Source organism: Prevotella vespertina (assembly GCF_009728485.1).
Lineage (GTDB): Bacteria > Bacteroidota > Bacteroidia > Bacteroidales > Bacteroidaceae > Prevotella > Prevotella vespertina.
The window spans coordinates 1-57,671 of the sequence record NZ_VVIQ01000014.1; the positions used below are offsets into that span (position 1 = coordinate 1).

Sequence of the window (57,671 nt, forward strand, 5' to 3'; positions counted from 1 at the left end):
TAACTGCAATGGTCAGAACTGGTTGTATGTATCAACCTGACAATATCTGTTTGGCAACACAAAGTGTAATTGTTAAATAAATAGTTAAAATAAGAAATATTGGAGGTTTTTGACATAGAAAGCATAGCAATGATAATTGAAAGAGGATAGAGCGGTGCATAACCTTTAAGTTGTCCGTTGATGAAAACAGGTTCTTCACCTGCACCCCTTTCATCGGGATGCAGGTTGGAAGATTTCATAATCGTCTGAAGCCTATAATTGAGTTTTCTCCATGTTACACCGAAGAACCTCGCCAGTTCTCCCTCCGTCATGGCAATTTCTCCATTTCCCTTATGAACAACCTGCATATTACTGCCCCAATCAAAACAACTACGATGATTGTACGTGTCGGTCATTGTTTTTGGTCTATAGCTCGTATTCATGCCGTTTCCTCCATTTTATAGATTGATATATCCGAAGGTTCACAAGCCCCTTTCTCCGTTGGTTCTCTCTTCATTTCCGATTGTTTGGCGATAAGCCTGTCCATATCCTCCGAAATTTTCTTGTCCGTTACCTGAGCATAAATCTGTGTGCTTGATATGGAGGCATGCCCCATCATCTTGGCTATGCTCTCAATAGGAATACCTGCGCTTAGACACATCGTGCCAAACGTATGTCTTGCCATGTGGTACGAAAGTCTTTGACGGATACCGCAAGCCTTACCCACGATACTCAGGTTCTTGCCCATCACGCTACGGCTGCAATGAGGTTGAAAGACAAGGCTGTCGCCTTTTTCTTTCACCGTCAGATGTTCTTCATTTCTTTCCTGCTCGTTCCTGCAATGGCTGATGATGGCTTCCGCTATGGGATGTAACGGCACGATAAACTCAACCTTTGTCTTCTGTCTCTCCTTGCGGATATACCTCTGTCCATCCGCTGCTGTTTGGATATGCTTGTATTTCAAATTCTCTATATCTGAGATAGCCATACCTGTGAAGCAGGAGAAAACGAACATCAGCCGTGCCTGTTCCGCTTCCCTGTCATTCATCTTCATTGCCATGAGTTTCATTACCTCGCCCTTTTGCAAAAAACGTATCTTCCTGTCCTCCTTTTCATACTTGGCATTCTCAAACGGATTGCATCGGATTATCCTTTGACTGACCGCACGGAACATCAACCTGCTCAGCCAGCAGAGATAGCGGTTGATGGTTGCCGCTGCAAATCCCTGCTTTTTCAGGAAGAAACGGTATTCCTCGAACAAACTCTCTGTAATGGTGTCGATAGATATGTCTTGTACTCCTTTGTTTTCGATAAATTCTCGGAGATTTCTATCATAATAGTAAAGGTTCAGATAAGTCCCCTCTGCCCTTGACTTTCCAACGCTTTCCTTGACGGCTTGCAGTTCCGCCTTGCTCATTGCAAGGAGCGTGGTGGGGTTAGTGGCGATGCCCTGCAAGCGGTTTTTGATAAGTTCCACGCTTACCACTCTTTCCTTTACAAGAATGTCCCGATAGGTATTCTCTACCAATTCCCTGAACTCATTGATTCTTTGGTTGGTCTTCTTATTGGTTGTCAAACCCTGTTTGGTGCTCCACTCGGAGGGATTGCACTCTTCGCCTGTGCGAATAGTTGTGTTCTTTCCATCGATGGTGATACGGCTGAGAATAGCAGTATTGCCGTCTGTCTTAGTTTTCTGTCTGTTGATATAGAACAGTATCTTGAATGTACTTCTCATAATGATTTTAGTTTTAATATGTCTATTGCTAAATACTCATCTGCATATCCTCCGTGAAAGAACGGAAACGATTAAACTCCTCAAAGAGTTTTTGGGGTGTAACCTTTGCATAACGCTCGGTCATACTTACGTTGCTATGTCCGAGCATCTTGCTCACCGTTTCTATTGGCACTCCTTGCTCAAGCGTGATAAGCGTGGCAAAGGTGTGTCTTGCCGTATGTGTGGTAAAGGGAAACGATATGCCTGCACGAAGCCGCAGGGCTTTCAAACAAATCTGATAGTTCTTGTACTTGATATAGGGGAGTAATGTTTCCCTTCCATCGCTGTGGAGCTTCTCCATCAGCCTTTTGGCTTCGGGCAGCAGTTTAACACGACAAGGCACACCTGTCTTGTGGCGGTTGAACTTCAGCCAAAGGCTACCCTCGTCGTCACACACAAGATGGGACTTGTCCAGTTCCATCAAATCACAATAAGCAGCACCTGTATAACAGGCAAAGAGGAAAATATCCCTTGCCGTTTCCATATCCTCCTCCAAGTCCTCAAAGTTGAGAGCCTTCAATTTGTCTAATGCTTCCTTGTCCAATGCTTTGGGCAGTCTCTTGTTGCCCTTGCTGATTTTGGCTTTGTCAAATAGAAGTACATCAGCCAATCCCTCACGGTAAGCCAACCTGCATACCGTCTTCAAATGCGTGGCTGCATTATAGAATGTGCTTTCTTGAAAACCGCACTCACCTAAGAAATACTGCCCAAACGCATAGATAAAGTTCTCCGTGAGCTGTGAGAAAGCCAAGTCTGTTACCTTGTATTTCCGTTGAATAAACTTCTGCAAATGAATTCGGGTAGAGTGATAGCCGTGTATGGCTCCTTCCTTGATGTCTATACCAACATGGCTTTCCTTCTCCTTGATGAGCATATCCAGCCTTTCAATGAGCATGCATCGTGTTTTTACACTCCCTTGGAACAGCTCTTTCACATCGGCTGCATCAAATGGGCAACCTTTGGATAGCAGAGATTGATAAGCTGACTGAACAGACAACAGCAGATTTTCCAATTTACCATTTATCTCCACCGCCTCACGACTCTTACCGTCCATTCTGCTCTCTCGTGGATTCCATAAGTCGGGGTTGCAGGAGAGTTTACAACTGAACTGTCCAATACTCCTTCCAAGTGTAATACGTCCCATGATGGGAGCCTTGCCCGACTTGTCAAGACCGCTCTTTTTGAGGTAGAGCAACACCTTCATTTTCTCTTGTTTCATACGCTTTAATTTTTATGGGCAAAGTTACCCGAATTAAAGCGTTCCTCGCTTATGCAGAAAACTGCCGACCGCAGCAACAGCCACACGAGCGAAAATAATTCAGTTACCGAACATTACTCCATCGTTACCTATGAAGAAATCAGGTAACACTTTGGTAACTGAACTTCTGCCTAAATCTGCATATTCCTACTCTTTACGAACTGTGTAGTATTATGCAAATGACTCCGTTTCCTGCTCATTATCAGTCAGTTTACACCAACTTCTACTTTTCTTCCTTTTCAAGGATTAGTTGCAATTCAAAAGGTGCTCTTTAAGCCTTCAAAAGGGCGTCTATTGACGCCTTAAAGAGCATCTTTTGCAAACCTATTGGGCGTCTTTTGAAACCTAATTAAGCATTAACTAAAAAGAGAGGGGATGAAAAATAAGAACAAAGCTTTCTCGATTTCCTCTGCAAAAAGAAAGGAAATCAACACTATGACACCTCATCCTAAAAACCATTCCCGAGCTAACACAATTCTCTTACAATGATGCAATGACAACCATATAAGATTATATAAAACAAAACTTGCCAACGAATCGCACTTCACTGAGTTGTCCGAAGACAGCTCAACGCTGTACGAGCGTTGGCAAGATTATGTTTTCAAACCTGCAACTTTAAGAAGGGGACTTCCTAAAGAGAGGAGTTAGAATGCAGCTTACTGAAATGTACCTACATAGAATCCTCCATCGCTTTGTGTGGTATTTACAATAACCTTACTCTTGCTAAATTGCAACAAGTATGCCCAGTTAGAGTCGGCTGGAGAAGCACTTGATGACCAATAATATCCACTCTGTCCAATATCTGTCAACTGACCATTACTATTATATTGACCCAAAGCTGGTAAAAAGAAGGATCTACTTGCAGAATAGCCTACAGGCGCACCTTGAGTAGGAGTCACTACCAATTTATAAAAGCTGTTACGCATGTCCGTATATCCTGGACCTTGTTCAGGTTGGAATGATGTCAGCATTCTGATAAGTGATTTTTCACGGAACCACATACCACCCTTATACAAATGTCCCATTGCTGTCCATAGTTTATCATCATCCCAGTGTGGATCACCATTCTTTACATACCATCCCAGCTCATTAGCATTAGGCAGATTCTTACAAGAATACGTTGCGTCCATACGACCAAAGCCTTCATTCTCATGGTAGTGGTTATCACTACCAAAAGTTGGGAAGTTTGAATTGCTTTCATTTGCAAGCACAGGCTGCCATGGGTTAGCCGAGTTCCACTCATGACCATTCCAGTAATTCTTCTGTGCATCCCACATGTAGTACTTACTGCCGTCGTAATCCGTTACATTGATATTGGCAGTCATATCATAGTAGTCGTTCTTCTCATAGTCGAACGCTGGATAGGTCTTAGTAATCGCACCCTCAACGTTTGTTGCATAGTCCTTAATCCAATAGCGTACGGTCAAGGCATGTGTACCAGGACGAATTACCACGTAAGCACCATTAGTTGCAAGGTCTGCTGTGCTGTTAGTCAATGGGAAACCATTAGCATAAGAGCCGCTACCCTTTGTTGTCATAGTAATACTCTTACCGCTTGCAGAACCTGTCAACTCACCTGTTGTTGTGTCAAGTGTGTAAGTACCAGTAATATCATTATCAGATTCTACCTCAATCTTTGTCAACTGACAATTCTTTACACCTGTATTGTTTGTAAAAGGCTGGAACACGAGGATAGCTGCCTGATGATCGAGACGGAAGTTAAATACACCATTACCACCTGTAGCGTCTGCTGTACCGCAATCACCTGCCTCACCAATATGTGTGGTGCTATTAGGCTGTGCCTGACTCTGTGCTGCAGAGATAGTTACGTTGTTGTTAAGACCATTCTTGCCAGGGTAATACACCTTATAGGTTGTGCTGTTAGTGTACTTACCAGGAACCATAAACTTAAAGCTGGCAGTCTTCTCTGCTGGAGCATTGCTACTCTTCTGCCAAGTTCCGTTATCATCTTTTACATAGATATGATCACCAGCCTCCCAGAAGAAAGCTCCGTCGTCATAGTTGAGTGATGTACGAGTTGCAGCAGCACCTGTCACGAATGAAGTCAGGTTGCTATTGTTTTCAGTGTTTGTATCTACAGTGCTCTGTGCTACATCTTCATTAGAGCAAGATGCAAAAGCCATTACAATGCCGCACAATGCTATTAATGATAGCAGGCGCACCTTAAAAGTCTGTTTTCTCATTATTAATATAGTCTTTTTATGCTTATACTTATTTAATTAAAACTCTCTTTTGATTAATCTTCCCACAATGATGTATGACCACTGTTTGACAAAGCCTCATCACCAACTTCGAGCCACTCAACTTCTTCCTTTGCGCCAGCGGCAGCAGGTCCTGGGCGACGACGGCCTGGATTGTGCTGACTATGGAATGATGCATCTAACAAAAAGCTCTCACTGTTGATGCTTATTATCTCTGTCTGAGGCTTCTGATATCCCAATTTAATCTTATTCTGTTTCATAACTTATGGTATAAAATGCTGTTTATTTACTTATTTTATTATCCTTATTCTCAATTTGTAGGACGCAAAAATGTTTACACTCACTCTTTAAAAGTGGGAGTATAAGGGTGATATTGAACTGGTTTTTAATCCTTTTCTGTTATCCTAATTGAAGAACTTTATGCAGTGTCACACTGCTCTTTTTGCCTTATTATTTAATATCAAGGCTTTATTCGTTCTTAATTATATTTATCCCCAAATTACATCCTTTTAGTAATTAATTTGATTTTTTTCGGCTGCAAAACTACTGAAATAATTTCAATCTCGCAAGATTTTAAATAAAAACAACACTTTTCTTTTTCATTTTTTATGGTGTAATGGACATTTGGTAGGCTGAAAAACTCTCGGAATTCTTTTATTTACTACCTTTGCAGCATTTGAATATCTATGAATAAAAAAACTGTATCTTCTGTAATAGCTCAAATGTTAAAAAGAATGGGCATCGACGTTCTGTTCAGATGTATTCCTGCAAGGATTGTGGTAGACAATTTCAAGGTGGTCTGCGTATAAATAATATTTCTCTATGGAACGACTATCTGACGGCAAATCGAACGATATCTGATCTATCCACTCTTTATAAATGTTCAGAGCGAACCATACGACGTAGGTTGAGCTTAGTAGTAGATAGCTTTACTGCTACTTACCCAAAATCTGCTGTAATAATATTGGATACAACATATTTTTCCAGGACATTTGGTGTGATGCTTCATCAGGTAAAATGCTCTATCGCAAGTTTGTCAAAAACGAAACTAAAAGAGATTATCTTGATGGACTTCGGTATATTGCGGAGCGTGGAACTGTGATAAAAGCAGTGGTGTGTGATGGGCATGTAGGACTTTTACAAGCTATAAGTTTCTGCCCCGTACAAATGTATCAATTTCACCAATTTCAAATAGTTAGAAGACTCCTTACTAACAACCCACATTTGCCTGCAGGCGTTGAACTGTTGGCATTAATGAGAAGGATGTTCTCTATGAGAAAAGAAGAGTTTATAACCGCTTTTGATAAATGGTGTGATAAATGGAAAGAGTTCCTAAATGAACGAACTCTCCTAATCTCGGGTAAGACAACACACAGAAGACTGAGAACGGCAAGACGTTCTATTAAGACACATCTGCCATGGCTCTATACGTGTGAGGAGTATCCGGATATGCAAATACAACAAACCTGTTGGAAGGATTTAACTCACAACTTAAAAGAGCACTGCATAATCATAATGGATTGAATGAAGCTAACAAGAAGAAGTTTATAGATGGATTCATAAATACAAAAAAGTAGACTAGAATAACCAGCCTACCAAATGTCCATTACTAAAACCCGAGAGGTTTTCAGCCTACCAAATGTCCATTACGCCCAGAAATTCAAATAATTCGACCTCTCAAATCATTCCCTTCGTCCTTTCATAGATTCTTTCTCCATCCTACATCAGCCTAAGTAAGACATGAGAAAGAAGCAATCTACATGAAACAAGATAATCTCTATCTTACTTTATAACCCTCATATCGCTTATTGACAATAAGGATAAAGAAGGGTTGTGTTGAATAACTCTGCTTCGATCCCTGCTTTAAATCATAGGTCAAAAGCAATTCCTTCTTACCAACCTCGCTGAGTGACAAAGGTCGGAGGTCTGTTTTAAGACTAGTCTTAGGCATGATATAGGCAACAACAAAACTCTTATTAAAGTCAATATGAGTAGGTTCTCCCCCTTTACCCATGAATGCAGCCTCACCAAACTGCCGCTCAAACTCAGTCTTCGAAGTAATTTTTAGAATTACAGGCTTTGTTTCGTCACCAATATGGAAGTAGTTCCGCGCCTCAACAAAGGCTACTGGTTTACTCTCCTTCAAACTCTTCTGACTCGTTACACATGATGACAATAACACCAATGCAGCACTAAATGCAATTAAAAGTCTCTTCATCTCTATTTTTAATATCATTTAATTTCTAAAAAATTAACCCTATGTATCACTACAAAAAACATATGCGAAACATGTGCCAAAGGACTGACAAACTGCCAAAACATACCATTTTCTATCACAAAAGTAACCATTTAATAGACACAAAAACACATTTATGCACTTAAAAGAGGTTAATATTCTTGCTGGCACAAGCTTTGTTAATACTAATCATAGGCAGAGATTTCATCTTTGACTGACATTATAAACACATTAAAACATCAATTATATGGCACATGGACATGATGTTCTCCACATGATGGAGGGCAATAGTTACAAAACAAAAGAGGATTTGGTAAAAGCAATCATAGAGCACTTTGGACCAGAGGAGGAGTTCCACACTTGCTCTAGAGAGGGTATGAATGCAACAGAACTAGTTGATTTCCTCACCGAACGAGGTAAATTTATGCCTGCAACAGAGGGCTTCACGGTAGATACAACGAAGATTTGTAATCATTAAACAAAGGCCTTTTAGTATATAACAAACCATTTAATCAAAAAAAAGAAACATGATAAAAATATATGGAATGAGCACTTGTCCGGATTGTATTGCCGTCGACGAGCATGTAAAGGGAGATAGTCGTTATGAAGTAATTGACATTGGTTCCCACATTCGATACCTCAAGGAGTTCCTTCGCCTACGCGATAATAGCCCTGTATTCGACGATGCGAAAAAGCATGGATATGCTGGTGTCCCTTGCTTCCTACTTGAAGATGGCACCGTAACATTGTCTCCTGAAGAGGCAGGAATCCATCTTGATGATGCGCCAGCAGCAGCTTCTTGCCGACTTGATGGCTCTGGTTGCTAAGCAAAACAGACTTAACAACAATCGTTTATATATAATGAGGGGAGGCACAACTGCAGTTACCTGCTATTATGCCTCCCCTTGACTGTCGACAGACAGTCTAATGTGTCTCTCCTGAACAATAATCAATCTAACCTTAATGACTTGATTATCTCTATTGTAACAATCACTAGTTATTTAATCAAAAGAAGACTGAGAAAGTAGTACACCACTACTCATTCCCTGTTAGTCTACCATTGCATTGCAAATGTACGATAAATAGTTGATAGTAATGTAATGATTTCCGAAAAGATTGAAGAGCCTCTCTTCTTTTTGACATACATCAACATTTCAACCGCAGAAAACCAAGTTTCTTAGATATAATTAACCGTTTAATATATAACTATCAAGCCTTTATCGTTATTACATATTAGTCCTATTAAAAGCAAGAAAAGCTATTTTTAAAAACAAGACAGCAGTTATCTGTCTGCAAATAAGCAGTTACATCAAAGGCTGAGAACCAACCTATGAAATAACTGCTCCTACTTTGCTATCCTATTGTAAGAACCTACTTGTCAACAACTAGATAATCCCTTTCAATTCGTCGGGAACCACAATAGAGTCGCAATGAACCTGTGCCAATTTCTCTAAACCATGCTTGGTAATATGAAATCGTTGGCATCTTCCATCTTCCGAACAAGCCCGACGACGAATAAGGGAGTTCCGTTCAAGTGCGGCAATCACCTTAGATGCATTCGAACGAGTCATCCCCATTTCGTCAGCAATCTCACCTGCTAACATCGGATTAGGCTGTTCGGAGAGCAAACAAAGTAGTGCCGCTTCATTGAGATTCAGCCCCACACGTTGTTGCAAGTCGGACTCAAAGGCTGTTACAAGGCGTGAGAGTTCCCGAATCTTACGAACACATTCACTATTCATGCGCCCTTTCTGCGTTACTTACTTTAGCAAGGTTGACTTGATAACCTCCTCAAATTGAGGCTTATTCATCGCTCCTGTCTGCATTGTAGGCTTACCTTCTTTAGGGATAAAGAGCAATGATGGGATTGAACGAATACCAAAGAGCGAAGCCAATTCAGCCTGTTTATCAACATCAACCTTATATACATCGATCTTACCTTCATAGTCTCCTGCTACCTCCTCAAGTATCGGAGCAGTTGCTTTACAGGGTCCGCACCATGTTGCATAGAAGTCTATAATAACTGGTTTATCGCCTTTGAAAACCCATGATTGTGGGTTCTTCTCATAGTCCATCACCTTCTCTTTGAACATCTCAGCAGTCATTTCTGTTACATTCATACCTTTTTCCTTTCCTTCATTTTGGTTATTTACATTTGTTTCTTTTGTTGCTTTGCCAGCAACAGTACTATCATCTGTCTTCTTAGCAGGCTTGTTATTTGCAGAACATGCTGTCATTCCTAAGATCATGATGGCAAATGCTAGTGTCGAGATACGCTTCATTTCCTTTTTACAATTATCTATTTTTATTATTACTTAAAGGTTTCATAAAACCTTATTGGATTATCCTTTTAATATTGTTTCCTATGGAAAACGATGCAAAGATACGCACTTTTATCAATAAGACCAAATTTCCTTTGGAAATTATTACACCTTAACAATATCGCACGTGAGCCTTATTTTTGTTAAAACTAGCACTTTGCTCCTCTCCACATAACCAACACCTGGAACATTAGACATTATTTTTTGTACCTTTGTAAACAATCAATCTACTTGGTTGTTAGCACCCTCTTCGTGCCAAACTAAGGTGATAAAGAATTAAGATCATAAATCGTAAATCATAAAAACATCATTCGCATGAAAAGAATTATCTTATCTCTTGCTTGCACAATGGCTTCTGCAACAGGCTTAGCACAGCAAGCGCTCGATTGGAACAAGGCTCCTCTGGCATCACCAGTGGTAAATGCTGATAAGTCAGTAACCTTTAATGTCAATGCACCCGAGGCTCAAAAGGTGGAGATTGTGGGCGACTTTCTACCTATAGAAAAGGTGAAAACACCACAAGGAGAGTATGACCGACAAGGTCCACAACTCTTAAAGAAGAACGAAAAGGGCGTTTGGTCCTTCACTTCTACCCCTCTCCAACCCGAGTTATACACATATAATATACTGATAGATGGCGTCAAAGTAACTGACCCACTGAACGTTTATGCGGTTCGCGACATCGCTAGTACCTTCAGTATCTTTATGATTGATGGGGGCATCAATGGCTTATATCAAGTGAAGGATGTACCTCATGGCACTGTTTCTAAGACTTGGTATAAGAGTCCAACGGCTAATATGACACGCCGATTAACCATTTACACACCTGCAGGATATGAACAAAGCAATGAGAAATATCCTGTTCTTTACCTCCTACATGGCATGGGGGGCGATGAAAATGCGTGGTCAGAACTAGGTCGAGCAACGCAGATTATGGACAATCTCATCGCTTCGGGCAAGGCAAAACCCATGATTGTTGTGATGCCAAATGGCAATATCTCGCAGGAAGCAGCCCCCGGTGAGACACCCGAAGGACTAAAAGTTCCATCCTTACAACTACCTAAGACGATGGATGGAAACTTTGAGTCTGCCTTCCAAGATGTGGTTAATTTCGTTGAACAAAACTATCGAGTAAAGGCGGATAAAGCGCATAGAGCCATCGCTGGTTTATCAATGGGTGGGTTCCATTCATTGTACATCTCTATCAATAACCCTAACTCTTTCGATTACATCGGATTGTTTTCTGCAGCTGTTAAACCCCATCAGAAGGAGACTACTTCACCGCTATACGAGGATACAAAAAGCAAGGTTGACAATCTCTTCAAAGGCTCTCCTAAACTCTTTTGGATAGGTATTGGCAAGGCTGACTTCCTATATAATGAGAATGAGAAATTGCGTAATTACCTTAATTCCAAGCATTATCCTTACACCTACCTAGAGACAGATGGCGGTCACATCTGGCGTAATTGGCGCATCTATCTAGCAACTTTCGCACAACAGTTATTCAAGGATTAAATATCAAGAGAACCTCGCTTCCTATCAAGGAAACACCCTTCTCCATTTGAAGAGGGCGTTTCCTTGCAATGAAAAGAGCCTCTCTTTGACTAGAAGAGAGGCTCTTCTCCATTTCAAATGATATATGTGAAGTTTACTGGTGGGCATTTTATACCTCCCAACTAGCTTCCCTTTCCCCCATAATAGACCAGTGGAGAGGATCATTAGTAGAGGCTAATGAGCAGGCAAAATAATGATGATTAGATTCAAATTAAGCCTTAGCAGCGTTTCAAATATCGTTTATCAGGAATTGTCGTAACGCCTATTGAGGGTTATAAAAGAGCTTATCAGCAGTCTAAAAAACAAAAGAAGGTGTGCCTCACGACATACCTTCTCTCTCGTTTCTAGTCATTTTATCTATTCGAGCCTCTTGTCGGATTCGAACCAACGACCCCGAGATTACAAATCACGTGCTCTGGCCAACTGAGCTAAAGAGGCGGGTGGACAAGCGATTCCTATCGCACCGCTACAACCTTCTACCCTTGCTTTGTTCCCAACCTGGGGGATTTGAAGGGAGCTGGTCGTAGGAGACTTGCCCGTATAAAGCTCTCTCCTTACTTGGAAAAAGCGCTGCAAAGGTACATAAATTATTTATAAATACGAAAAGAAAGAACACCTTTTTCGCTTTTTAACAAATAATCTTAATTTTAGGAAGGAGGCACCTTATATATAATAAATAATCTGTAATTTTGCAGTATGACACACGATGAGCTCAAACAATTATCGGCGTATTCTCGTTACGACGGATTCTATCTTGCAATCCTTTGGGTTGCTAGTTTCGCCTGTTTATTATACTCTAGTTCCCTTCCAATATTGGGTCAGTTCTATACGATATTGCTCTTTTCTACCCCCTTCTTTGTGGCTTATCGGTTTAAAAAGTTCCGTGAGGAAGGGCGCAATGGGGTGATTTCTTTCAAGCGCGGATTGTTTTACTGCCTTCGAGTTCACTTCAATGCGGCACTCATCTTCAGCCTTCTTCAATGGTTGTATATGAATTATGTCGACAACGGAAGGTTGTTATCTATCCTTACAACTGTCTATTCCACACCACAAGCGAAACAGATGTTTACAACCATGAACGTATCTTACAATGATATAATTCGGCTCCTTTCAATGATGACGGAACCGGCTGTCTTGGCTGCAAATAGCTTTATATCAGCAGTGGTATTCGGCGTTATCTTATCATTAATCATTGCTGCATTAATGATGAAACAAGTACCCTCCTCTAATTCAAAACAATATTAATCCAAACATAAACAATGGATATTTCCGTTATAGTTCCTCTATTCAATGAGGAAGAAAGTCTACCAGAATTGCACGCATGGATACAACGCGTGATGAATGCCAACGGCTTCTCTTATGAAATAATCTTCGTTAATGACGGCTCAACTGACAATAGTTGGGGTATCATAGAAGAGCTTCATCGCAAGGACGAGCACGTTCATGGCATTAAATTCCGCCGTAACTATGGTAAGAGTCCAGCCCTATATTGTGGCTTCAAAGCGGCTAAAGGCGATGTTGTCATTACAATGGATGCAGACCTACAAGACTCTCCTGACGAGATTCCAGGGCTCTTCCGAATGATCACGGAGGATAAGTTTGACCTCGTAAGTGGCTATAAGCAGAAGCGTTACGATCCGTTATCTAAGACCTTACCAACTAAGCTTTTCAATGCGACGGCACGTAAGATTAGTGGTGTACATAACCTCCATGACTTTAATTGCGGACTAAAGGCTTACCGCCGAGATGTAGTGAAGAACATCGAAGTTTATGGTGAGATGCACCGTTACATCCCCTATCTTGCCAAAGAGGCAGGCTTCGCTCGTATCGGAGAAAAGGTGGTTCACCACCAGGCACGTAAGTATGGTAAGTCTAAGTTCGGCATTAATCGATTCTTTAATGGGTATCTCGACTTGCTCACCTTATGGTTCTTGACCAACTTTGGAAAGAAGCCTATGCACGTCTTCGGACTGCTTGGTTCATTCGTATTCTTCATTGGCTTCATTGCACTCATTAGTCTATTTGTAGAGAAAACAGTGATGCTCTTCAATGGAGAATATGGTGATTTGCTTTCAAATCACGCCTCTTTCTATATCGCTCTGACCGCTATTCTCCTGGGTACACAACTCTTCCTTGCTGGTTTCATAGGCGATTTGATCAGTCGAAGTAACCCTCGACGCAATGATTACCAGATAGAGAAAGAGATGTAAAAAACCTACTGATGTAATGCAAATGATGATAAATGACAAATATGCGAAGGCTAGCATAACGAGTAAAAAAGGGCTAAGAGTAATGCTCCTAGCCGTTTTCACTTGTTTGACAGCAGGTGTCTTCCTATCTTTGACAAGCTGTTCTGATATTGATTGTGGCGTTCACAATCCCGTAATGGCTAATTATGTCATACAGGGCGACAGCCTTCGTGACACATTGACCATCAGTGCTCTTCGTGACGGAAAGGCTGATACTGTATTGATTAACAGGCTTATTAAGACTTCAAAATTCAGTTTGCCGATGAGCTACGGAGGCGCACAAGACCGCCTGCGGTTCGTCTTGACCAATGCAGCAGGGCTATCTGTCGTTGATACCATCACGATAAGTAAGACTAATATTAGCCACTTTGAAAGTGTCGATTGTGCCCCTGCTTTTTTCCATAAACTTACTGCCGTAAGTACAACGGGACGTGCAGTTAGTCAGATAAACATCAATAATCCCAACGTAGACTACGATGGAACGAAAGAGAATATATACCTTCGTCTTACTCAGCATTAGTCTGTTTCTCCTTCTGCCAAGTGTTGCCCATGCACAACGAAAGCAAAAGGTGCAACCCACAAAGCCTGATACTGTGGCGTTCTTCAGGGCTGTTGCCGTTGGAGTTGACGTCGTCGGTCCCGCAATGAAGGCGCTCTCCTCTTACGGACAATACGAGGCTTTGCTACGAGTAAACCTCCAAGATAAGTATTACCCAGTGCTGGAAATCGGTGTGGGAGAGGCTAATAAGACGGATGATAACACTTCGACACAATTTAAAACACGTGCTCCTTATGGTCGTGTAGGTATCGACTTCAATCTTCTAAAGGACAAACATGATGCCTATCGTGTGCTGGCTGGAGGACGAGTAGGCTATACATCCTTCAAATATGACGTTTCGGCACCTGCCGTGACGGATCCTATTTGGGGCAACCAAGTACCTTTTGGTGGTACAGGTGTGCGTTCGCACCTTCTTTGGATAGAGGCTTCTTTCGGTGTAGATGCCAAGATTTGGGGCCCAATACGTATGGGTTGGAGCCTGAGATATAAGGTTCGTGCCCATCAGAAGAGCAACGACTTAGGTGATCCATGGTATGTACCAGGCTACGGGCGAGGCGGTTCTTCAACGCTCGGAGCCACATTTAATGTTCTTCTCGAACTATAATCAACCAACTAGCAAATGCCCCATTCAACTCTAAAATGACCCTATTACGATTATGAAGAATAAGAAACTATATTGGCAAATACCCTTTCTTTTGGTGCTGCTCATCGGTTCCATCATTATTGTGAGGTGCCAACATGATATGCCCTATCAGCATAATACGGGCTTTATCTTCGGCACTGTCTATCACATCACGTACCAGAATGATGAAGACCTGCAGCCTGAAATAGATGCAGAACTTAAACGCGTCAACCAGACCTTCTCAACTTTTGAGCCTTCATCGGTCATCTCGCTAATCAATCAGAACAAACCCGTCAAGGTTAATGAGATGTTTGATGAGGTGTTTACACTCGCTCAACAGGTATCTAAGGAGACCAATGGTGCATTTGACATCACGGTTGCGCCAATGGTAAATATGTGGGGCTTCGGCTTTAAAACGGGCGTTCACCCATCAAAGGAGAAGATTGATAGCCTGCGACAAATCGTCGGTTTTAATAAGGTGAAACTGGTTGGTAACACTATACGAAAGCAAAACCCACGTATCATGTTGGACTGCTCTGCAATCGCAAAGGGCTATGGCTCCGATTGTGTTGCACGTTTGCTGGAACGAAGGGGAGTAAAGAATTTCATGATAGAGATAGGTGGTGAGATTGTTACTAAGGGCAACAGCGAAAAGAGATTGCCCTGGCATATTGGTGTAACAAAGCCTACTGACGATAGTGTGAACGTCAATCAAGAGTATGAGGCGGTACTGAATGTGACCGACCGAGCCATGGCGACGAGCGGAAACTATCGTAACTTCTATTATAAAGGAGGTAAGAAATACGCACACACTATCGACCCTAAGACTGGATACCCCGTCCAACACTCTCTCCTTTCGGCTACTGTTCTAGCCAAGAACTGCGCTACTGCGGATGCTTATGCCACCTCCTTCATGGTGATGGGCATAGAGAAAGCAAAGCAGTTACTCGATCATCACCCTGAGTTGATGGCGTATTTTATCTATTCAGATAGCAAAGGAAAGATGCAAGTATGGTATAGTAAAGGCCTCAGCCCCGCCCAATAAAAGCCTCACCCCCGCCCCCTCTCCGAATGGAGAGGGGAGTAGATAGTACTGTAAATGAGGTTAGGATATATCAAAGAAAACCATACCCTTTCTACCTATTCACGCCCCTCTCCATTCGGAGAGGGGGCAGGGGTGAGGCTTGAGAGGGGCAAGGTTGGGGCTTGATCGGGACTTGTTTGGGTTTATTTAATTGTTATGTTACAACTTTACAACGACCTTCTCCGCCTCCCACTCTTCCTCGGTATAGGTTCCAGTGAGCTTTCTGAGATTGTAGGGAACACCAAGTTCGGCTTTCACAAGCTGTTGGCTGGACAGTTATTGGCGGCAGAAGGCGACCGATGCACGCAACTCTTCTTTCTCATGGCAGGGTCGTTGAGCGTGGAGAGTCATGCTGATAACCACCGATACAGTATTGTCGAAGAGTTATCAGCACCGGCTGTCATACAACCAGAACACCTCTTCGGACTCATGTCGAGATACTCCCGAACATTCTCCGCACAGACTGATTGCAGCCTATTGGCACTCAGTAAAGAGGAGATTCTACGCCTCCTTGACTCCTATCTCATCTGTCGCTTGAATTTTCTTAATATCCTTTCCATGCAAGCGCAACGGCAGGGTCGCACTCCATGGAGGCAGAATCCAACGGATATTCGCCAACAGTTCTTTGCTTTCCTACGCCTTCGTTGCATTACACAAGCTGGTAGGAAGGTGTTGAAAATAAAGATGGAAACACTCGGACATGAGCTTCATCAAAGTCGTTTGAACGTCTCTCACATGCTGAATCAGTTGCAGGAAGAAGGACTGATAAGTATTACTCGTGGTTTAATCACTATCCCACAATTAGAATTGTTACGATAGAGAACAAGCCTTTCTAAGCCTTTCAAAAGGAGGAGACGCAGCTTCGTGGGACATAGAAAACGATTGTCTACTTGCCTTTCGTTAGGCACTCTTCCCCTTTCAGAGGGTGCAAATAAAGTTTTCAAAGAAATCATTTCCTATCAAGTAAATGTTTTTCATGAAACAAAGAGAGCCTCCCTTCACTGCAAGGAGAGGCTCCTCTTCATGCAACAAAACGCCTTCTTCAAATGGAAAAGGGCGTTTCGTTCTTTTTGTCTTATTGCTTGCTATAAAAGAATTAACGAGGACTTCATCTGCAAGTAAGCCTTTGGCTCTATGCTTGCACCTGTCATGATGAGGAGAGCGATTTATCTTTTATAAAACGCCTCATACTCCCGTGCTACCTTGATATGGTCATGGTGCTTGCGAACATAGGCGTAACTCTGGTGGCGAAGGGCTGGGATTTGATCGAGATGGGTGACAAGCTGCGTGAGAGCTGACACACAACTCTCATACGAGGGGAGTACATTAATGATCGGGCGGAGCGTTGTCTCATGCAGAAGAGCATAGTGTTCGGGTTCGCCCCCACCAATACATATAATGCCATGTGCCATCGCTTCGAGTGGATTCATTGATGGAGTATAGCTATAGAGTTGGTCCATGATAGCATCAGAACCACGCATCGTCCGCACATACTCATCGAAGGGTAAGCCCGTAACAACCTTTAGATTCAATCGTTCGGGATAGTCGGCTTTCACCTTCTCAGCCGCTCGCAACATGATATCCGTGCCTTTATACACTGACCGGTTACGGCTGATTCCGATAAAGAGATTTAATTGTTTGGGTGGTTCAGGGGCTATCTTCGGTTCGTCCCCCACAACGATTGGAAAGGGAATAAAGGTTGTCTTTGTAGGAAAAAACGGCTGATAGCAACACCAGTATTCGTAGAGTCCAGTGATAATACCATCACATTCCGCAGCCATCAGGCGGTTCAAGCGTTCCTTCTCAGTGCCAATCCAATCCTTCCGCTCGCTTACTGCCTCTTCATTCTGGCGCAGTTTCGTCCCGAAATTGAAGTCGCTATACCGCAAGGGCATCGTCGTGGAACAGGTATGCACCCAATAGTAATCCATGCCGAAAGCCCCCAGAAAGAGCTTTTTGTTGTGCTTTTTGAGGTAACGAAAGATGTAGAAAAGGCGTTCAGCACGCAATTCAAAGAAGATAGGGTTGATGAATTGCACCACATCATAGCCTCTCAAACGTGGTAAAAGAGCGTATATCTTTGCCAAGAGGCGCACTCCTCCCAGTCTTCCTGTTGGTCGGCTCACATCAATGTCACGTGGATAATCCTTCCAAAAGTCGCCATTTGAGACCACAGTCACTTGATGTCCAAGTGCACGCAAACCCATTGCCAGCGTGTTATGAACATTGCTGTACTCGCCTAAGAGGAGGATTTTCATTATTCTATCAGTGCTTTTTTACCAGTAAAAACTATCTCTTCAGCGTCAAAGCCAACAGCAAGATCTTACGTCCCCAAGCGGTGTTGATGAGTCTTCGGAACAGTTTATAGTTACGCGTGTAGTCCTTTTCTGGCAATGGGAAGAGCCCTTGGTCGGTCAGTCGTAACAATACTTTCTCCAAGTGACCAGCGTCATGAGTGAGGCGAATAACATTATATAGATAGTCCATCGTTAGTTGCGCAATGCGTCGCTCCATAGCTATTCGATCCTTAACAGGCAAGTACTCCACCTTATCCTTCAGTCGGTTGATGATCTTCTCGAAGTCTGATAGACGCTTCAACTTGCTCTTCAAGTCCCGAGAATGGGTGATGGAACCCTCGTGTTGACGATAGTAATAAGCCTTGTTGTTGCTTACGTAAAGTTTTTCAATGCGTAACATGAGCTGCGGAGTGAACTCTTCATCCTCATGCACAAAGCCCTTTGGGAATCGTAACTCATGTAGACAGCAACGGCGGAAGAGGTATCCCCAGGCACTGGCGTGTATGTTGTTATGCGTCATATAGTCCGTTCCGCTCACCGGACCAGTCCAGTCTGGACTTGGATTAGCCGTTGGCTTGTCCGAAGGAAAGAACATCACCATGTCTGCATCCTTGTATCTTACGATGTCAAGGCACTGCTCGTAAGGGCTAGTAAGCAGATAGTCGTCAGCATCAACGAACTGAATAAAGTCGCCTTCAGCCAATGTTATGCCTCTATTTCGAGCCTGACTCAACCCTTGATTGTCCTGTCTTAGATAATAGATAGTCGATGACAACTCCATGAGTTCAGCGATGGGTGAGCGGTCAGAACCATCATCTACGACAATAATCTGGCGTTCCGTCTCAGCGAGCGAGAGCGCAAGAATACTGTTGATACACTCTCGAAGCATCTCAAGAGGCTCATTGTGATAGGTCACGATGAAGCTAACTAACGGTTTCGTAAGCCCATTTTGTGTATAAATTGATTGAGTTGACATAAGCGTTTAAGCCCTATTAAATGAAGAATCAATAGTTTCGTTGTACCCTTATAAGGGAGTACTGGGAGCACAGGAGCAGCCTTCGTTGCCTCATAAACATCCATTTGAATGTTCAAAAGTGACTCATAATAAGCTGCTGTCAACGTTCCCCATTGTGCGAGATGACGCAAGTGAGCCTCCAAAAGATGGGTTAGCTCTTGTCCTCCAGCACGTGCCGTAATGCCTTGAGGATTATCTGTGTAATAATAAAGACCCCGTCCCGTCGTCCCTATCACACTCGCTTTTGCGAGTAAGAAAGGCAATGTGTAAGCATCTTCAAACACCTTTCCAACAGGATAGCGAACGCCCTCGAAGAGCCGTCGACGATAGTATTTATTACATGCGTAAGTATGCAGGTAGCCCCCACCAAGCCAATAGTCTCGAGCCGAGGTGAACGCCTTTTCAGAGAAAGTAAGCAACTTCTCGCATTGCTTATTGCCGTGATGTTGCACCACAGGATACTCCAGTATGTCATATTCTGGGTGCATATCCAGCACTGCAAGTAACGCCTCAATCGTACCCTCTTGGATAAAGTCATCCGAGTCAATGAAGGTCACATACTCCCCTTGCGCATGCTCCAGTCCCGTGTTGCGAGCCGCCGATAAACCTTGATTCGATTGATGAATAAGCGTGCAATTCGCCCGTCCTTGAATCATTCTTGAGGCTATCTTTGCCGAATCATCGGGGCTTCCATCATCAATGATAATCAGTTCCATCCTATCGTCCAACTGCATGAGCACACTCTCCAAACAGCGTTGGATGGTGTCTTCAACACGATAGATTGGAATGATAATAGACAGTAACATGTAATATTATTTGGTGCAAATATAATAAAAAAGAATGGTTTCCGTTCATATAGAAGATGAAAAAAAGCACTAATACCGATGGTTATCTCCATGTCTTGAAGTATATCAGCTTGTTTGGTGGTGTACAAGGACTTAATGTGCTGATAGGCGTTATTCGCAACAAAATCGTGGCTTTGTTGTTAGGTCCACAAGGTGTTGGTCTTATCTCATTATTCAACTCTTCGATTCGATTAGTTAGTGATTCCACCAACTTCGGCATAGCGATAAGTGCCGTGCGAAACCTCTCCAGCGATTATGACAATGGTGAGGACGAACGTTTACAGGCTGATATTCGCATCGTGCGGTCGTGGAGTTTGCTTACAGCTGTGCTCGGAATGGTGGTCTGCATAGCCTTGAGTCCGTTGTTGAGTCACTATTCCTTTTCGTGGAATGGTTATACTTTCGATTTCATCCTACTCTCTCCTATCATCGCATTGACGGCTATCACGAATGGTGAAATGGCTATTTTGAAAGCCGTCCGACGCCTCCGACAACTGGCAGAACTATCCGTTTATAACGTTCTCGGCACTTCCTTGCTCACCATCCCATTATATTACTTCTTCGGAGAGCGTGCCATCGTTCCCTCTTTACTGCTTGCTGCTGTGGTGCAAGTGGTGCTCACCCTCAGTGCTTCTTGGCGTCTCTATCCGTTCAAACTATCCTTTTCACGTTCCGATTTGAGTGCTGGCTTTGGAATGATTCGGCTCGGTGTGGCGTTCGTACTGGCTGGTGTATTGGGCTCAGGAGCCGACTTCATCATCCGAAGTTACCTCAACAACGTAGCCAATACAGCGACTGTCGGCTTCTATAATGCCGCTTATATGATGACAATGGTATATGCTGGAATGATCTTCTCTGCCATGGAAACCGATTATTTCCCACGTCTCTCGGGGGTCAATCAGCTGTCGTTTACTTTCCGTCAGACCGTCAATCGCCAGATTGAAGTGACCCTTTTGCTCGTTTCCCCACTGCTTGCTCTCTTCCTTCTGTTGCTTCCGCAGCTCCTTGAAGTGCTCTATTCAGGGCGATTCCTGCCTGCGCTTGGCATGGCACAAGTGCTCGTCTTGGCTATGTATGTGCGTGCCGTGCGCTTGCCGATGGAGTATATTAGTTTGGCAAAGGGCGCTTCTCGTGCCTATCTCATCCTCGAATCGACTTACGATCTATTGTTAGTAGCATTGCTCCTCACGTGTTTCAACAAGTGGGGAATTACTGGTGCAGGTATCGGAATAGCCCTCGCTGGTACGCTCCACTTGCTCATTGTCTATGTTTATATGGCTCGCAAGTATCGTTACCGACTATCGGCTGATGTCGTGAAACTCGCTGCTTTCCAGTTTACATTGGGTATTCTCACCTTCTTCTGCGTACGTTCTGAACTCTGGCAATGGCGTTGGTGCGTGGCAAGTGGGCTATGCCTCGTGAGTGCGATAGCATCCGTTCGGGTGTTAAGGAGTAAGACCGACCAGCAGTGGAACAGCCTTCGTAATAAGATAAAAGATAAGTTTATACGCCATGATAAAGGTTAGTGTGATTGTAGCCGTGTATAACACAGCACCTTATTTACGCCAGTGTCTCGACTCATTAATGCGTCAGAGCGTGCGAGACATCGAAGTGCTTTGTGTTGACGATGGCTCTTCTGATAGCTCACCCGCCATACTCCGAGCGTATGCCGAGCGTGACGCACGAATCAAACCCACCTTCTTAAAGGAGAATAGGGGCTTGGCGCATGCCCGAAATGTGGCTCTTGCGCAAGCCACGGGAGAGTATGTTTGCTTTTTGGATAGTGACGATTGGTTTGCTGATAATGCCCTTGAGAAAGTCTATAAGGCGTTCACGGCTGATATAGACACGGTTCTTTTCCATCTAGTTCTGCATTATGAAGATGGGAAAGAGCAAGATTTTCAAATGCAACCTTTCGATACTTTGTCGGGAGAGGAGGCTTTTAAAGAGAGTTTGACATGGCAGATTCATGGTGTATATGCCATTCGCAACACAATCCATCAAGCCTTTCCTTACGATGAAACACAGAAGACTTACACGGATGAGAATGTAACACATATTCATTACCTAAGGTCTCGGAAGGTGGCACTTTGTAGTGGTACTTACTTCTACCGACAGCGTAGTAGTTCCGTTACTCATCAAGTGAATGGACAGCGATTCGACTTCCTTTTAGCTAATGAACGTCTACATCAACAACTCTTATCGTTGCGTGTTTCCGATGAAATAATTGCCTTTTATGAAACGAAACGATGGTTGAATCTCGTGGGACTCTACTTCTTTTACTATCGTCATCGCCGTTCGCTCTCCCCATCCGACCGCCGTCGTGGACTGGACATCATGCACCATGTGTGGGCAACAATCAACCTTTCTCTTGTCCGCCCCAGCCTTCGCCGCAAGTTTGGCTATTGTCCCCTTCGCCGCTCCTGGCTGCTCTTCCGACTACAAGAAGAGCTGTATTTCTGGTTGAGAGGAATCATTAAAGGCAATGAATAACCCTCCCGAAGAAAGGAATCTACCTACGGGAGTTCGTTAGAAGAGGTGCGAACGGATTGGAACAAGGTAATACCTTGTTAGTTGGAACAGCAGGATAAAAAACAAGGAAACGCTCTTCTCCATTTGAGAAGGGCGTTTCCTTGCATGAAGAAGAGCCTCTCCTTGCTGTGAAGGGAGGCTCTCTTTATTTCAAAAAAGGCGTTTCCTTGCTTCCACTACTCCTCTATCTCCGACAGACTACGTACGAAGTTGCTGAAGAAATTACTAACCGTCTCCACAGGAGCATAGCCCACATAACGCACACTGCGACGCAGGTTACGACGCAAGACAGCCCCATTATTCTGTACGAAACCAGCCGAGTTCTGTTTGAAATGCCACTCTTGTGCTGTGTCTTTAGCCAAGTCGGAAACACTACGAAGCGTCAGTTCATAGGCTTTCTTATCAATTTTATTAACGAAAGGGAGCTCCTCTTCCTCAAAACCAAAGACTGATATAAGGATGTTCCCTTGCAGTTCTGCCATCGACTGAAGCTGTAGGTTAGCCAACCAAGAGTCTAGTTTCACAAAGTCCACCTTGTCTCCTCGCACCCTCAAGTACTGTCCGATGGTGATAATCCCACCTAGATTCATCCCCCGATTGAGCATTGTTTCAGAGTTAGAGACGATGAGTTTCAATATATCCAAAGCCTCAACGGAGGTGTCTATACTATGCAGTTCGTCGTGGATGAGCTTCTTCAATCGCCTATTTAATAGAGAGTTACTAAGGCGAACAGACTTCGGGACTTTTGCTGTTAACGCCTTGTTATCCCCCATCTTGGTCCTCAGTTCGGCAATGATAGCGTCAGGGAGGTTCAGACCCTCATCCATGCTGTGGGCAGCAATACCATTAACAAAGATGGAAGTAACCTTTTGTGCCTCCACCATCTGCATGAGTCTGCACCATTTGAAAGGCGACATCGGCTCAATACTCGACTGGGTTCCGAAGGCACCAGAGCTTAGAATACGAAAGAAGTTACGCTGTATGACGTCCATAATAAGCGAATAATATTAACATTAAGAATACCTCCTTGGATAACGGAAGAAGATAGATAGCAAAGCAAACACACCTATCAAGAAGGGGTAATAGAGGTAAGGCACAATGCTCACAGGGTTTATCTTTGCCAGTCCAGCAGCCATTAAGAGCTGCGCACCATAGGGTATCAAGCCCTGAACACAGCATGAGAAGGTGTCGAGGATACTTGCTGCTTTGCGCTTATCCACCCCATACTTATCACCAATCTGCTTCGATATGCCTCCCACAGTGAGGATGGCAACGGTGTTATTTGCCGTACAGATATCAACAAGAGACACCAAGAAGGCTATCGTGAGTTCTGCTCCTCGCTTGCTACTAACGTGCCGTGTGATGATACTAATGATGTAGTCAATGCCACCATTAGCCCTTATCATCTCGAGCAAACCGCCTGCCATCATCGTAATGATGATTAACTCGCCCATACCAGTGATTCCGTTACCCATACTAGAGAACCATCCATAGATGTCGTAGGTGCCATCTGCTATGCCAATAACGCCTGTTAAGATCAAACCAATGGTCAGTACCGCCATCACATTCATACCCAATACGGCACAGATAAGCACTGCCATGTAAGGTATTATTCGATAATAACTAACCGAAGGTGGGGCTGATAGCGTGTGAACATCCCATCCCATAAAGACATAAGCAGCAAGGATAAGGAAGGCAGCAGGGGCTACGATGAAGAAATTAACACGGAACTTATCAGCCATCTTACACTCTTGTGTACGCGTGGCAACGACTGTTGTATCACTGATAAACGACAAGTTATCACCGAAGAAAGAGCCTCCAACGACCACAGCAACGACAAATGGCATTGAAGAACCCGTCGAACTCGCTACGCCAGCAGCAATTGGTGTAAGCGCAACGATGGTTCCCACACTCGTACCAATGCTTATTGAGATGAAGCAAGAGGCAAGGAATAAGCCTGCAAGGAGCATGTTGCTCGGTAGAACTGACAGTGTCATGTTCACCGTGGCATCGATACTTCCCATCTGTTTAGCGGCATTTGCGAATGCTCCCGCTAGTACAAATATCCACAACATCATCATCATGTTATCCGTACTTGCACCTTTGCTGTATATCTCGATACGCTTATTAAGAGGAAAGCCACCCGACATTATGATAGCAAAGATGCTTGCCACCATAAAGGCAACAGTAATTGGTACCTTATAGAAGTCGCCTGATACAATCGAAGTGACTAGATAAAGTAGGATGAAGACAAGTAGTGGACTGAGTGCAAGAAGTCCTTTTTTATGATTAATCATTCTGTTTTTAATTTAACAAAAAGCTCTCCCTTACAGGTCCCAAGAGCGCAGATAGAAGTCGATGTTCTCCTTTGTAAGGAGGTCAATAGGCATGTAGTTCGTTTGTTCAACCTTCTTCTTCAATACGATGGCACGGAAGAGTGTGTCGATACTAAAGAACCCTTGCTGGTAAGCATGCTGTGCGATGAGGAAGGAGATGCTCCCTGCTCTGAGGCATTCAGCATTCTTATGCACAATATCATAGCCCATGATCTGTACGTCGTGACGCTTAGTTTTGAGTAAGAACTCGCCTACGATGTGCGCTTTCGAGTTCACTGCAAGGCAATGATGCACCTCTGGATGGGCTGTAAAGAACTTCTCTAAGATACCATCATAGCGTTTCCTCTCTTCGTCAAGCGGTAGATTCACGTCGAGAATATCAACTTCTGGGAAGTGCTTAGCCATGTAGTTGCGGAAACCAACCTCTCTGTTCTCCTGCTGTCTACTTGCCATCTTGCCGTCAATCGTTTGTTTCATCAGCATAATAGAACGCTCATTTCGTGCCAAAAGCATAAGCATTCGAGCAGCAAAGTGCCCACTCTGAATAGAGTCCTGACCGAAGAAAGCAAGTGGCTGAAGGCTCGGCATATAAGAATCAAGCAGCACAAAAGGGATGTTACGCTCGTGTAACTCGTCAGTAAACGGGCGTGTTCGCTCAAGCGTGGTAGGCACGAGAATAACTCCATCAGGGTTCTTCTTCAAGCATTTCTGGTAGGTATCGACAAACGACTGAGGGTTCAGTCGACTATAATACATAATTTCCAAGTCGATATAAAAGTCTCTTCTTCGCTCGACAGCCTTCATTGCGCCCATCTCAATCTCGTCCCAATAAGCCTCGCTGGCATGCTTTGGAATAAGACAATAAAAGGTATAGCTCTTGTTATGAGCCAGTGCGCTAGCATACATATTAGGCTGGTAATCCATCTCTTTCAGGGCTTTCTCAACTCGCTCAAGAGCCGATTTCGACACGTTCGGACGCTTATGAAGAACGCGGTCTACCGTACCCACACTCACACCAGCACGTTTTGCAATATCCTTGATTCTAATTTTCTCCGCCATAGAGGATGCTAAACAATTTCATTATTCAGTGCAAATTTACGAATAATTGTTGGATTGTGTAGCATGGACAGGGTGCTTTCTTACAATTCAATAAAGACTCTCTAAAAGGAGGAGAGAGCCTCACCTTCGCCCCAACGACAGCCTAACCCCCGTCCCAACTACAGCCTCACCCCCATCCCCTCTCCGAATGGAATAACCCCTCCCAGCCTCCCCCAAGGGGAGGAGTGCCTAACGGGAGCTATCTAGGAAAAGGCTCTCTTAATACTAAGAGGGCGTTCCTTTGATGCAAAGATAGGCTTTTAGGGAACACATCCCCTCCATCGGAGGGGCTTGGGGAGGCTTTTTAGTAGAATGAAAGAAACGCCCTTCTCGATTTGAAGAGGGCGTTTCCTTGCAATGAAAAGGGCGTCTCTTCACATCGAAGAGACGCCCTCTTTGAATTTAAGTAAGCCTCCCCTAACTGGCTCCCGTTAGGCACTCCTCCCCTTGGGGGAGGCTGGGTGGGGTTATTCCATTCGGAGAGGGGACGGGGGAGAGGCTGTAGTTGGCAGAGAGTGAGGCTTTACCTCCCTACTTAAACGTGCGCTTTCCCTCATGAACAACGGGCTTGACGATGATTTCACGTTGCTTAGCTTGTGTGAGAATCTTCGTTGCAACCTGTGCAATATCTTGTGCTGTAAGGGTCTTGAAGATAGGTTCTGAACTAGAGCTATCTGATGGTGACAACTCCTCACCAGTCTCTGCATAGACATTCAGAAGTCCCATCCACAATGAAGGATCAGCTGTGTTCTGCTGTGCATTAGCATCTTCCTCTTGTACAGCTAATGGTACCATCGCTGCCTTGAAATCGTCAGCACTAATGCGACCAGCCTTCACATCCTCAATAAACTGATATACTAACGTGAGGACACGATCGATATGCTCCGCTGCAGTAGAGAGGTGGATACTTAGGTTCTCACTTGCTTCTGGCTGCGAATTATAAGTACTTTGCACACCAATCGTATAAGTGAGATGTTCCTTCTCACGCAACACATCGAAGTAACGACGCTCCAACAACGCACGCAACACCTCTAATGCTGCCTGCTCACGATCGGTTAGTTTCTGCTTATTGGAGTATGAAATTTCAATCTCAGCCATGCCTCCGTCGGTCTCAGTCTCAAAGGTATGCTTGATGACAGGGGCACTCGCTGCAAAGTCAAGTGGCGTCACTGACGTTACTGCTGGCTTACCAGAACCCTTGAGCGAAGCGATATATCGTGTGATTAACTCCCTTGCTTTCGCCTCTGGAATATCGCCCATCAGACAATAAGTGAAGCCTGATGCATCGCCTAAATGCTTTTGGAACTGCTCTGCGAGTTGGTCATATTGCATTGAATGGAAGAACTTTTCATCCTGACGAGGGTTCAATGCGCTCACTGGATAGAGCAACTGACGGATAGAATCCTGCACTGCCTCCATACCACTCAATGGTCGGTTGTCATAGAGATAAACACTGCGTTGGATGTACTTATCGAATGCTGCCTTTGAAAAGTTCTGTTTCGACAGAACGAGATGGAGGTATCCGAAGAAGTCATCAGCGTTTGCAACAGCTGCAGAACCACCTATTCCGTCACTGTAATCCTCGAGTGATAGGGATAGATTCAGGTCTTTCCCTTGTAGCCATTGGGCAAGTTGATTGCGGTTATAGTTATATACTCCCGACTGCATCAAGAGCGAGCGCATAGCCGTATAGTTGGCTAGCTCTGTTGCAGGAACAACCGATTTGCCACCGATGGAAGAGCCTGCAAAGAAGAAGCGACCCTTTGCTTCAGGTACATACTTATAGATGACTCGTGCGCCATTACTTAGTTTCCACACCTTCGATTGGAGCTTCTTTAATGTCGTCTCACTGGTTATCTTCCCTGGAACGAGATTATAATCAATGAGGTTCGTGATAGGTTTCACGTTAGCAGCCTGCGCCAAATCGTTGTTGGAAGAGGCATTCTTTAGAGCAGTATTAAACTCGTCTTCGGTGATATTCATCTCTTCCTTCGACTTTGAATAAGTAACGAAAGCAAGGTTCTTATCATCGAGTAAGGTCTTCAACCACGCATTGATGTCGCTCACCTCAAGCTCTACTAAGGTCTCAAGGTTGCGACTAATCTGTGAACGGAAGTCTTTCACAGGAATACCATAGAGGTAGTTTTGGCGGAAGAGCATTAGGGCATTATCAGGAGTTCCTAGTCCCTTTGCCTCCAAGACATCCTTCATTCCGTTGTACATCGCCTCTTTCTCGGCATTAAACTCCGCCTCGGTAAAGCCCTTGTCACGAAGGTTAGCACGCACGGCAAGCAACTGCTGCAAAGCAGCTTGTGCCTCCCCCTGATACGGAACCATGTCCCATGCCATTTGAGAATAGTCTCTCACCAATGGAGAAAGGCTCAAATCGGCAGCAATAAACTTCTCTTTATCCGCATTCTTCAGCATTGCAAACCGCTTAGGAGCAAGTGTATTGAAGAACTTAGTGAAGATGAATTGACGGGTGCGAGCCTCTTCTTGGATATTACCTGGCGTCTCATAGCGTTGGTAAAGACCAAAGGATGCACTCTTATTCTCGGGGTCGATGAATCGAAGATAGAGTGGCTTGTCATTTACGGGGATGTTCCGAACCTGCGTATCAACGGCTGGTGCGAGCTTATTCGGTAATGTTTTGAAGATCGACTGAATCTTTGCTTCTGTCTTATCAAGGTCGACATCGCCTATAACAGCTATGAATTGGAGGTTAGGACGATACCACTTATCATAGAAAGCCTTTACCTGCTTCTGTTGAAAAGACTGTAAGAAATCAATCGAACCAATAACATTGTGCGTTGCATAACCCGACTGGTTATAAACAACAGGAGCAATGGCATCGGTCAAACGGCGGTTCACGCCAGCACGATGTCGCCACTCTTCAAGGATGATGCCACGCTCCTTCTCCACATCTTGTGGCGTGATTTTAATGCCATGGCACCAGTCACGAAGAATCCACAATACCTTGTCATTGAGTTCGTCGTTAGTACTTGGTACGTTGTGAATAGCATATCTCGTATCATCAACACCCGTAAAGGCTTCGAAGTCATTGAGGTTATTCTTGCGGAGAAAAGACATCACTCCAGTAGGGAAATGATCGGTTGTGTTGAAGGCTAAATGCTCCAAGACGTGTGCCAAACCCATCTCATCTTTATTCTCCATGATGGCTCCCACGTTTTGATAAAGATAATATTGAGCATCGCCACTTGCCGACCCGTCATTATATATATAATAGGTAAGCCCATTCGGTAAAGAGCCTTTCCTCAAGCCCTTCATCTGCGCATGTGCAGGCGAAGAGAGTAAAAACAGAAAACTCACGAGTAGGCACATTGGCACACTCGTGAGGTTCTTTATGATGTTTCTAAACATATACATTCTTATTTTTCAAGTAGTTCGAGGGTAGAGAGCTTATGCTTAATTGCACTTTGCAACATTGCTTGTGGCATCTCCATATTCTGTAGTGTGAGGGTCTCAGCAAAGGCTTGGTTGTAATACTCGCGAGCCTTCGCATAGTTCTTCAACTCACGATATGAGTCGCCAATCATTACCATGTAATTGACGCGATCCATAACTGCATTCTCCTTTTCGAGGGCTTTCTCTGACCACTGAATAGCTACTTCATGGTGCTTAGGTTTCAACACCTTGCCTGCAGCCATGTATAGATTCTGGGCAGCCTTACCATAGTCAGCAGCTTGAACATTGCCCTTCATCTTGTCAAAGTAAGTCTGCATAGCCTTAATATAACCATCAACATCCTTGTTCTTATATAGGTTGAAGAGGGCATCATTATAGAGTTTTGTCTTCTCATAAGGCGTGATTTCAGTTAGACCAATTACACTGTAAGCCTTTGCATACTTGCCTTTTACGTTCTCAACATAGTCCTTGTACTTGGCATTACCATCCTTTGCTAAGTCTTCAGCAAAGCCATCATTCGCCTCAACGATATAGTAGGCAGGAGCCTTACCAACCGCTTTTGTCCAATCGTCAAGATGGTCATTGATGAGATCAACTATGTATTGCTTGTGTTCCTTATCATCGTCTCCCTCAAGTGCAAGAATAATCTTGTAATCATTCTCATTGATAAGTTTTAAAGGTGCTTTAGCGGTGATGTAGTTCTTATACAACTTCTGCAAACGGGTGACCCACTTGTCGGCTTCCATTCCTTCTTGCGCTTGTAAGAAGGAAGGAGCTTTGAGAAGGAGTTGCTGTTGGACGTCGAGATCATTGTTATCAGCCTTATATTTCTCATAAAGAGCTTCAAAGCTCATACTCTGACCAGCGGCTATCTTCGCTGCATCCAATAGCTCATCTTTGTTCATTGCACCCGTATTCACCGATATAGCTTTCCCATCAGGTGAGATGAAAGCAACCGTTGGGTAAGCAACAACCTTATAGCTTTTTGCGATGTTAACATTGTCTCCCTTCTCTGCATCTAGCTGTATGCTAACGAAGTGTTCATTGAAGAACTTACCCACTTCCTCTTGTGTGAATACAGTCTTCGCCATCTTCTTACAAGGTACACACCACACTGCATAAAAGTCGACAAAGAGCACTTTATTCTCTTGCTTTGCCTTTACAAGAGCTTCATTGAAGGTTCCTTGAAAGAACTGAATACCCGTTGTACCCTCCTGCGCAAAACTTTGCAGGGTGAAAGCAATCAGTGCTACTAGCACTAAGAAATATCTTTTTATTCTCATAATCTATGGTATTTTAAAACTATACAATTATATGTCTACGATTAATTGACAGCTAACTCATCATCCGTCACAACGACTGTGAAGATGTTTTCTAACAATGCTTCGTGATCCTCGTTATAGACCTTCAAGGTGAGATGATAATTCCCGTTGGTCAACTGTTGAGTTGCTTTTAAAGAGACAATGACCTTTCCGCCCACAACAGAAATCTCTCCCTCTTTGTATAACTTCATAAAGAGTTGAGCCGCTTCAGGCGTATCTGCCTTCACACTGGCTAGCTCGAAGTTAACGGGATTAGTACCTGCAACACCCTGAATACTCGTTGAGACGAAGGGTTCCTGCTCTAGATAACGAGTAGAAGTAGTGTCTATATTATGAAAAACATTGATGAAGTCTGGTGCAAAAGATGCCCCCGCAGTACGGAGATAACCCACTTTCATCTTGCTGCATGATGCCATAAAGCCTACAGCCAGTAAGGTTAGACATACTAACGCTATACTATTTTTTATTCTTCTCATACCTTAAAAGTCTGTTAAACTAAAGTTATATTCAAGTGAATGAACCACTCCGGTTTGGGTTTCTATATTACAAGAAGCAACGCGAGTGGTCTTTGTTGTGGTGCGAGAAACCAAATAGATCTGTAATGGACCAGCGTTTGGTACACCATCGTAAGACTCACGGAAGGTATAAATCCATAGTTTCTCACCTGATGCCATAGTGAATGTTTCACCACCTTTACCTATTGGGCTAGAGGGGTCAGAAGACTTAGTACCAGTCTTAAAGTCGTCGAGCATTATGCGTTTGTGTGGTAAGACGCAATTCAATATAAACTTCTTACAATCACTAACAGGCATCTCTGATACGCTTGTCATACCATTCTTATAGAGGTAACGACGAATACTATTAGACGTTGGACCAAAGAAGGTGAAGTCCTTACCATACTGACTTGTACCCTGGAAGAGCCCTACAAGCTGTGCCCGTTCTGCCATTTCGCATAACAAACTCCAGTTGTAAGTATCGGTTTTAAAGTAGTCCCACATGGTAGTCTCATGCTTACCATTAGCAAGACCAGTATCATCAAAATTGTAGTCGGTACAGCTTGACATCATTCCTAACGTCAAGCAGAGTACCACAATATAAATTATCTTTTTCATTATTCAACCTTTTTAGGGTTCGTAATAGAACCTATTTACTTATAAGCCTGCCAATAAGGTTTCTGTCTCAACCTGTTGTTTATGATGTGACCATCCTTATCTTGCCATGAATCAGCAGGTAATGGCAAGAAGAGAGCACCACCTTGAATGTCTTGATTGGTCAATAGTTTGAACTTACCATTGAGCTCTTCTTTGACATAACCATTGCGTATGATATCGGCATAACGAGCATCATTCTCACCAATAAACTCTTTTTCTCTCTCAAGGAAGATAGCCTTCTTCAAGCCTTCTGTATCATAGGTTGAAGGATAGAGAAGAGCACCCGCACGAGCACGAATAACATTCAGGTCGGCAATAGCATGTGCCTCATCACCTAACTTCTGATAGCATTCTGCACGTAAGAGATATAAGTCTGCCAAACGCCAATAGACGTAGTCTGCATCAATGGTACGGTAGCTGTAACCACTTGGCGAGAACTGGTCAGGATCCATAATGGCTTTACGGAACTTGTACATAACAGCATATTCCTGTCCATCAACCTCATGGCTTGTATCCCATTCATAGAAGAATGCGTGCAAACGCTTGTCTGTTGCATCAGGAAAGAGAGCCTCAACTGTAGACTTATAAAGCTGACATGGCGTCTCTGATGGTAGGTCGGCTAAGGTCTGATCACCCCTCACTGGCCAACTAACAAAGTTACGTGCTATCTCATTAGGAGAGGCTACATTCTCTGAACGAGTCTTATCGAAATAGAGGCTAAAGATGGCTTCTGGGTTCGGACTCTTCTCATTGGAAAGATACTCACAAAGCTCCTCTGGCGTGCTACACAAGCGATAAACACCATCCTTGCCAGCTATGACATCGGAAGCATACTTGATGGCATTCTGATAGTCAGCCTGTGCATCGTTATTGAGGTGATAAAGCCCCGTTATACTTCCTCTCCAGGCATAAATCTGTGCTAATAAAGTTGCGGCAGTACCCTTTGAAGCTGTCTGACGCTCGGTGATAGCCACTCCGTTGATATCAGTTAACTTATCCCATGTTGGCAAAAGGTCTAATGCTTTCTTCGCATGAATAATTGCTGTGTTGAGAACATCAGCCTGTGAAGACTGGTCATAAGCCTTAATAACAGAAGAGTTCTCTGTTATAATGGCATCCCCATAACGCTGTGCAAGAAGGAAATAAGCCAGTCCCAATGCAAATTCGGCTTGTCCCTTGTGATAGTTTGCACGCTCTTCTGTGAGGTCCTTTGTACGATAGATATTATCTAACAATAGGTTTGATTCAAAGATAAGATCGTACAATCCCTTCCAAGAATAGTCGTTTGAAAGAACCGTCCGAGGGTTCCATTCACGCAACTGAGTGTTCGACTGCACATTATCAGCTAGAACTCCAGCCATTGACAAAACGAAGTTGCTGCCAATAGTTGAGTTGATATAATATTGTATGGAGGTTGTTGTTGCATTCAACTCTTTCTCTGTGTTGAAAGAGTTTCGGTATGTCATACTATTCTCTGGCTCAATATCAAGATTACATGAAGAGAGCAGCGAACATACAAGAACAGACCCTAATATGATTTTACGCATCGTCTTTAGAATTTTAAATTAACACCCAAAGTAATCTTTCTATTCAATGGATATTCACGTCCATCATCCTTTCCTGTATAAGGATCTATCACTTCAGGATCTACTCCCGAATAGTTAGTTAGGAGGAAGAGATTCTCTCCGCTGAGGTAGAGATTAGCCTCTTTTATAAAGGTCTTCTTCAACCAGTTCTGTGGGAACTTATACCCCAGTACAAGTTGCTTTAGGCGTAAGAAGCTGATTGTCTCTATGTTTGAATCAACGTTTCCATCAAATTGTCCGATGTAATCCTTATCTGCGAACTCCAAAGAAGGATATTTCGCATTACGGTTGTTGGTGGTCCAGAAGTCATGAATATTAAACTTATTCATGATAACGCCAAACTCCTTTGTGAAGCTAAAGGCACTGTTCTTGACCATATTCATTACCTTACGACCAAGGGTGTAACTGAAGAGTAAGTCGAGACTAAAGCCATTCCATTCCAAATGACTATTGATACCACCATAAGCAGCAGGGAGTGTACTACCAGCATAATAGAGGTCTTTATCATCAATAACACCATCATAGTTCTGGTCTTTAATCTTTCTTCCACCTACACGCAAAGGGTTATTTGCTGATTGGAAATACAATGGCATCAACTTACCAGAGGCGTTACGATACATTGGAATATCCTCTTCACGCTGCACTATTCCCTCATCCTTGTAAGTATAAATACCATAGACTGGACGACCAAGCACCTTATCGTTCAAGTCTTCTCCATTATAGGTTTTACGCAACATATTGCGGTTGTGTGAGAGATTGAAGCCCACCGTCCAGTTCCACTTCTTATTGCGGATGACATCATAAGAGGCTTCAAACTCAATTCCCTCATTAGAGATTGCAGATGCATTATCCCACATACGTGATGCAAGGAAGACGTTACCAGGGAGGTAAGACTGCATCAAGAGTTTGCTTGAATACTTATAATAATAATCGAGCTTGAGCTTCAAACGATAGTCTAACATCTGAAGATCGAGACCAAGGTCATACTGATCACTCTCCTCCCAAGTCAACTTTGGATTCGCCATGTCTTGTGGTATCAATCCGAGAGAACCATTAAAGACGTTACTTTCTGACATAATACCTAAGGCTAAGTAAGGCTCTTGGAACTTCTGTCCTGACTTACCCCATGAGGCGCGAACCTTACCAAAGCTCAACCACCAAAGCTTCTTCATGAAGGCTTCCTCACTGAATGCCCAGCCTAGACCCACTGATGGGAATGTACCCCAACGAACGTCCTTTCCGAACACACTTGATCCATCAGAACGAATAGACAATTCCGCCATGTAACGTTTCTTATAGCTATAGGCTGCACGCCCCAAGAAGCTGACCATGGATTGTTCCTGCTTATCGGTTCCGAAGCTCTGAGCGGCTCTTATCGTTCCATTATCATTGAAGAGTGAAGGCCAACCTTCGCCTGCATACTTAATAGAATTGGTTGGACCACCCTTTGCAGTACCATTCAAATTCTGCAAAAGTTCGTGGTTATAGGTCATACCTGCCATCAACTCCAACTTCTGATCATGTGGGAGAAGGAGGTTGTAAGTCAATATATTCTCTGTCTGGATATTGGTCATCGCAATGTTTGCAGCTTGTATCGCTGACTTGAGGTCATAGGTCAGATAATCTGGCGTAAAGCTGTAGACACGTGTGAAATAATGGTCGAGAGAATAAGTTGAAGAGAACTTCAAATTCTTAAGAATATTGTAATTGAAACCTAAACTCAATCGAATATTATAGTTAGAATTCAACTTGTCAATATCACGTAATTGCCTTAATGCAACACGCTCTGCCGTACTTCCCTTACCTGGCAACAATGTGGAAGTGCGCTTCGGATCGAAAGTCAATCCTTGAGCACGACCCGCATCGGAGCCTGCCTGTTGCGTGGCATAAGAGAGATTAATACGTGTGAAGGCACTCAACTTGGTGGAGAGATTGAAGTCAAGATTACTCAACAAGCTATAACGACGGAAGTTGGAACTAATCATGATACCTGTTTCGTCATAGACACCACCATTCACCATATAACGAAGATTATCCGTTCCACCTGCCAACTGAAGGTCGGCTTTGGTCACACGACCTAAACGGAAGGCATATTTCCACCAGTTTGTTCTATTATTATAAAAGGTGTTCAAGGAGTCTTGTGCTATAGCTGGTAAATTGCGATCGCTATTAAGCACCTGACCATTGCGCCATAAGTAGTCATACGAACCATCGTATTCTGCATCCCAACCATAGGAGTCTTTGTATGATCCAGGATTAATCAGTCGGTCGGTTGTATAGTCATAATGAGACGTACGTTGGTTCTTCGCCAATAACAAAGCAATATCGCGCTCTCCCTTACCAAGTGTCTGTAATGGTGTGCGTGGTAACCAAGAAAGCGACTGAGATACATTCACGCTTACCTCTGTACGCCCTGACTTTCCTTTCTTTGTTGTAATCAGAATCACACCATTACCAGCACGCGAACCATAGAGGGAAGCCGAAGCTGCATCCTTCAACACCTGTACGGACTCGATACTTGAGGGGTCGAGAGCTGACAAAGGATTGATACCACCCGTATTCGCATTACCTGTACTATTGACAGGAACACCATCAATAACGAATAACGGACTGCCATCATTCACTCCTTGCTGATTCAAAGAACTAAAGCCACGAATAGTGATTCGAGAGCCACCACCGCCTGGCGAACCTGAAAGATTGGTAACATCTACACCCGCCATACGACCTTGCAAGAGATTCTCAAGGCTAGCTGTAGGAGCTTTCTGCAAGTCTTCCACCTTCACAGAGGTTATCGCACCCACTTGCTCACGTGTGTTTCGCTTACCATAAGCAACCACTGTCACCTCGCCCATCGTATAAGCCGAAGAAGGCAAAACAACATTCATTGGTTTACCAGCGTGATACTTCAAGTTCTTACTCTCATATCCCACACTGGAGAAGCTAATCATGCCCTCCTCCTTTTCTACAGGCATTGAGAAATTGCCATCAATATCGGCAATAACGCCCTGCGACGTTCCTTTAATCTGCACGGTGGCGAATGGAATCCCTGCCCCATCCTTGTCTTTCACCGTACCACTCAATGTGAACTGACCCTGAGTGGCGTTCTTCATCTTAAAGACATTGATGTCTTTCTCACTCACATTATAAGTAAAAGGAGTGTGAGAAAGCAGACTTTGAACGGCTCCCAACTCATCAACCTCATCAAAAGAAATGGTCAATAGCAATGAGTCGTTCCGTACATCATCCGTGTAATTAATCTTATAATCGCCCTTCGTAGCGATAAAGTCTAAGATTTCTGCTACACCCTTATCCTTGAAAGAAATAGAAAACTTCTTGCCAACCACCTGTGAGAAGGCGGGAGAAGTCCACGAAATCATCAAGAAGAAGGTAGCAAGGAATAGCAAAGAAGGCAATTTCTTCCGTATTCCTGACATGTGTTGGTGATACTTCATTGAATCGTTTTATTGTTTTACTAAGTTTATGATATCAAAATCAGGTAAGGCCGAATACTTTACTTCAATATAAAATAATAACTCCAGTCTGCCTACTTATCATCGTTTGAAAAAACCTTTAGAAAGATTCCAAAACAAATGACTTGCAAATATAAACATATATTTTCACTTAACAAGAAAATCTATGCAGTTTTTTTCCAATTATAACCTTCTAAATCAGAGAAAAGAACTAACTGAAACTAAAATAACAAATTACAAGTGGGCTGTTAGGGACTAACAAAAGGATGATTTTTACCTCATTGAATTGCACAAAGCCCATAGCTTTTTATGCAAAATATACTTTACAATCTGTTTTTTCATTCTAGACTTACAACAAGAAGAATATAACGAAAAATCGAGAAGATTACTAGCTTTTTATGAAAAAGTACTATCGTTTTTGTGAAAACGTACCTCCGTTTTGGGTAAAACGTACCTCCGTTTTGGGCAAAACATACCTCCGTTTCAAGTAAAAAGCACCTACTTTTAGACTAAAAACAAGCTCCTTTTGACGGAATTAGCACACAAATCTCTCCTGAAAGATAGCATCCTTACATGCAACTCATTATTTATCAACACCTTACGCCAACCATCATTTCCTTCTCCATAATTCGCCTATTTACAGAGAAGGGCATTGCTTGCTGAAAAAAACGCAAATACAAGCCCCTCAATTAGCAGTATTTTATTACAAAACATCTCCTCTCATTTCCACTTTCTGCAAATAATTCTTAAGTCATATCAGCCCCTGATGAATAGGAAACAAACCCAAGCAACGAGACACAATATGCCTATTTCGCAGGCTTATCTAGGTAAAGCAACAACACATCTACCCGTTCGATTAATTGACAATGAAGGACAAGAAGAAACTTTCGCATAGCGTTTGAGCACCTCTGGTTATCCAACTTCCATGATTAGAAGTAATGCTCCTAACTGGACAAATATATTTACTTGGTAAACAGGAAGAGCTTTCTGGAGGAATTTATTATAAATAAAGAACAAAACAGAAGAAACTATTAATGTAAAGGAACAATCTTTATGTTAAACATATCTAAAATGACTTTCAAATCAAAATTTGTGTTTATATTTGTTTCAGAATATAACTAAAGAAGAAGAAAAGACTTACTAATAATTATATCCACAACAGAACTCAAACATACATTAAATGGTATCTAAGTTTTCTAAACATATCATATTACAATAGTCCGTTAAATATTATGCTGCATCATCAGCGAAACTAAATATATCATTTATCCTTTCTTTATTTAATGGCGTGTTCGGGTTTTTCTCGAACACGTCAATAATTCGTTGCGCATAATAGGCATTGTTCATCTTCGCTTTAAGGCGACCGATGGACGTACCAAGTTCCTTGCATATAATCTTCGCCACATTGAGTGCTGTGAATGAAGAGTTAAAAGCAAATTCAAGTTTTTTCTTGTCGCGTGCCTGACAATCGGTAAGACCTAGGAACTGCTTTGCGTCGCGAAAGCAAAACTCCTCTTGGAAACGTGTGGTGTAGTACTGAAATGCGTTTTGTAAAGTCTATTTACCGTAGCTTTCAATCATTACACCCAGCTTTTTAAACCCAAATCAATTGTAAGACCACTAATCACACAATTGATGTTGCTTACATTTCATCCAGTTCATCTTTTGTTGGCTTGTCGGCATCTTGCCTATGATATTGTTTGAGCGTAGTGCACTACATTTTCAATAACAACATCGGCAATGTGTCCAGCAATACACAAAATCAAAACAACTCTACCCACTGTTTTTGGTAAAAAAGACATAATACCTAGTACGAAAACTTCACCCCAAGAAACAAACTGCGGGGTTGAGTAGGTCCGTAAACATAGTCGGAGGCACGCGAAGCCCCTTTATCCAAATCCTTTTGGTAAGCATCGAGCATGTTTTGCACCCCCGCACTAGCCTCCAATTTCACCTGCTTAGTTATGTAGAAATTATAGGCAAGCTTCAGGTTAAGCGTGAGAAACGCGGGAGTGTGCTCAATGATAGCAAAGTCGTTGGTGCGCTCGCTCCCCCCTTTGGGGTGGCCAACATACATTCTACCCGTGTAAACGCCCGATAACGATAGGGCAAAATCGATGGTGGGATGCACAGTGAGGGTGAAATATCCGTAGGTGTTGGGCGTTCGCAGCAGACGTTTAGTGGTTTTAAACTCGGGAGCAGCATCGTCGTCCCATTCTTCGGGCGTGCGATAACGGCTGCTTTGCCAAGTAAAACCAGCTTGCAATTGCGCCCACGACGAGAGCGAAGCCTTGCCCTCGAGGTTAATTCCATACACCGTTGCACCGTTAGAATTGAAGCGTTCTTCAACACGTGCGCCATCAATAATCACATTATCAGCCAGTTTGCGTGTAGCAAACATGTTGTTAAGGCGTGTGTAAAAGCCCTCAATAAGAACGTTGGTTTGTACTGTTCCAAAACTTTTATAGAGGTCGGCCGATGCACTAAAGCTGTGCGAACGTTCCTCTTTCAAATCCTTAGCCAACGCAATTTTCACACGGTCGCCATCAGCAATACGCGTATGAAGGTCTTCATCAAAAGCCTGTGGGGCTCTAAATCCGCCAGCGTAAGTAAGTCGGAAATTGGTGTTGGGCGTGGGATTGTAGCGCAGATTAACGCGCGGACTAAAGATAAGATGCGAGATAAGGTTGTGTTTGTCTAGTCGTCCGCCCAGAAGCAAGCCCCAATGGTTGTTTTTCCATTCGTTTTGAGCAAAGAAGCTACCAATATTCACGCGCTGTTCCATCAGGCTGTTGTAGCCCAGCGAGTGGTCTTTAATGCGGTCGTAGCTATATTCGGCCCCCACAACAAGACTCGAAGGCATGAACCACAGACGGTCGAAATTGTGCACATATTGCGCACCAGCTATGTAATTGATGTTATGCGTAAGGTTATAGGCTCGTTGTGCTTTGTCGTAGGCTTGCGCATCGGCCAGCGTTTGTTGTTGGTTGGCGGGCAGCGTGGCGGCATCGTCTTCGCTCATATCGAGGTTAAGTCCCAGTTTATAGGCTTCGTTCAAGGCCTTAAGTCCATCGGCAGCGGTGGCCAGTTCGCCCAGTCCGCCGTAATAACTCTTACGGTCAACGTTTTGAAACGAGGCATAAGCACTGAAATGTCCCTTACCATTAAGGCTAAAGAGGTCGTAGCCCAAACTTCCGCCGTTGATGGTATGTTCGATTTGTTCGGCAATATTGGCCTCGTGAGCAGGCAAGTAAAGTTTGTTTCCGCCACGTCTATACTCCTTCAAGCCGTGGTATTTAAGGGTTATTTTGGAGTAATCGGTGAGTCGGAAGAAAGAGCTAAGCCCCACAGTTTTATTATCTAGCGTGGGAAGGTCGGTGTAACCATCGCCATCGCGGTCGTAAGCAGCGCGGTGTCGGCTTTGTCCATAGAGATAAAACCCAGCTCTATTATTGGTTGTAACAACCGATAGGTTGCCCGTGGTGTTGTTGTCGAAAGCAGTAGAGCCATTTGTTGCGCCTGTGATGGTGTGCGCCACATCGGCCGAATTTTCGCTAGGTTCTTTGGTAATGATATTGATGGTGCCACCAATGGCCGAAGCACCGAAGAGCGCCGAGCCACCACCGCGAACAATTTCAACACGTTGCACCATGTTAGAGGGTATCTGTTCGAGTCCATAAACACCTTGAAGGGCCGTGAAAACGGGTCGCGAGTCGATTAATATTTGCGAATAATGACCATCAAGCCCATTGATGCGCACCTGCGAGAATCCGCAATTGGTGCAATTATCTTCGGTTCGCACGCCCGGTTGGAAGTTTAAACCCTGCACCAAGGTTGTAGAATGGGTAGACTCGAGCAACTTCGTGTCCAGAACATTCACAACCACAGGCGACTCACGTCTAAGTGTTTGACTACGATTGGCCGACACAACAACCTCGTCGAGCGCAATTTCGTCGGGTTTGAGCATCACATTCAGCTCATGGGTAATATTTTTTTGCGTTGTCACCTCGTGTTTGTAAGCCCTATAACCAGACGAGCGCACTTCCACAATCACCTTTCCCACAGGCAGATTTCGCAGCATAAAATGGCCATCGGCATCGGTGGTGGTAGTGATAACTGTACCCAAAACCAGCACGCTCGCGTGCGAAAGAGGATGTTGTGTTTTACTATCCACTACGCGTCCCTTAATGTTGGCTTCGGTATTAACTTTCACTTCGTTCTCGTGCCTTGCGTAAGTGGGCAGCGAAAGAACGAACGTAGCGGCGAAAACAAACGCCGATTTACATAAAATCTGTTTTACGGTTCTTTTCTTTATCATTTTAAATTGTTTTAAATTCAGGCATGTTCTGTAAATCTTTGATATAGTCACAGCACGCCCCATAGGGCTTTTTGTGACCTTATCAATGATTCTAGAGCTCGCCTTTGATTTGTTAATGCAAAGGTAGGATGTTGTAAGGAATAGTGCAATACCTAGAAGTAGGGAAAAAGCCTCACCCCTCTGCCCCTCTCCAAAGGGGAGCTACTCTTTCTACACATCTTTTTTAAGACTTGTATAGAAGCAATAGTCCGTTAAATATTATGCTGCATCATCAGCGAAACTAAATATATCATTAACACTTTCTTTATTTAATGGCGTGTTCGGGTTCTTCTCGAACACGTCAATAATTCGTTTGGCATAGTATGCATTGATCATCTTCGCTTTAAGGCGACCGATGGACGTACCAAGTTCCTTGCACATAATTTTCGCCACATTGAGTGCTGTGAATGAAGAGTTAAAAGCAAATTCAAGTTTTTTCTTGTCGCGTGCCTGACAATCTGTAAGGCCGAGGAACTGCTTTGCGTCGCGAAAGCAAAACTCCTCTTGGAAACGTGTGGCGTAGTACTCCACCACATCGCGTCCGTCCATACTCTCATCCGTACAGAAATACAAGCGCCGACTGCCATTAGGTAACTCGTGGATGACAAGTGACACGACCCTATGCAAGGACTTGCACCATGCCTTTAGCGCATAGGCTTTGCCTTCGGTCTCTCCTAAATCAAGCTCATTGACTTTGGATATGTCGATGTTCCTTACGTCAATCTTATCACCTTTGACACGAGGACGGCCAGGCTTTCCTGTAGGTTCCCCGTCCCACGTGTAGAACAAGGCTGCGTCATGACGCAAGCGGCTCACAACATGGAAGCCCATCTTCATTACCTTGTCGATGAAAGGTCTTTTGGAGAAGGCTGAGTCGGCGACAAGAACCTTGCTAATACGCTGTAAGGCTACCTTGTCGTCCTCCAATACTTTGGCATACCAGTCGTATAGGCTCATCTCTTTTTTCTCCTCGCCTTTTTCCAATGTGGTCTGCACAGCCTTCAGCATCATACACTCATGCAAGTCCACGTCTATCACACCGATGCCGAGATATTATTAACTTCTAAATAAATTATCAATTATGAAAAAATTATTTTATGCAGCTACCTTAACACTCCTATTTGCAACGGCTACTCCACTCTATGCAGCCATACCAGGTACCAATGAAGTGCAAGAAGTACTTAGGGATAATTCTGGAGAGATAACGAGAGAAACGTATTATATAGGCAAACAGAAAGTAACAATTATAATGCATCGTGTGAAAACAAGAAGAATTTCTGGAATTGATGATGTTGAGTCTGTTTATGAAAGATCCTCATGGAATGGTTATTTCTACTACAGGCAAGGAGGAAAGAGAATCAAATACACTGTTAGAATGGAATCTTTTATGCACGGATCTAGAGCCACCTCCGCAGGTGATATATATCTTAATGGGAAAAAAGTAGGAGAGTTTGGAGACTCATTTATGTCTCCAGATCACCCCGAGAATAGTTGTTGGCTGATTTTACATGGTAAGAAATATAAACAGCCAAAGCAATAAATATCAACTAACTACATATTGAATGTAAGCGTTTATTTCTATTTGCTGTCATTCCTTTCACTAACTATCGGTTTATAATCCACTAAGAACAAAGGATGTATACAAAGTGTTAAGAATGACAGCAACATAAATAAGTCTAGGTTTTTAAGGTGCAAATATACTCCTTGAATAACCTAAAGAAACAGGGAAGCCATAGAGTGTTTACTGATAAAAGGATGTGCCACAGATAAGTAATAATTATCCTTATCTGACGAAAGAATCATAATTTCCACCACGAAGTAACATTGGGAAGTGTCGTCGATAAGCGTAAAGAGGATAGCAGTCATCCTCATCCGAGGCTGTAAAATCATACTGATGAGTGACTTGATATTGCGCAGTTGAATTGCATTCTTCTACATCCAAGTTCATTAAACAGGGCTGACCAAAAGACATTGCGATGAGTATATTGTAATAGTACTTATACCCTTGTCCTGCCATATAGATTAATTCTAATCCTTCTTCTCCTGCTCTTAAATCTTCAAAACCGAACGAGTCTTCACAATCGGTGTTACGGATAACATTAGCATATACCCATTTCTTCCCTTTGTATTCAATGATAAGTAGGCGGTCAGTATAGACTGAATTTGTATTACTATCAGCACCTGCTATCATGGTGACTGGTGACAATATCGCTGCAGACATCCCCTGGAATGTAGCTTCCGAACACTTCACATAAAAGTTAGAAATCGTAAAACCTCTCCATTGATAATACCCCTTGTTGTCTTTGGGGACGGAGATTCTTAGCTGTATGGTATCGTTCTGAAAGTTCATAAGATGTTGAATAGGTTTATTCAAATAATTAGCAACGGTGTCAGCAGTCATATCATAACCATCTTCATCTAATGTATTATGTGACATTCCATTACTAATTGCAATCGTATCGGGCTGGAATACTAATGCCAGGCAGTTATTTGCTAGCATCAAAAGGAATATTAATAGCTTATATTTCATTTCTATTTGATATTTAGTGTACCACTATCTCTGTGCCAAAGATATAAAAAAAACCTGATAAAACAAGCATTTACATCTCTTTTTTCCACCGATGTTCTCCTTTTAAAATATGATGATAAGGATGACTCTCTAAAATCTCAATACACAAAAGTAGGATATTATTGTTATTCAACACAAATATATTATCTTTGCAAATGACATTAGTCGCTCCCTATCAATCTGCCTATAATCAACACACCGCCTTAACGATTCATTCACTGATTTGCAACTTCTTTTATTAAACTAGCATTTACATTTTGCTGTCATTCTTATCACTAATTATCGTCTTATCATCTCCTAAGAACAAAGGATTTATGCAAAGTGTTAAGAATGACAGCAACATAAAACAGAAATAAATCTAGGTTTTTAAGGTACCAAATAACCACGATTCTACTCTTAAAAACTGGAATCCTGACTTCTCATTGATAGCAATCTTACATCTACAATACCCAAAAAATGATAACAACTTTTTTATTCTATACTTATTAGTTTACATAAAAAACATCAAGACAAAAGTTATCATTAGGACGTAAAAAAATCTTTTGAAGTACTTTTATTCAAGTAAAGCGACCTTATTGGTAGCATCATTGTAAGAAAAGGTTACTTTCTTTTTTTATACAAGCAAGCAGTTATCCGAATATAACTAACAGATAATCAGTAGTTTTAATTTTGTATTAGTTGGATATTGTTTATAATATTATTTTTTAACTCTCACGGCTAATTGGAATGTTCTATATTTGTAAACGAAAAGTTTATACTGAGTATTTATAACTCTCTTGTTAAAAACAAAATTTAGTGAAAGTATGAAAAAGAAATTGTTGTTAGCATTAACACTTTTGCTTACAGGAACCCTCATGATGCATGCAAGCTATGCAGATGAAGTTACTGTACCTGGTGCAAATGCCAATGGACGTGTAGGAGCATTAATGCCTTACACACGTTACGATTCTGAGACGGCAAGGCTTGGAGGCGGAGCTACTCTTGTTAAATCCACAAACTGGAAACGCATGGATATTGCAACGCAGGCTTCTAAGCAGTCATATATAGAATTACCATCAAATGGTTCGTATGCTGAATGGACGATGAAGACTTCTGCCAATGGTGTTACACTGCGTTTCACATTGCCTGATACATCAAATGGTATGGGGCAAGATGGTTCATTAGATGTTTATATCAATGATAAGAAAGTGCAGACGATTGACCTTACTTCTTATTATATGTGGCAATATTTCTCTGGTGGTCACCCTTCTGATTCAAATGATGGTGGTCCTGGATGTTTCGCCTTTGATGAGACTCACTTCCTTTTGAATAAGCCTTTACACCCTAATGACCGTATTCGCATTCAGAGTTCTGGCGCAAAAGGATTGAAATATGGTGTCGATTTCATCGAAACGGAGATTGTTCCAGAAGAGATCGAACGCCCAGCAGGTGCAATTAGTGTCACCGATTCTAAATATAAACAATATGTTCATGGCAAAGATTATCTGAAGGCTTTCGAGGAAGCTCTAAAGGATGCCGATGCAGGTTCTAAGAAACTTTACATTCCAGCAGGTACTTATGAGCTTAGTGGTATATGGTATATGTTTGGTTCAGACGTAAAGATTACTGGTGCTGGTATATGGTACACAAACCTTAAGTTTACCAATCCTAACAAATCTGGTGGCGGTATCTCTGGCGGTAATGGCAAACATGGTCCTGATGACTACTGCAAGAACATGGATATTAGCAACTTTTACATCAATTCTAGTCTGAGAAGTCGTTATAACCAAGAGGCTGTCTACAAATGTTTCATGGATGTTTTCAAAGGTGGAAGTGCTATTCATGACATTTGGGAGGATCATTTTGAATGTGGTTTCTGGATTGCTGACTATAATGGAACGATTGATTATAGCAATAATTTGAAGATTTATAATTGTCGAATCCGCAACAACTTTGCGGATGGTGTGAACTTCTGTCAAGGAACATCAAATGCTACTGTATATAATTGTAGTATTCGCAATAATGGCGATGATGGACTAGCAATGTGGAATGACGATTATTTAGGAGCACATGATGAGAAGAATAACACTTTCGCCTATAACACAATTGAATTTATATGGCGTGCGGGGGGTATTGCCATCTATGGTGGTGACGGACATAAGGTTTACAACAACTACCTTGCTGATATGTTTATGGCATCAGGTATCCATTTGAACGACAACTTTAGAGGTCCGAAATTCCAAGCTACACAGAACATCAGCTTTGATAATAACGTGCTTGTACGTTGCGGTACGAATGATGATAGCTGGCATGAGGATCTTGCAGCCGTTGATGTCAGAGGTGGTGTGCGTAACGTAACCTTCAATAACACGAAAATATATGACTCTCCTTTCGATGCGATTCGTATAATTAAAGGTCCAACTGATATCGTATTTAAGAATACTGAGATTCTAGGGGCTTCTCTTGCGGGGCAAACAACGAAGTACTCTACATGGGAACACTCAACAGGTGCTATCCGTTTAGAGAACGATAACGTTAAGTTCATCGATGGACTTAAGATTGCAAACGTAAGTTCTGATAAGGTTGGCAACAATCAAACATGGCCTTTATGGACTGACAATAATAAGGATCGTGCAAAGGCTGTTAACTATGATTATCTAACAGATGTAAGTTACAAAGTTCCAGAGGCACCAGAAGCTGATAAGAATCAAGGCGGTGGCCTGGTTGATCCAATGGAAGGCATTACCAACTATGACATTATGCTTAAAGGCTTACGTTGGGAGAATGCAAATGGTAATACGAATCTTAAAGAAGGTGACCAAGTAACATTCAAGACGGCAGTTGTTTCTAACAAGAATATCCCTGCTGGAGTTAGTATTGGCGTAAGAGTTACGGTGGATGGCAAAGATAGTTACATCTCAACGAACTATAAGAATGGTCTGAAAGCTAATCAGCCTATCATTATAACAACAAACACTACTTGGACAGCGCAAGCTGGCGGTCATACAATCGTCGCAGAAGTTGATTACCGCAACTATTTGTCCGATGACATAAATAAGGACAATAATCTCCGAACAAAGAGATTTAATGTACTCGAATCTGCTGATGATAAGGGATCATTCACCCCTGTTACAGGTGGTTACGACCTTGTCGTTACCAAGATTCTCATGAACAAAAAGAGTATCAAGCCAGGTGATAGAGTAAATTTCTCTGCTTATGTTGCCAATGCTGGTGATCAAGATGCACCTGCCGGTCAGCAATTAGGAGTTGAATTTATCATTGATAACAATACAGACGTTATTACGTGGTCGGATAATTACACCCAGGGTGTGAGGTCGCACGCCTTTGCAAAGGTGACGGCAAATGGTGGTCAGCAAGGAAATGAATGGGTTGCGACACCTGGTAAGCACACTGTAACAGCATGGATTGACAACTATAATGGTCGTTACGCTGGTGAGATAAATCACGACAATAACAAGTTTACCATTGAGTTGAATATTCCGCTTGAGGAGATTAGATTCATCGCAAATCCTGATCAGCCAGATGATTTGGGCGATGGAAAGAATACTAACACAGCAATAGAATATATCAGTGTTAGACCTCAGACTAAGGATGATCACTATTATGACCTACAAGGTCATCGTTATGGTACAACACCTGAGGGCTTAAAGAAGGGTATTTACATCCATAATGGTAAGAAGATTGTTGTCATGTAACATGACAAATAAGTAGAATTACTCTACGATAAAAACAAATCATAAGGTCGGTTGGAACTTCTTCCAACCGACCTTTTTTATGCGTTCATCATATTTGACAAATCAAATAATATCTTCACGAAAGAAACCTGAAATGGGAAAGAAAATAACAATAGTAGGTCTTTTAGAAAACGATACTACCTTTTCATGAAAACGATAGTACTTTTTGAGCAAAACGATAGTACTTTTTCTTTGAAACGATAGTACCTTTTTTAGAAACGATATTCGCCTAATTTTACGGGGCTTGACCATCCCTAAAAAACAGACTATCAACATCAACAATTATATGGGAATATCATTCCAAAAGGAATTAAAAAGAATCGCATTCAAGCAAGGCGATTAAGCTTTATGATAGGACTGGATAAACAAAATCCCTTTAGATTCTTCCAGAAACATTAGGACAAAACTGATAGAATTATACTACTTTATGTAAAGAAAAGAGTCGTATCATTACACATTATTGGGTTGATACGACTCTTTTTGATTAAGTAAAAGTATTATATCTTAGGGACAGTCTCAAGGTTCTTTTTAATTTCTTCGTCTGACAGCGTATAGTTTCTCAGATCACCATTAATATAATTATCGTAAGCAGTCATATCAATAAGCCCATGACCAGAAAGATTGAAGAGAATAACCTGCTGCTTGCCCTCTTCTTTTGCTTTATTTGCTTCACGTATTGCTGCTGCGATTGCATGACAACTCTCAGGTGCAGGAATGATTCCTTCAGTGCGCGAAAAGAGAATACCTGCCTCAAATGTCTCTAATTGTGGGATGTCGACCCCATGCATATAGCCATCTTTTATCAGCTGACTGACGATGACACCAGCACCATGATAGCGCAAACCTCCTGCATGGATATTGGCGGGTTTGAAATCATGACCTAATGTGAACATTGGCAATAAGGGAGTATAGCCAGCTTCATCACCAAAATCATATTCAAACTTACCCCTTGTCAGCTTGGGACAACTATTAGGTTCTGCTGCAATGAACTCCGTTTTCTTACCATCGAAGATGTTATGACGCATAAAGGGGAAAGCAATTCCTCCAAAGTTACTACCTCCACCGAAACAAGCAATTACCTTATCGGGATATTCTCCCGCCATTTCCATTTGTTTCTCAGCCTCAAGCCCAATAATCGTCTGATGTAATGTTACATGATTCATCACAGAACCTAAAGTATATTTACAATTTGGAGTTGTTGTTGCTAGTTCAATAGCCTCAGAGATAGCTGTTCCCAACGAACCAGGATGAGTGGGATCACGTGTTACAATATCTTTTCCAGCACGCGTTGACATGGAGGGCGACCCTTCGACCATAGCTCCAAAGGTACGCATGATGAGCGAACGATAAGGTTTCTGTTGCATTGATATCTTCACTTGATAGACTGCTGCCTCTAATCCAAAGACTTTCGCAGCATAAGACAAGGCTGCACCCCATTGCCCAGCGCCAGTTTCCGTCGTAACATTGGTAACTCCTTCCTTCTTACAATAGTAGCATTGCGGAATAGCGGAGTTTACTTTGTGCGAACCTAAAGGATTTACACTTTCATTCTTAAAATAAATGTGGGCAGGCGTATCCAATGCCTTTTCTAAAGCGTAGGCACGTACAAGCGGAGTGGAACGATAATACTTATACATATCCAGTACCTCTTCTGGAATATCTATCCATGCGTGTTCTGTATCTAACTCCTGTTTAGAACATTCTTTACTGAATATCTTTGCAAGATCATCTACTCGCATAGGCTCATGAGTAGCAGGATTTAGCGGTGCAAGTGGCTTGTTTGGCATATCTGCCTGGATGTTATACCACTGCGTAGGGATATCTTTTTCATCAAGAAGAAATCTTTTTTGGTGTGCCATAACGATATCTTTTTAAGATTTGACAATACTTGTTGTTATCAGACTATAACAATCGCAAAGATACAAAAATGAAATATTAAAAGATAAATATGATGATATTTTTCACAATTACACCCTTAATTTGAAAACAATAGTAACTATTCCTGCATATTATTGCATATATTAAAAGCGATTGATGAGCTGTCTTCATTTTACTATCTGCAGGCTTTATAAAATTGCCCGACCCATTCTATAAAACTATCAAATATTTCTTATAATCAGTTGCGAGAGCTTCTTTGTTAGGTCAAGTAGTTCTCAGCGAGCTGTCCTAAAGACCTTATTAAAACGATGGAACTATTCCTGTAAAATAGTCGTCAGAATCTTTCTATCGTTTAAAGCAATCATCACATTGATTACTATATTCTTCATACTTTTGAAATAGAAAAGGTACAGACTATGAAGAAGTCTGTACCTTTTTTATAAGATAATATCCCATCACAAATACTATGCAATGGCAAAATCAATTATTCACCGTACCTCCAACAATATCCAGTAACTCGGATGTAATAGCTGCCTGACGCGACTTATTATATTGCAAGTTGAGCGAACGAAGTAATTCATCAGCATTATCCGTTGCTGTTTGCATAGCCACCATACGGGCAGCGTGCTCTGACGCATTACTATCCAAAAGGGCTGTATAAACCATGAGATGGAGTAACTTTGGTACCAAAGCCTGCAATACTGTAGGTAAATCAGGCTCCACAATGAAGTCATCATTCAATGGAACAACAACGTCACTATCAGTTTTATGCTGATTGGTTTGCCCTTTTTTCTTCAGATAGTCTTGCGCTGCTTTGGTTGAAACATCCGATGATAGGTCACGCTCATTATCACGATTTAACTCCTCACTGAGATCTATTGGCAAGAAAGGTTTAGACTGTAGAATCTGACTACCAGCACTCTTAAAGTGGTGATAAATCATCTCTACCCTATCAAACTCACCTTTTAGCCACTTCTGACCAAGCTCCTTCGCAATATTACGACACTCTTCCGAATTAGGCTTATCAGCAAGGTGTGGATACGGACAAACACAGGTGTAACCACGCTTCTTTGCCGCTTCTGCAACCTTTCTTCCAACTGGATAGATAACTATATCATCGTTAGATAAACCTTGAGCATGATAATCATCGATTGTATGCTGCATGAGTTTGATGACATTCGCATTAAATCCACCACAGAGCGAACTATCAGAAGAGAACACAAGTAAGGCTACGCGCTTCACAGGTCTCTGTACATCAAAAGGAGTCTCAGTATTCGGTGTAGAGACAAGGAAAGCCTTGAGAATATGCTCGAGCATCGCTTCATAAGGGAGCATATTCTCGATTGCATTCTGTGCATGATGCAACTTACTCGATGCTACCATCTTCATTGCACTCGTAATCTTACGCGTGCTTTGGACACTGGCTATGCGAGTCTTTATTTCCTTTAACGATGCCATTTCTTCTTGTCTTATTTATATTGTCCGGCAATATTGCCCATGACTTCCTCAATTACCTTTATAGAAGAATCTTCCAACTGACCTGCAGCAAGGGAACTGATAACATCGGCATAAGAAGAACGCATACTATCAAGGAATTGCTCCTGACAATGGCGAACCTGATCAACAGGAACATCACGCATCAAACCATGTACACCGCAATAGAGTATCGCAATCTGCTCTCCTACTGGCATTGGGCTGTACTGAGGTTGTATCAATAGCTGGTTATTCTTACGACCACGGTCGAGTGTCATTGCTGTCACTTGATCCATATCAGAAGAGAACTTTGAGAATGCCTCTAGCTCACGATACTGTGCCATATCTATCTTCAGTGTTCCCGCCACCTTCTTCATACTCTTCACCTGCGCAGAACCACCTACACGAGATACGGAGATACCAACGTTAATAGCTGGTCGGAAGCCCTGATTGAAAAGGTTTGTCTCAAGATAAATCTGACCATCGGTAATGGAAATCACGTTCGTTGGAATGTAGGCTGATACGTCACCAGCTTGCGTCTCAATGATTGGCAAGGCTGTTAAAGAACCGCCACCCTTAACATGTCCCTTCATACTCTCTGGTAGATCGTTCATCTTCTCGGCAATTTCTTGCTGATCGTTGATACGCGCTGCACGTTCCAAAAGACGTGAGTGTAGATAGAATACATCACCTGGATAAGCCTCACGACCTGATGGACGACGAAGAATCAAAGATACCTCACGATAAGCAACAGCTTGTTTTGACAAGTCGTCATAAACGACAAGGGCAGAGTAACCACGATCACGGAAATACTCGCCAATAGCGGCTCCTGCAAATGGAGCATAGTATTGCATAGCAGCAGGATCAGCCGCCGTTGCACTCACGATAATCGTATATGGCAATGCACCACGTTCCTTTAGATTCTGCACTAATGTTGCGACTGTAGATGCTTTCTGACCAATGGCAACATAAATACAATATACTGGCTTACCTTGCTCATAGAAACTCTTTTGGTTGAGAATGGTGTCAACAGCAATAGCAGTCTTACCAGTCTGACGGTCACCAATGATGAGCTCACGCTGACCACGACCAATAGGAATCATTGAATCGACAGCCTTCAAACCTGTTTGGAGAGGTTCTTTCACTGGCTGACGATAAATCACACCAGGAGCTTTGCGGTCCAATGGCATCTCGAAAGAGTCGGTCAAGTCTATATCACCTTTACCATCAATAGCTTCTCCCAGAGGATTTACCACACGTCCCAAAAAGTTGTCATTCACACGAATTGAGGCAATACGATGTGTACGCTTTACGCTTTGTCCCTCCTTGATACCCGTTGTAGGACCAAGAAGAATACATCCGACATTGTCTTCCTCCAAGTTCATGACAATAGCCATAGTGCCATTCTCAAATTCAAGCAACTCATTGGCTTCAGCGTTACGAAGACCATACACACGTGCTACACCATCACCAACGGTCAACACGGTGCCGACTTCATCAAACTTCTCCTCTGAGTTAATGCCTTGCAATTCCTTTACAAGAATCTCAGACACCTCACTTGGTTTAATTTTATCTGACATGTTATTAATTTATTACTTTGTTAATTGTGTGAGGATAGCATTCAGTTTGTTCTTCACACTCGCATCCATCCTGTAAGTATCATACTCTAGTATGAATCCTCCAATAAGCGATGGATCAACTTCTGTGTTGAACTCAACAGTTCCCTGACTACGGGCTTCCACCAATGCTTTCATCTTCTTCTCTGTCTCTTCAGAGACGGGCGAAGCAGTGATGACCTTACCCTGGATAATATGTTTATGCTTTCTGTACAGAGAAACATAATCATTTGCCATTAACTGTAATAGGTCTTCTCTATCCTCCTTCAGTACAAGGGAAAGGAAGTTACTAACCAACTCGGGACAGTTGTCACCACAGGCTACTTCCAATAGCTTGCGCTTTTTTTCCTTAGGAAGCATCGGACTTTCGATGGTCACACGTAAATCCTTTACTTGCAAGTAAGCCTGAGCAAGGGTCTGCATAATTGCATATATCTTGTCTTCAAGCCCTTGTTCACAAGCAGCCTTGAATAACGCACGAGCATAACGAACCGATATTACACCTGTATCCATAAGCGTTTATTTACTTTCTGTTCCGTTAGAAGAAGCAACTTCATCCAATAAGCTATCGATGAGTTGAGCCTGTTCTGCAGATGTTGTCAACTGCTTGCGAAGAATCTTCTCAGCAATTTGTACAGACAACTCAGCTACCTGTGTACGAATATCACGTATAGCCGCCTGCTTCTGACTCTCAATCTCAGCCTTGGCTTCTGATAGGATTCGAGCACTCTCTTCGTGCGCCTTCTCCTGAGCCTGTTCGACTATGGTATCACGCGTTTGAGACGCTTCACGAAGTATCTGCGCCTGTTTCTCGCGTGCTTCCATAAGCAGCTCCTCACCTTGTTTCTGAATATTAGCAAGCCTCAAGTTAGCTTCCTCTGCTTTTGCTAGACTCTCATCTATATAGTTCTTGCGCTCATTCACCATCTTTATAATGGAAGGGAAGCCCCATCTCCATAGGATGAAGAAGACCACCAGAAAGACAATTGTCATCCAAAAGAGCAAACCACTATCTGGCAATAATAATGACATAAGCTGCTAAATTACTTTTCTTATTACTCTTATTAACTAACTCCTCATGCGTTGTTTAGAATACGCAGAGAAGGGCGATGATACCAGCAAAGAAGGCAACACCCTCTACCAATGCGGCTGCAATAATCATTAATGAACGAAGGTCACCGATCTTCTCTGGCTGACGAGCCATAGCATCCATAGCCTGACCACCGATACGACCAATACCAAGACCTGCACCTACAGCTGCGATACCTGCACCGATTGCGGCGCCTAACTTTGCAGTCTCTGCTGCTAATAACAATGATGTCAACATAGTTTTTTACTTTTAATATTAATTATTTCTTATTATTTATTCCGTTACTCATGATAGATTAGGGAGGTCTTACTACTATTCCAAAGGATTAACTCCCTACTCTATCCTTATTTCCCTAGGCTTTCACCTTCTCTTCTGCAGGCTCATGAACACGTGCCAAAGAGATAAATACAGCACTCAACATCGTGAATACCAATGCTTGAATGAAGCTAACAAGGATCTCCAAAAGCATCATAAAGATACTCATTCCCACACTCACAATGGTCATGGAAGAACTAAGTACAATACCCATAGTCGCCATGATGAAGATAATACAGGTCAAAGCCAATGCAATAGCATGTCCTGCCATCATATTAGCAAAGAGACGCACCATCAATGCAAAGGGTTTTGTAAAGATACCAAAAATCTCAATCACTGGCATCAAAGGTACTGGCACCTTCAACCATGCGGGTACATCTGGCCAAAAGATATCCTTCCAATAATGCTTCGTACCCGAGAAGTTGGTTACTAAGAAGGTACAGATAGCCAAAAAGAAGGTAATTGTAATATTACCCGTGAGGTTTCCTCCACCCGGTGGAAATGGTACAATACCCATGACATTAGCCACAAAGATGAAGAAGAAACAGGTCAATAAGTAAGGTGCATATTTATCTGCTTCCTTACCCAATGTCGGTTTTATCACCTCATCATAGACATACATCACGAACATGTGCATCAATCCAGTGAATCCCTTTGGAGCCTTATCTGTAACCTTGTGACGGCGACACCAGCGTGCTGGTATCAATATACAAAGTAACAGAAGAATAGCATCTATAAAGAGTACACACACCGACTTCGTAATTGATATATCAAATGGGCGCACTTCTGTTCCATCTGGTTTCAATTCAACAATACGTCGTTCATAATCCCCCTTTGTCGCTATAAACAAGTTAGGGTTATTCTTACAAGGACGATAACCAGCGTGTGGACCATGCTCTAAAGGCTCTTCTTCAAAGTCTTCTGCCCAACCTGTATACCAACCATCTGATGTCTTCACGATAACTGGAAGATTGATGATGACAGGTTTATCTCCTATATTCGTAATATGCCACTCATAGGAGTCTTTGATGTGTCCCCACAATATACCTTGCAAGTCCACACCGCCTCCCTTACTCTCAGATGCAGCTGCACCAGGTAAGAGAAAGAACAGCATTACAGCCATGCAAAGCAAATGCTTGAGATATTTCATTCGTCAATTATTAGTTTTATTGTTCTTTTCTACTTTAGAAAAATAGATGGTATCAAATGCTAATAGCACCAGATAGAAAATCATAAAGATGACCGCAAAGCTCAGAATCATTACACGTTCCTTTACAATGATGGCATAAACCAAAATCGTAAGGAAGGCTAGTAACATACGCAAAGCCGAACCTGCAAGGTAAAACTTACCCAATACTGCTGGTGAACTAGTCGCTATTGCTTTCCAAGCTCCTCCATAAATTGAGGCTGTGATAAGGGAGAATAATGCACTTATTATTAGCATATTAAGATAGTAGGAATGTGCTGTCACCTGCGCAACAAGTAAACCCACAAGATATAACGCAAAGATAATCCACACGTTAATCTTGTAATATCTCTTATACACCTTATTATACTCCACCATTCTAAAAGCCCGTCTCTAAGGAACAATCCTCTTTATATCTCCACACAAAGACTCACCTCATTCTTCTTCACCTCGACGAAACCGCCAACGATTTGAAGCTCGTTCTTCGTGCCCTTCGTACTATATACAACCTTGCCTTCTACCAATGTTGAGATAATAGGAGCATGATCGTTGAGAATCTCAAACTGCCCCACTGTACCCGGAACGAGCACACTATCGACTTCACCAGTATAAACAATTCTTTCGGGAGATACTATTTTAAGTGTCAGCATAGACAATCCTATTATTATTCTATTTCGGTATGGAAGCCCATTACTTCGTAGCTGCAAGGAGTTGCTTAGCCTTCTCCTTCACATCTTCTATCGTACCAACGTTCAAGAAAGCCTGCTCTGGAAGATCATCAACTTCACCATTCAAGATGGCATTGAAGCCCTTGATGGTTTCCTCAATAGGAACCATTACACCCTTGATACCCGTAAACTGCTCTGCAACAGTAAATGGTTGAGAGAGGAAACGCTGTACACGACGAGCACGATTAACGACTAACTTATCATCATCTGACAACTCATCCATACCAAGAATAGCAATGATATCCTGCAACTCATTGTACTTCTGTAGTAATTGCTTTACTCTCTGAGCACACTCATAATGCTCTTTTCCCACGATTAATGGGTCAAGAATACGAGAGGTACTGCCTAGTGGGTCTACAGCAGGGTATATACCCAACTCCGTAATCTTACGACTTAACTCTGTCGTAGCATCCAAGTGGGTAAAAGTTGTAGCTGGAGCAGGGTCCGTCAAGTCGTCTGCTGGCACATAAACAGCCTGTACAGAAGTAATAGAACCATGCTTTGTTGATGTAATACGCTCCTGCATTGCACCCATCTCACTCGCCAATGTAGGTTGATAACCCACTGCTGATGGCATACGACCGAGCAACGCTGAAACCTCAGAACCAGCCTGTGTGAAACGGAAGATATTATCAATAAAGAACATGATATCGGCTGCTTCACCGTTTTTACCACCATGATCGCGGAACTCCTCAGCAACTGTTAAACCAGAGAGAGCCACTGATGCACGTGCCCCAGGAGGCTCATTCATCTGACCATAGACAAGTGTTGCTTGTGACTTCTGCAACTCTTCGGGGTCAACTAACGATAGATCCCATTTGCCTTCCTCCATTGCTTTGCGGAACTTATCGCCATATCGGATAACACCTGACTCCAACATATCACGAATCAAGTCGTTTCCTTCACGCGTACGTTCACCTACACCAGCAAAAACAGAGTATCCGTTATGCCCCTTAGCGATGTTATTAATCAGCTCCATGATAAGCACCGTCTTACCTACACCAGCACCACCAAAGAGTCCAATCTTACCACCTTTCATATAAGGCTCAAGTAGATCGATGACCTTAATACCTGTTTGAAGCATCTCTTTGTGCGTAGATAGGTCTTCAAACTTTGGTGCCTCACGATGGATAGGGTATGCACCTTCCATCTTCAAAGGTTCCATACCATCGATAGGCTGACCTATCACGTTCATCATTCTACCCTTAATCTGTTCTCCAGCAGGCATTACTATCGGACTACCAGTTGGTACAACCTCTAGTCCGCGTTGCAGTCCATCGGTATTATCCATGGCTACGCAACGTACAGTATCCTCTCCTATATGCTGCTGAACCTCGATAATCAAGTCCTGTCCAGTAGCTCTTTTAACACGGAGGGCATCGTAAATCTTAGGTAAAACCTGCTCTGGATTCTCTCCCTTAGTATCAAAGAATACATCGATAACAGGGCCGATGATCTGGGAGATACGCCCATTAATCTGTGACATAAAATATGTTTGTTTTTTATTATTATTTCTTCTCTCTATATATAATAAGGTGTAACACTCCTGCAGATGACCATTCGGAGCAATGGACTAAATACTTAGTTCGTCCAACACCTTAATGAGTTTACGATCGAAAGGCTTATCCGAACGGATGGCTTCAGACAATGGAACATAGACAACCTCATTGTTTCTCACACCAACCATGATGTTTCGCTGACCTTGCATAATAGCCTCAACGGCACCAACACCCGTACAGCTTGCTAAGATACGGTCACGTGCTGAAGGGCGACCACCGCGTTGCAAGTG

The 57,671-nt window shown here is 42.7% G+C and carries 48 protein-coding genes, 1 tRNA gene, 1 other RNA gene and 2 pseudogenes (1 of these 52 running past the window's edge); 15 read left to right on the forward strand and 37 right to left on the reverse strand.

Annotation, left to right across the window (positions count from 1 at the left end; genetic code table 11):
- From F0475_RS10435 to F0475_RS10455, 5 genes are all read right to left on the reverse strand, one after another.
- A partial coding sequence (locus F0475_RS10435; RefSeq protein WP_234422999.1) for a hypothetical protein occupies positions 1-422 on the reverse strand: 422 nt, incomplete at its 3' end.
- Positions 419-1,714 (reverse strand): site-specific integrase, encoded by a 1,296-nt coding sequence (locus F0475_RS10440; protein ID WP_155716590.1) that lies wholly within the window; start codon positions 1,712-1,714, stop codon positions 419-421. The genes F0475_RS10435 and F0475_RS10440, both read right to left, overlap by 4 nt.
- Before the next feature lie 28 nt (positions 1,715-1,742).
- On the reverse strand, positions 1,743-2,972 hold the full coding sequence (locus F0475_RS10445; protein WP_155716591.1) for a site-specific integrase: 1,230 nt from the start codon (positions 2,970-2,972) through the stop codon (positions 1,743-1,745).
- 695 nt (positions 2,973-3,667) lie between these two features.
- Positions 3,668-5,215 carry a hypothetical protein gene (locus F0475_RS10450; protein WP_155716592.1) on the reverse strand — a complete coding sequence of 516 codons (1,548 nt, stop codon included), beginning with the start codon at positions 5,213-5,215 and terminating at the stop codon, positions 3,668-3,670.
- A gap of 53 nt (positions 5,216-5,268) precedes the next feature.
- The gene (locus F0475_RS10455; RefSeq protein WP_155716593.1) at positions 5,269-5,493 is read right to left on the reverse strand and encodes a hypothetical protein; all 225 of its coding nucleotides are present in this window, start codon (positions 5,491-5,493) and stop codon (positions 5,269-5,271) included.
- A gap of 443 nt (positions 5,494-5,936) precedes the next feature.
- Here F0475_RS10455 and F0475_RS12035 point away from each other — a divergent pair.
- Positions 5,937-5,984 (forward strand): annotated as a pseudogene (locus tag F0475_RS12035) (hypothetical protein); the annotation flags it as partial.
- A 6-nt stretch (positions 5,985-5,990) separates the two neighbouring features.
- Positions 5,991-6,810: pseudogene (locus tag F0475_RS11895) on the forward strand (IS256 family transposase, variant Zn-binding type).
- 200 nt (positions 6,811-7,010) lie between these two features.
- On the opposite strand, the gene F0475_RS10465 reads toward F0475_RS11895, so the two are convergent.
- On the reverse strand, positions 7,011-7,451 hold the full coding sequence (locus F0475_RS10465) for a hypothetical protein (protein ID WP_155716594.1): 441 nt from the start codon (positions 7,449-7,451) through the stop codon (positions 7,011-7,013).
- 265 nt (positions 7,452-7,716) lie between these two features.
- Between F0475_RS10465 and F0475_RS10470 the strand changes: the two genes are divergently transcribed.
- Positions 7,717-7,947: a YecH family metal-binding protein gene (locus tag F0475_RS10470; RefSeq protein ID WP_009434680.1), complete on the forward strand. Its 231-nt coding sequence runs from the start codon at positions 7,717-7,719 to the stop codon at positions 7,945-7,947.
- 49 nt (positions 7,948-7,996) lie between these two features.
- Positions 7,997-8,296, forward strand: coding sequence for a glutaredoxin-related protein (locus F0475_RS10475; protein ID WP_155716595.1), 300 nt, complete (start codon positions 7,997-7,999; stop codon positions 8,294-8,296).
- Positions 8,297-8,854: 558 nt separating this feature from the next.
- On the opposite strand, the gene F0475_RS10480 is transcribed toward F0475_RS10475, so the two are convergent.
- Both F0475_RS10480 and trxA read right to left on the reverse strand, forming a co-directional pair.
- Positions 8,855-9,211 carry a MarR family winged helix-turn-helix transcriptional regulator gene (locus tag F0475_RS10480; RefSeq protein WP_155716596.1) on the reverse strand — a complete coding sequence of 119 codons (357 nt, stop codon included), beginning with the start codon at positions 9,209-9,211 and terminating at the stop codon, positions 8,855-8,857.
- Positions 9,212-9,229: 18 nt separating this feature from the next.
- Positions 9,230-9,751 (reverse strand): thioredoxin, encoded by a 522-nt coding sequence (gene trxA, locus F0475_RS10485; RefSeq protein WP_036895040.1) that lies wholly within the window; start codon positions 9,749-9,751, stop codon positions 9,230-9,232.
- 354 nt (positions 9,752-10,105) lie between these two features.
- On the opposite strand from trxA, the gene F0475_RS10490 reads away from it, so the two are divergent.
- Positions 10,106-11,305, forward strand: coding sequence for an esterase (locus F0475_RS10490; protein ID WP_199879809.1), 1,200 nt, complete (start codon positions 10,106-10,108; stop codon positions 11,303-11,305).
- Positions 11,306-11,708: 403 nt separating this feature from the next.
- Here F0475_RS10490 and F0475_RS10495 read toward each other — a convergent pair.
- A tRNA-Thr gene (locus tag F0475_RS10495) sits at positions 11,709-11,782 on the reverse strand.
- A gap of 3 nt (positions 11,783-11,785) precedes the next feature.
- An RNA gene (gene ffs, locus F0475_RS10500) (signal recognition particle sRNA small type) lies at positions 11,786-11,882 on the reverse strand.
- A gap of 158 nt (positions 11,883-12,040) precedes the next feature.
- On the opposite strand from ffs, the gene F0475_RS10505 reads away from it, so the two are divergent.
- The 6 genes from F0475_RS10505 to F0475_RS10530 all read left to right on the forward strand — a co-directional run bounded on the left by F0475_RS10505 (position 12,041) and on the right by F0475_RS10530 (position 16,677).
- On the forward strand, positions 12,041-12,589 hold the full coding sequence (locus tag F0475_RS10505; protein WP_155716597.1) for a DUF4199 domain-containing protein: 549 nt from the start codon (positions 12,041-12,043) through the stop codon (positions 12,587-12,589).
- A 14-nt stretch (positions 12,590-12,603) separates the two neighbouring features.
- On the forward strand, positions 12,604-13,554 hold the full coding sequence (locus F0475_RS10510) for a glycosyltransferase family 2 protein (protein ID WP_155716598.1): 951 nt from the start codon (positions 12,604-12,606) through the stop codon (positions 13,552-13,554).
- Positions 13,555-13,636: 82 nt separating this feature from the next.
- Complete coding sequence (locus F0475_RS10515; RefSeq protein ID WP_155716631.1) at positions 13,637-14,113, forward strand: DUF6452 family protein; 477 nt, start codon at positions 13,637-13,639, stop codon at positions 14,111-14,113.
- The gene (locus tag F0475_RS10520; protein WP_155716599.1) at positions 14,070-14,756 is read left to right on the forward strand and encodes a DUF6048 family protein; all 687 of its coding nucleotides are present in this window, start codon (positions 14,070-14,072) and stop codon (positions 14,754-14,756) included. Before F0475_RS10515 ends, F0475_RS10520 begins: the two co-directional genes overlap by 44 nt.
- A 52-nt stretch (positions 14,757-14,808) precedes the next feature.
- Positions 14,809-15,819, forward strand: coding sequence for an FAD:protein FMN transferase (locus tag F0475_RS10525; protein WP_155716600.1), 1,011 nt, complete (start codon positions 14,809-14,811; stop codon positions 15,817-15,819).
- 195 nt (positions 15,820-16,014) lie between these two features.
- Positions 16,015-16,677 (forward strand): Crp/Fnr family transcriptional regulator, encoded by a 663-nt coding sequence (locus F0475_RS10530; RefSeq protein WP_009435629.1) that lies wholly within the window; start codon positions 16,015-16,017, stop codon positions 16,675-16,677.
- Positions 16,678-17,024: 347 nt separating this feature from the next.
- Here the strand turns inward: F0475_RS10530 and F0475_RS10535 are convergent, their stop codons facing one another.
- The 3 genes from F0475_RS10535 to F0475_RS10545 are packed head-to-tail and all read right to left on the reverse strand — an operon-like array spanning position 17,025 to position 19,976.
- Positions 17,025-18,116 carry a glycosyltransferase family protein gene (locus F0475_RS10535; protein ID WP_155716601.1) on the reverse strand — a complete coding sequence of 364 codons (1,092 nt, stop codon included), beginning with the start codon at positions 18,114-18,116 and terminating at the stop codon, positions 17,025-17,027.
- 31 nt (positions 18,117-18,147) lie between these two features.
- A complete protein-coding gene (locus tag F0475_RS10540) occupies positions 18,148-19,131 on the reverse strand; it encodes a glycosyltransferase family 2 protein (protein WP_155716602.1) in 984 nt (327 codons plus the stop codon).
- Positions 19,083-19,976 (reverse strand): glycosyltransferase family 2 protein, encoded by an 894-nt coding sequence (locus tag F0475_RS10545; protein WP_155716603.1) that lies wholly within the window; start codon positions 19,974-19,976, stop codon positions 19,083-19,085. The genes F0475_RS10540 and F0475_RS10545 overlap by 49 nt, the downstream gene beginning before the upstream one ends.
- 56 nt (positions 19,977-20,032) lie before the next feature.
- Here F0475_RS10545 and F0475_RS10550 point away from each other — a divergent pair, with 56 nt between their 5' ends.
- The gene (locus F0475_RS10550; RefSeq protein ID WP_155716604.1) at positions 20,033-21,541 is read left to right on the forward strand and encodes an oligosaccharide flippase family protein; all 1,509 of its coding nucleotides are present in this window, start codon (positions 20,033-20,035) and stop codon (positions 21,539-21,541) included.
- A complete protein-coding gene (locus tag F0475_RS10555) occupies positions 21,528-22,508 on the forward strand; it encodes a glycosyltransferase family 2 protein (protein WP_155716605.1) in 981 nt (326 codons plus the stop codon). Before F0475_RS10550 ends, F0475_RS10555 begins: the two co-directional genes overlap by 14 nt.
- A gap of 215 nt (positions 22,509-22,723) precedes the next feature.
- Here the strand turns inward: F0475_RS10555 and F0475_RS10560 are convergent, their stop codons facing one another.
- The 12 genes from F0475_RS10560 to F0475_RS10615 form a co-directional block, all read right to left on the reverse strand.
- The gene (locus F0475_RS10560) at positions 22,724-23,539 is read right to left on the reverse strand and encodes a hypothetical protein (RefSeq protein WP_155716606.1); all 816 of its coding nucleotides are present in this window, start codon (positions 23,537-23,539) and stop codon (positions 22,724-22,726) included.
- 21 nt (positions 23,540-23,560) lie between these two features.
- The gene (locus F0475_RS10565; RefSeq protein ID WP_009435584.1) at positions 23,561-24,844 is read right to left on the reverse strand and encodes a Na+/H+ antiporter NhaC family protein; all 1,284 of its coding nucleotides are present in this window, start codon (positions 24,842-24,844) and stop codon (positions 23,561-23,563) included.
- 30 nt (positions 24,845-24,874) lie between these two features.
- Entirely contained in the window at positions 24,875-25,942 is a 1,068-nt protein-coding gene (locus tag F0475_RS10570) for a LacI family DNA-binding transcriptional regulator (protein ID WP_155716607.1), read from the reverse strand.
- A 570-nt stretch (positions 25,943-26,512) separates the two neighbouring features.
- Positions 26,513-29,362 carry a M16 family metallopeptidase gene (locus tag F0475_RS10575; protein ID WP_155716608.1) on the reverse strand — a complete coding sequence of 950 codons (2,850 nt, stop codon included), beginning with the start codon at positions 29,360-29,362 and terminating at the stop codon, positions 26,513-26,515.
- 8 nt (positions 29,363-29,370) lie between these two features.
- Positions 29,371-30,690: a thioredoxin family protein gene (locus F0475_RS10580; RefSeq protein WP_155716609.1), complete on the reverse strand. Its 1,320-nt coding sequence runs from the start codon at positions 30,688-30,690 to the stop codon at positions 29,371-29,373.
- Between the two features lie 41 nt (positions 30,691-30,731).
- Positions 30,732-31,205 carry a hypothetical protein gene (locus tag F0475_RS10585; RefSeq protein WP_155716610.1) on the reverse strand — a complete coding sequence of 158 codons (474 nt, stop codon included), beginning with the start codon at positions 31,203-31,205 and terminating at the stop codon, positions 30,732-30,734.
- Between the two features lie 3 nt (positions 31,206-31,208).
- Positions 31,209-31,841 (reverse strand): fasciclin, encoded by a 633-nt coding sequence (locus F0475_RS10590; protein ID WP_155716611.1) that lies wholly within the window; start codon positions 31,839-31,841, stop codon positions 31,209-31,211.
- 35 nt (positions 31,842-31,876) lie between these two features.
- Positions 31,877-33,427, reverse strand: a complete 1,551-nt coding sequence (locus tag F0475_RS10595) for a RagB/SusD family nutrient uptake outer membrane protein (RefSeq protein WP_155716612.1) — start codon at positions 33,425-33,427, stop codon at positions 31,877-31,879.
- A 5-nt stretch (positions 33,428-33,432) separates the two neighbouring features.
- Positions 33,433-36,918 carry a SusC/RagA family TonB-linked outer membrane protein gene (locus F0475_RS10600; protein ID WP_155716613.1) on the reverse strand — a complete coding sequence of 1,162 codons (3,486 nt, stop codon included), beginning with the start codon at positions 36,916-36,918 and terminating at the stop codon, positions 33,433-33,435.
- Between the two features lie 1,248 nt (positions 36,919-38,166).
- A complete protein-coding gene (locus F0475_RS11900; protein ID WP_234423000.1) occupies positions 38,167-38,340 on the reverse strand; it encodes a hypothetical protein in 174 nt (57 codons plus the stop codon).
- Positions 38,341-38,743: 403 nt separating this feature from the next.
- Positions 38,744-41,254, reverse strand: coding sequence for a TonB-dependent receptor (locus tag F0475_RS10610; protein WP_155716614.1), 2,511 nt, complete (start codon positions 41,252-41,254; stop codon positions 38,744-38,746).
- A gap of 258 nt (positions 41,255-41,512) precedes the next feature.
- Positions 41,513-42,331, reverse strand: a complete 819-nt coding sequence (locus F0475_RS10615; protein ID WP_317163222.1) for a transposase — start codon at positions 42,329-42,331, stop codon at positions 41,513-41,515.
- A gap of 43 nt (positions 42,332-42,374) precedes the next feature.
- Here F0475_RS10615 and F0475_RS10620 point away from each other — a divergent pair, with 43 nt between their 5' ends.
- A complete protein-coding gene (locus tag F0475_RS10620; protein WP_155716615.1) occupies positions 42,375-42,833 on the forward strand; it encodes a hypothetical protein in 459 nt (152 codons plus the stop codon).
- Positions 42,834-43,076: 243 nt separating this feature from the next.
- Here the strand turns inward: F0475_RS10620 and F0475_RS10625 are convergent, their stop codons facing one another.
- Positions 43,077-43,823 (reverse strand): hypothetical protein, encoded by a 747-nt coding sequence (locus F0475_RS10625; RefSeq protein ID WP_155716616.1) that lies wholly within the window; start codon positions 43,821-43,823, stop codon positions 43,077-43,079.
- An 842-nt stretch (positions 43,824-44,665) separates the two neighbouring features.
- Between F0475_RS10625 and F0475_RS10630 the strand changes: the two genes are divergently transcribed.
- Positions 44,666-47,557 carry a right-handed parallel beta-helix repeat-containing protein gene (locus F0475_RS10630; protein ID WP_155716617.1) on the forward strand — a complete coding sequence of 964 codons (2,892 nt, stop codon included), beginning with the start codon at positions 44,666-44,668 and terminating at the stop codon, positions 47,555-47,557.
- A gap of 536 nt (positions 47,558-48,093) precedes the next feature.
- On the opposite strand, the gene F0475_RS10635 is transcribed toward F0475_RS10630, so the two are convergent.
- The 11 genes from F0475_RS10635 to pfkA all read right to left on the reverse strand — a co-directional run.
- Positions 48,094-49,455: a TrpB-like pyridoxal phosphate-dependent enzyme gene (locus F0475_RS10635; RefSeq protein ID WP_155716618.1), complete on the reverse strand. Its 1,362-nt coding sequence runs from the start codon at positions 49,453-49,455 to the stop codon at positions 48,094-48,096.
- A 499-nt stretch (positions 49,456-49,954) separates the two neighbouring features.
- Entirely contained in the window at positions 49,955-50,932 is a 978-nt protein-coding gene (locus F0475_RS10640) for a F0F1 ATP synthase subunit gamma (protein ID WP_155716619.1), read from the reverse strand.
- A gap of 11 nt (positions 50,933-50,943) precedes the next feature.
- Positions 50,944-52,527, reverse strand: a complete 1,584-nt coding sequence (gene atpA / locus F0475_RS10645) for a F0F1 ATP synthase subunit alpha (protein ID WP_155716620.1) — start codon at positions 52,525-52,527, stop codon at positions 50,944-50,946.
- A 12-nt stretch (positions 52,528-52,539) separates the two neighbouring features.
- Positions 52,540-53,076, reverse strand: a complete 537-nt coding sequence (locus F0475_RS10650) for a F0F1 ATP synthase subunit delta (RefSeq protein WP_155716621.1) — start codon at positions 53,074-53,076, stop codon at positions 52,540-52,542.
- Positions 53,077-53,082: 6 nt separating this feature from the next.
- Positions 53,083-53,595 (reverse strand): F0F1 ATP synthase subunit B, encoded by a 513-nt coding sequence (gene atpF / locus F0475_RS10655; protein ID WP_009435626.1) that lies wholly within the window; start codon positions 53,593-53,595, stop codon positions 53,083-53,085.
- Positions 53,596-53,650: 55 nt separating this feature from the next.
- Positions 53,651-53,890 (reverse strand): ATP synthase F0 subunit C, encoded by a 240-nt coding sequence (atpE, locus tag F0475_RS10660; RefSeq protein WP_009435615.1) that lies wholly within the window; start codon positions 53,888-53,890, stop codon positions 53,651-53,653.
- Between the two features lie 115 nt (positions 53,891-54,005).
- Complete coding sequence (gene atpB / locus F0475_RS10665; protein ID WP_036895622.1) at positions 54,006-55,118, reverse strand: F0F1 ATP synthase subunit A; 1,113 nt, start codon at positions 55,116-55,118, stop codon at positions 54,006-54,008.
- Between the two features lie 3 nt (positions 55,119-55,121).
- A complete protein-coding gene (locus F0475_RS10670; protein ID WP_009435625.1) occupies positions 55,122-55,532 on the reverse strand; it encodes a hypothetical protein in 411 nt (136 codons plus the stop codon).
- 32 nt (positions 55,533-55,564) lie between these two features.
- Complete coding sequence (gene atpC, locus F0475_RS10675) at positions 55,565-55,804, reverse strand: ATP synthase F1 subunit epsilon (RefSeq protein WP_004381651.1); 240 nt, start codon at positions 55,802-55,804, stop codon at positions 55,565-55,567.
- 40 nt (positions 55,805-55,844) lie between these two features.
- A complete protein-coding gene (gene atpD / locus F0475_RS10680; RefSeq protein ID WP_009435631.1) occupies positions 55,845-57,368 on the reverse strand; it encodes a F0F1 ATP synthase subunit beta in 1,524 nt (507 codons plus the stop codon).
- Between the two features lie 87 nt (positions 57,369-57,455).
- Positions 57,456-57,671 carry the final stretch of a 6-phosphofructokinase gene (pfkA, locus tag F0475_RS10685; RefSeq protein WP_155716622.1) on the reverse strand. Its footprint extends 762 nt past the window's final position, so only the last 216 of its 978 coding nucleotides appear in the window; its start codon lies off the right edge, out of view — the gene reads right to left on this strand; the stop codon is at positions 57,456-57,458.

Excerpts from the sequence above, each read along its gene's own strand:
- F0475_RS10440 (WP_155716590.1), bottom strand. The coding sequence starts at position 1,714 with ATGAGAAGTACATTCAAGATACTGTTCTATATCAACAGACAGAAAACT.
- F0475_RS10445 (WP_155716591.1), bottom strand. The coding sequence starts at position 2,972 with ATGAAACAAGAGAAAATGAAGGTGTTGCTCTACCTCAAAAAGAGCGGT.
- F0475_RS10450 (WP_155716592.1), bottom strand. The coding sequence starts at position 5,215 with ATGAGAAAACAGACTTTTAAGGTGCGCCTGCTATCATTAATAGCATTG.
- F0475_RS10455 (WP_155716593.1), bottom strand. The coding sequence starts at position 5,493 with ATGAAACAGAATAAGATTAAATTGGGATATCAGAAGCCTCAGACAGAG.
- F0475_RS10465 (WP_155716594.1), bottom strand. The coding sequence starts at position 7,451 with ATGAAGAGACTTTTAATTGCATTTAGTGCTGCATTGGTGTTATTGTCA.
- F0475_RS10470 (WP_009434680.1), top strand. The coding sequence starts at position 7,717 with ATGGCACATGGACATGATGTTCTCCACATGATGGAGGGCAATAGTTAC.
- F0475_RS10475 (WP_155716595.1), top strand. The coding sequence starts at position 7,997 with ATGATAAAAATATATGGAATGAGCACTTGTCCGGATTGTATTGCCGTC.
- F0475_RS10480 (WP_155716596.1), bottom strand. The coding sequence starts at position 9,211 with ATGAATAGTGAATGTGTTCGTAAGATTCGGGAACTCTCACGCCTTGTA.
- trxA (WP_036895040.1), bottom strand. The coding sequence starts at position 9,751 with ATGAAGCGTATCTCGACACTAGCATTTGCCATCATGATCTTAGGAATG.
- F0475_RS10490 (WP_199879809.1), top strand. The coding sequence starts at position 10,106 with ATGAAAAGAATTATCTTATCTCTTGCTTGCACAATGGCTTCTGCAACA.
- F0475_RS10505 (WP_155716597.1), top strand. The coding sequence starts at position 12,041 with ATGACACACGATGAGCTCAAACAATTATCGGCGTATTCTCGTTACGAC.
- F0475_RS10510 (WP_155716598.1), top strand. The coding sequence starts at position 12,604 with ATGGATATTTCCGTTATAGTTCCTCTATTCAATGAGGAAGAAAGTCTA.
- F0475_RS10515 (WP_155716631.1), top strand. The coding sequence starts at position 13,637 with ATGCTCCTAGCCGTTTTCACTTGTTTGACAGCAGGTGTCTTCCTATCT.
- F0475_RS10520 (WP_155716599.1), top strand. The coding sequence starts at position 14,070 with ATGGAACGAAAGAGAATATATACCTTCGTCTTACTCAGCATTAGTCTG.
- F0475_RS10525 (WP_155716600.1), top strand. The coding sequence starts at position 14,809 with ATGAAGAATAAGAAACTATATTGGCAAATACCCTTTCTTTTGGTGCTG.
- F0475_RS10530 (WP_009435629.1), top strand. The coding sequence starts at position 16,015 with ATGTTACAACTTTACAACGACCTTCTCCGCCTCCCACTCTTCCTCGGT.
- F0475_RS10535 (WP_155716601.1), bottom strand. The coding sequence starts at position 18,116 with ATGAAAATCCTCCTCTTAGGCGAGTACAGCAATGTTCATAACACGCTG.
- F0475_RS10540 (WP_155716602.1), bottom strand. The coding sequence starts at position 19,131 with ATGTCAACTCAATCAATTTATACACAAAATGGGCTTACGAAACCGTTA.
- F0475_RS10545 (WP_155716603.1), bottom strand. The coding sequence starts at position 19,976 with ATGTTACTGTCTATTATCATTCCAATCTATCGTGTTGAAGACACCATC.
- F0475_RS10550 (WP_155716604.1), top strand. The coding sequence starts at position 20,033 with ATGAAAAAAAGCACTAATACCGATGGTTATCTCCATGTCTTGAAGTAT.
- F0475_RS10555 (WP_155716605.1), top strand. The coding sequence starts at position 21,528 with ATGATAAAGGTTAGTGTGATTGTAGCCGTGTATAACACAGCACCTTAT.
- F0475_RS10560 (WP_155716606.1), bottom strand. The coding sequence starts at position 23,539 with ATGGACGTCATACAGCGTAACTTCTTTCGTATTCTAAGCTCTGGTGCC.
- F0475_RS10565 (WP_009435584.1), bottom strand. The coding sequence starts at position 24,844 with ATGATTAATCATAAAAAAGGACTTCTTGCACTCAGTCCACTACTTGTC.
- F0475_RS10570 (WP_155716607.1), bottom strand. The coding sequence starts at position 25,942 with ATGGCGGAGAAAATTAGAATCAAGGATATTGCAAAACGTGCTGGTGTG.
- F0475_RS10575 (WP_155716608.1), bottom strand. The coding sequence starts at position 29,362 with ATGTTTAGAAACATCATAAAGAACCTCACGAGTGTGCCAATGTGCCTA.
- F0475_RS10580 (WP_155716609.1), bottom strand. The coding sequence starts at position 30,690 with ATGAGAATAAAAAGATATTTCTTAGTGCTAGTAGCACTGATTGCTTTC.
- F0475_RS10585 (WP_155716610.1), bottom strand. The coding sequence starts at position 31,205 with ATGAGAAGAATAAAAAATAGTATAGCGTTAGTATGTCTAACCTTACTG.
- F0475_RS10590 (WP_155716611.1), bottom strand. The coding sequence starts at position 31,841 with ATGAAAAAGATAATTTATATTGTGGTACTCTGCTTGACGTTAGGAATG.
- F0475_RS10595 (WP_155716612.1), bottom strand. The coding sequence starts at position 33,427 with ATGCGTAAAATCATATTAGGGTCTGTTCTTGTATGTTCGCTGCTCTCT.
- F0475_RS10600 (WP_155716613.1), bottom strand. The coding sequence starts at position 36,918 with ATGAAGTATCACCAACACATGTCAGGAATACGGAAGAAATTGCCTTCT.
- F0475_RS10610 (WP_155716614.1), bottom strand. The coding sequence starts at position 41,254 with ATGATAAAGAAAAGAACCGTAAAACAGATTTTATGTAAATCGGCGTTT.
- F0475_RS10620 (WP_155716615.1), top strand. The coding sequence starts at position 42,375 with ATGAAAAAATTATTTTATGCAGCTACCTTAACACTCCTATTTGCAACG.
- F0475_RS10625 (WP_155716616.1), bottom strand. The coding sequence starts at position 43,823 with ATGAAATATAAGCTATTAATATTCCTTTTGATGCTAGCAAATAACTGC.
- F0475_RS10630 (WP_155716617.1), top strand. The coding sequence starts at position 44,666 with ATGAAAAAGAAATTGTTGTTAGCATTAACACTTTTGCTTACAGGAACC.
- F0475_RS10635 (WP_155716618.1), bottom strand. The coding sequence starts at position 49,455 with ATGGCACACCAAAAAAGATTTCTTCTTGATGAAAAAGATATCCCTACG.
- F0475_RS10640 (WP_155716619.1), bottom strand. The coding sequence starts at position 50,932 with ATGGCATCGTTAAAGGAAATAAAGACTCGCATAGCCAGTGTCCAAAGC.
- atpA (WP_155716620.1), bottom strand. The coding sequence starts at position 52,527 with ATGTCAGATAAAATTAAACCAAGTGAGGTGTCTGAGATTCTTGTAAAG.
- F0475_RS10650 (WP_155716621.1), bottom strand. The coding sequence starts at position 53,076 with ATGGATACAGGTGTAATATCGGTTCGTTATGCTCGTGCGTTATTCAAG.
- atpF (WP_009435626.1), bottom strand. The coding sequence starts at position 53,595 with ATGTCATTATTATTGCCAGATAGTGGTTTGCTCTTTTGGATGACAATT.
- atpE (WP_009435615.1), bottom strand. The coding sequence starts at position 53,890 with ATGTTGACATCATTGTTATTAGCAGCAGAGACTGCAAAGTTAGGCGCC.
- atpB (WP_036895622.1), bottom strand. The coding sequence starts at position 55,118 with ATGAAATATCTCAAGCATTTGCTTTGCATGGCTGTAATGCTGTTCTTT.
- F0475_RS10670 (WP_009435625.1), bottom strand. The coding sequence starts at position 55,532 with ATGGTGGAGTATAATAAGGTGTATAAGAGATATTACAAGATTAACGTG.
- atpC (WP_004381651.1), bottom strand. The coding sequence starts at position 55,804 with ATGCTGACACTTAAAATAGTATCTCCCGAAAGAATTGTTTATACTGGT.
- atpD (WP_009435631.1), bottom strand. The coding sequence starts at position 57,368 with ATGTCACAGATTAATGGGCGTATCTCCCAGATCATCGGCCCTGTTATC.